Source organism: Clostridium sp. C2-6-12, from assembly GCF_009928485.1.
Lineage (GTDB): Bacteria > Bacillota > Clostridia > Clostridiales > Clostridiaceae > Clostridium.
This window is the reverse complement of sequence record NZ_JAABNP010000038.1, coordinates 1-56,961: the sequence shown is the minus strand read 5'-3', so window position 1 is coordinate 56,961 and position 56,961 is coordinate 1. Positions and strand designations below refer to the sequence as shown.

Below are 56,961 nucleotides of genomic sequence, written 5' to 3'. Positions count from 1 at the left end.
TATTTTATCACTTAAATTACGCTACCGCTACGCGTCGATTCTTTGACGCTTACGATTAAAATTATAAGTTTTCTGGAAAATAAAAAAATCACTTCTAAATTAATTTATTATTGAAAGTAGATTAACTAAATAATCTGCTTAAAATAATAAAATCATCTAGAAGTGATATTATTTGCTGCAATGAAATATATTTTAGATTCAAGTATTATAAAAAGTTATATATAAATTTTTATCTTTCTTTTCTTGGATTCAAGCGCCAAATAATAAATCCAATTATAAAGCCTACAAATGCTGGTATAATCCAGCCAAAGCCATAATCAAAGCCTGGTAGATATAAATGAGCAAAATTAACAATTTGTACAATTACATTGTTTTCTTGAAAAGGCTTTGGCAGTGCCTTACATAAATCAAAAAAAGCTGCAAAAACCGTTAGAGCGGTTGTCCATTTATAAATATCTTTTTGTTTATTAATAAGTGGTGTTAATAATCCTAGCAATATTAATGTAATAGCTAATGGATATAAAAACATAAGTACTGGTATGGATAATTGTATAATATTACTTAGTCCAAAATTAGCAATTACAAATGAAAACAATGTAAATATAATAGCGTATTTTTTATATGAAATTGAATTTGGAAACATTTCGCTAAACATCTCTGAACATGAAGTAATTAAACCAATTGCTGTTTTTGCACAAGCTATTCCTACAATTGCTGCTAATAAGATTGCACCTGTAATCCCTAAATAATGATTACTTACCTGAGATAAGATACTTCCACCATTATCGGCACGACTTACACTTCCTAAACTTGTTGCTCCCATGTAAGCTAAAGAACTGTAAATAACAGTCATAGCAACTACACTTACTAAACCGGACTTAATCGTTTCAACTGCTATTAAACGTGAATCCTTTACCCCTAATTTTTGTATATTTGAAATAATTATTATTGAAAAAGCTAGAGATGCCAATGCATCCATAGTGTTGTATCCATCTAATAATCCAGTAAATAATGGCTTAGCAGCATAATTCCCTTGAGCTGCAAATTGACCTACCTCTCCCATTGGCTTTACAAAAGTAGCTATTAATAAAATAGATAAAAGTACTAAAAAAATAGGAGTAAGGTATTTTCCAACCCAATCTAAAATTCTCCCTGGCTTTAGAGAAAAATAAATAGTGAAAATAAAAAATACAAGTGAAAAAATAAATAATCCCAATTTTAAATATTCATCAGCTATAAATGGATGAATTCCCACTTCAAATGCAACTGAAGCTGTACGCGGAATGGCAAATAAAGGACCTATTGTTAAATACAATAAACAAGTGAATATACTTGCATAACGTGAACTAACAGGCTTTGCCATGTGAAATAAACTTTCACTTTTTGAAAGTGCTGATGCTACAATTCCTACCATAGGAAGACCCACACCTGTAATTAAAAATCCTATAGTAGCAGTTAAAGTATTACTTCCTGCCTCCTGCCCCATTTGAACTGGAAAAATTAAGTTACCTGCTCCAAAGAATAACCCAAACAGCAAAGAACCTATTAATAAATTTTGCTGAAAACTTAATTTCTCTTTCATAAATTGTCCTCCTCATACGTTTCATATTATCAAAAAATCTGCAGCTAATTTTTATATGAAATTTGTTTTTAAACTTTTTTGATAATACCTTGATTCAATTACATATTATATAATATTTCTATAATATAGTAAAACTCATTTCTTAAAATTTGATAATATTTTTAAGAATAAATTATAGAATTTTAAAAAATTGATATAAAATATTAAAAAACTTGTTAATAGAATAGAAAATCTAATAATTTAGGCTACCTTTTATTCCCATTTGACAACTCTATTTCTACCTTCATTTTTAGCTTTATATAATGCTTTATCTGCAGCTACCATAAGTTCATGTAAAGAAGATCTTTCATTAGTGTATTTAGTAATACCTATACTTATAGTTAGTTTAATCCTATTTCCCTTATAATCAAACAATTCGATGCTTTCAACATTTTTTCTTATCTTTTCTGCTGTTTTAACTGCACTTTGAAAATCAGTTTCAACTAATAGGATTCCAAATTCCTCTCCACCTATTCGTCCTATTATATCCTCTTCTCTAACTGTCTTTTTAAAAACTTCAGCTGCTTTTTTTATTGCCATATCGCCTATAGCATGACCAAAGTTATCATTTATTTTTTTAAAATGATCAATGTCTAACATTAAAAATGCATATTCTTGAGAATAACCTTTAGTTCTTATTAATTCATGCTCAACAGCCTCAACAAAAAATCTTCTATTTGAAATCTCAGTGAGTTCATCAGTCCTAGCTTGCAATTTAAGTTCATTTTCTAATCTTTTACTCTCAGTAATATCTTCTTTAACGGCTAGAATCTTTTCTATCTTTCCTTCACTATTGAATATTGGCGAAATATTTGCACTTTCCCAATAATATTCACCATTTTTTTTCTTATTTTTAAATTGCCCCTGCCACTCTATACCATTCAATACATTATTCCATAAATTTATATAATCCTTTCTGCTATCATAATCGGCTTTTAATATTCTAGGATTTTTTCCTATAACTTCTTCTTTTGTATAACCAGTAATTTCAGTAAATTTGTTATTTATGTATTCTATATTTCCATTTAAATCAGTCATTACTATTGAAACCGCACTTTGCTCCATTGCCTGTGAAAGAATATTAATTTGATCATTTGCATGCTTAAACTTTGTAATATCTCTTCCACTAACTCTGATTCCCAAGAAATTTTCTGAATCATCATATACTTTGTTCCAATTAATACTAAGCCAAAAAACAGAGTAATCTCTTTTAACACATCTAAATTCTATATCTTCACCACTTTCGTCTTCATTGTTCAATGCTAAGTAATATATTTCTCTAACCTTAGGTAGATCCTCTACAAAAATTAAAGTTTTTAAAAAATCAGGCATTGCAATATATTCTTCTGGCGAATAATCTGTAAACTTTTTTACTGCTGGATTTATCCATAACAATTCTCCAGAAGTGCCTATCCACATTTCTAAGTTTGCAGTATAATTTGCTATAGCTTTAAACTTTTCTTCATTTTTCTTTATAATATTTTCAATTGTTTTTCTTACTGTAATATCCTTAATTAAATTTAAAGAATATTTTTCTCCATTAAACTCTATTATTCGTGCTGAAGTTAATCCAATAAATGTAGTACCATCTTTTTTCTTCAATTCCATTTCGTAATTTTCGCAAACCTCATTTCTTATTAGTCCCTCAAGAAATTTTTTTCTTTCTAAAAGATTATTCCATAGTCCTAAATTTATGGTTGTATTTCCTACAAGCTCTTCCCTAGTAAATCCTGTCATAGATAAAAACCTATCATTTGCCTCTATAATAAGCCCATCCTTCAATCTACTTATATCTATAGCCTCTGGACTTATTTGAAAAATTAATTCTAATTTCTTTTTTGCTTCTATTTCTTCTCCCCTAAATCTTTGATTTACCATGATTATTAGTGCAAAGGAAAAAATATAGTTTACGCAAATTGAAATAACAAATACACTGATTTGCATTAAAGATGGCTCAAAAATGTTACTCATATTATTAAATATGAAATTTATTGAGCGTATTATGTAAAAAATACCATATAGTATTAAAATACTTGCCAAAAAATTAGCTGAATATTTAATTGAAGTATTTTTATTTTTCAGTAGTTCAAAGGAAATTAAAAAAGAGTTAACTGCCATAGCAATGGATGATATTATAGCTCTTATATTAATATCGTTATTAATATAAGTAAAATGAAAAAGTCCAATAGATAAAACTAATAACATAAAAATAACACTCTTTATTTTTACATTTCTATTTATAAACAAAGCAATTCCTATGTAAATTACAATTTGCCCCAAAACAATTACTAGACTAGGTAATATAATTGAAATGAACTTGTTTGAAAGAAACGGTCGTATGAAAAATAGAAATACTCCTATAGCATTTAATATATTTCCTAATACCCAATACTTAGTTCCTTTAAAGCTTTTATTAAGTTTAGCTTGAAAATATATTCCTACTATTTGAATTACACATGTAGTAAATAATAGGAATGTAAGTGTTGCTATATTTAATATCATAAATGCCTCCTTAGCCTTTGTAAATTCAGATTAAAAATTCAAATTTTTTAATTGTATATATATTGAAATAATACATATTTCAATATATATACATAATATTAAAATAATTGATACTTAAATAAATTATACCATAATATAATTATAATACATTTTTAGGTAATCCTCACTATTTATTTAATTGAATTATTCAGACATCATACAACCCTATTGAAAGAAGTTATTATTTATAATATTATTAGGACATAAAGAATAAGGAGGGCGTTTTATGCCAAAGAGAGAAAAAAGCCTATCTGAACGAATTGCAGATGATATTCTAGCCATGATTACTATAGATAAAAGATTTACTGTTGGAGATAAGCTTCCTAATGAAAATGAACTTTCTTTAGAGCTTAAGGTTAGCAGAACGACACTTAGAGAAGCCATTCGCATTTTAGTAGCTCATAATATTCTTGAAATCAAAAGGGGTAAAGGTACCTACATAAAAACAACAAATGATTTGAATGAAAATTTAGAATTCGAGGGACTTTCAACAGCTAAACTAAATGCAAAAGACTTATACGAAATGAGACTCATCTTTGAACCGCAAACTGCCTATTATGCTGCTAAACGTGCTTCTGATAAGGAACTTGAACGAATTCTTTATTATGGAAGATTAGAAGAAGAAAAAATTTTAAATAATGAAGATAGAACTGAAGTTGAGCAGACCTTTCATAAATCTATAGCAAAAGCTACTCACAATGAATTCATGAATAAGCTGATGCCTATTCTTTATAGAGCTATTGATAAAGGAGTTATTTTATCCAATGAAAATAGTGACATTATAAGAGATACATTAAATGATCATAGAATGATAATGGATTTTTTAGAAAAGAGAGATGCTGAAGGTGCCAAAACAGCTATGAAGCTTCATATACTGCATGCAATGAGAGGACTCGGAATTAAAAATGACTAATTGACAACAGACATCATACAACATATAATAAAATCATACAACGCAATAAGTAAAATTATACAGTAATTAAATTATAAAAAGGTGGTTATATAGATGAAAAGTGATGTAATAACAAAAGGCTCTAAAAGTGCACCTCAGCGTTCATTGCTTAGTGCACTAGGTTTAACTAAAGAAGAAATGGAAAGACCTCTTATAGGAATAGTCAGTTCACAAAATGATATTGTACCAGGTCATATGAATTTGGATAAAATAGTTGAGGCTGTTAAAATGGGTGTATCTATGGCTGGCGGTACTCCAATAGTATTCCCTGCAATAGCTGTTTGCGATGGTATTGCAATGGGACATGAAGGCATGAAATATTCCCTAGTTACAAGAGACTTAATAGCTGATTCTACAGAAGCTATGGCTATGGCTCATGCTTTTGATGCTTTAGTAATGGTTCCTAACTGTGATAAAAATGTACCAGGACTTTTAATGGCAGCTGCAAGAGTTAACATCCCTACTATCTTTGTAAGTGGTGGACCAATGCTTGCTGGAAAAGTTGATGGTTGCAAGACAAGTCTTTCAAGTATGTTTGAAGCTGTTGGTGCTTATAATGCTGGTAAAATTACAGCTGAAAAATTAGATGAATATGAAAACAATGTATGTCCTACTTGTGGTTCTTGCTCTGGAATGTATACAGCAAACAGTATGAACTGTTTAACAGAAGTTCTTGGTATGGGCCTTAAAGGAAATGGAACTATTCCAGCAGTTTATTCGGAAAGAATTAAGCTTGCAAAGCATGCAGGTATGAAGATCATGGAATTACTTGAAAAAAACATAAGACCTAGAGACATTATGACTGAAGATGCATTTATGAATGCAATGACTATGGATATGGCTCTTGGATGTAGTACAAACAGTATGTTACACTTACCAGCTATTGCTCATGAAGTTGGCTTTGACTTAAATGTTGATATAGCTAATGAAATAAGTGCAAAAACACCTAACCTTTGTCACTTAGCTCCAGCTGGACATACTTATATTGAAGACTTAAATGATGCTGGTGGAATTTATGCTGTTATGAATGAAATAAATAAACTTGGGTTATTAAAAACTGATTTAATAACTTGTTCTGGTAAAACAGTTGCTGAAAACATTGAAGGCTGTGTAAACAAAAATCCTGAAGTTATAAGACCAGTCGAAAATCCATATAGCCAAACTGGTGGTATAGCTGTTCTTAAAGGAAATCTTGCACCTGACTCATGTGTTGTTAAACGCTCAGCAGTTGTTCCTGAAATGCTTAAACATGAAGGTCCTGCAAAAGTTTTTGACTGTGAAGAAGATGCACTTGACGCAATAAACTCTGGAAAGATTGTTGAAGGTGATGTTGTTGTTATTAGATATGAAGGTCCTAAAGGTGGTCCTGGTATGAGAGAAATGCTTAATCCAACCTCTGCTATTGCTGGAAGAGGACTCGGAAGCACAGTTGCTCTTATAACAGATGGGCGTTTCAGTGGTGCAAGCCGTGGTGCTTCTATAGGTCATGTTTCTCCTGAAGCTGCTGTTGGTGGTAATATTGCATTAGTTGAAGATGGAGATATTATTCAAATAGATATAAATGCTAATACAATTAACTTTGTAGTTAGCGATGAAGAATTAGCAAAAAGAAGAGCTAATTGGAAACCAAGAGCTCCAAAAATCACAACAGGTTACTTAGCAAGATATGCTGCTCTTGTTACATCTGGCAATAAAGGTGCTATCTTAGATATTCCAAGGTTTTAGTTTCTTTATATCCATTAATTTTTCTGATTTGTGCTATAAATTCTATTTAAATATTTTACTTTCTATTATTAAAACGTAAAATTCAATTAGAATTTATATTCGATAAAATCCAGGAATTTATTCTAAACATAAATAACACAATACTTTAGAAAAAATAAAGTATTGTGTTATTTTACATTATAAAAAATAAAACCAGTGCATATAAAATATATTTTCGCACTGGTGAGTAATTTAAATAATTACGATAGAATTTATGATAAAAACTTATAATATCTTTTTATTCAGATATAACCTTATTTACAAGCTCAACTAATTTATCTTTTATTAAATCTTTTTTCATAAAATGGGTTGCTCCTAGAGCTTCAACTACGCCTAATTCATTTGAAAAATTATAAGTACCTCCATCTGAAAGAACAATCACTTTTAAATCTCTAAATTCTTCTTTTAATTCTACTACAAGTTCTAATCCACTTTTTACTGGCATATAGATATCAGTAACAATTAAATCTATATTACCCTCTTTCTTAAATACTTTTATTCCTTCTTCTCCATCACTTGCTTCAACAATGTCATAATTAGCTTCTTCTAATAGTCCCCTTATAAAGCTTCTAATACTAGCAGAATCGTCAGTTACTAGTATCTTTTTCTTCATTCCTGACATCACCTTTCAACCTCCCTTTTTAACCATGCAACCGAAAAATCAACAAAATAATGCTGATCAATATAAAAAACAATATACATAATAAAAATATTGTACTGAACATTTTATAAACTTATTATTTAATTTAAGTTCATCCACAAATTAGTATTACTACAAGTTCTTATAATATTATCATAGCACTATGAATCCTAAATTTCAATCTTTTCATACATAATTACCCATTATTCATTTTATTTGTAATTACAGCTTAATAAAACAAAAAATCAGCATATTGTAATATGTAAATCAGTTGAGATTTTAAAGTTAACAAATCCTTATTTAATGAATATATTATTTTAGAAATATTTAATTAGGAGTTTAATAGAAATGATTGACCTAAATCAAAATGAATTTGATGATGAAATTAAATTTAAGAAATTTGAGAGTACAAATTTTTCATATGACTTTGAAGCAAGAGAAAGACCCCCATTCTTCCCACAACAAGGAAATAACAAATTTCCTCAAACAGACAACTTCCCTGGTAACTTTGATTCTCCACCAGAATTCAATTTCCCTGGTGGAGCCTTTAACCCGCCAGGAATGCCAAAATCTGCACCTCCAAACTATACTCCTAAAAAAAATGGACCTGGCGTTCAAACTTTTAGTGCAACTGGTGGAGCTGGAACACCAAGCACTTTTGCCGTAAGTTCAAATTCAATTAGATTTTGCCTTTATAAATACACATATATTTGGGAACGAAGTGGTAGAAGTTATTGGACATTTTTACTAAATGTAGATAGACGATCTGTATCAGGCTTCAGATGGACAGGTCGAAGCTGGATTTACTTTGGAATCGACTTACGAAGAATTGATTCTTTTGTATGTTATAGGTCTGAGTCCATTGAAAACTGTAATAACTGTGAAAATTTTAGATCAAATAATATTGAACTAGAAAATAAAATAGACTATTCAATAAATCAAATAAAAGATGTATACACACAAACATTAGCTTATGTTGATATTCCTGAAGTTAAAGAAGATTACATTACGCGTTCCATAGGTCTAATAGATGGCCAAGATGTGAAAAGTGATATTCCTTGCGTAAAAATAAGAAATCTTTCCTATAGAATTACTTTAGAAGTAGCTTATCCAAATAATTTTACTGACGCTTTAAAAAAGGATTTAACCATATCAGCAAATGATGCAGCCAGCGAAACATCAAAAATATTTAATTCTCAAAGAAATAATAAGGAATCTTCTAACCCACTTGAAACCTTTAACAACTCTATTGCTTTAATACCAGAAGCACTTAATACTTTTACTAATTGCTTTAATTCAAAATTACAATTATTAAATTTATCTTCTGATAAATTTAATAATATAACTCATTCCATTAGAACTGAAAAGATATATACTAATTGGAATCCGTACTTTTCAGCACTATAATATATTAAATTTTTAAATTAATGTACAGGGAATCCGTTATTTAATTATTAAATATTGGGATTCTCTTTTTATATTTGCGGCAATCAGCAAAAATTCAACTTATTTTGTACTATTTGAATTAATAATATTAATCAATAAGCACATACTAATTTTGAATATTAAATCTATATTTACGAGGTGAATTATATGAAAAAATTGCTTTATATAACAGTAAATTCAAAGCCAGAAGAGCTATCCTCTAGTAAAACAGTAGGTCGAGAACTTGTAAACAGATTCTTAAAAAAGTATCCAGAATTTCAACTTGAAGAATTAGATTTGTATAATTGTCATATTCCAAGGTTAGAATACACATATTTTGAAAAAAGAAATTGTATGATTAATGAAAATGACTTTAATAAATTAAACGAAAAACAACAAGAAGAAGTACATAAAATGGTTAAATTGGCAGATCAATTCAAAGAAGCAGATGTTTATGTTATTGCTGCACCTATGTGGAGCCTCTCTTTTCCTTCTCCATTGAAAGAATATCTTGATTGTGTGATTATGGAGGGTAAAACAATTCATATATATGATGATCAAGTTGAAGGATTATTAAATGATAAGGTACGGGGGATGATATATGTCCAATCATCTGGTGGAGCTATTCCATGGTTTCTTAAAATTGTAATGAACAAAGGCTTAAATTATGTTCATGATATTATGAAATTTATTGGTATAAAAAGATTTGAAGAACTATTGGTGGATAAAACTGGTTCAACTGAAAAAGAAAGAATTGAAGCCATTGAAAATGCATTTAAAAAAATTGATAACGTAATTGATGAAATTTGGAGATAGATAATTGAATATTTCAAATCTAACGAAGTAATTGTTTAGCTAAAAAGAGTTGCACAATCATAAAATTTCTATATATAATTCTATGATTATACAGCTCTTCTTATATTGTTATTATTTTTCTAAAAATATTGTTTTACTTCTATCTAATGTATCAGTTAAAAAGGATAATATTACTCCATAATTTGTTATTGGTACCTTCTTTTCTTTACATTCATTTACTCTATTTAATACTGTTTTTCTATTTATCATACAAGCACCACAATGAATAATTAGTTTATATTCTTCTATATCCTCAGGGAAATCATGACCGACTCTAAAGTTAAAATCTATTTCTCCACCTACATATTCATTTAATAATTTAGGTATTTTAACTCTTCCTATATCTTCATGAGATACATTATGTGTACAGCTTTCTGATATTAAAACTTTATCACCTGGTTTCAAATTTCTAACAACTTCTACTCCGTTTAAAAATTCTGATATATCTCCTTTTTGTCTTGCAAATAACATAGAGAACCCTGTAAGCTTAATATTCTTAGGAACAATTTTGTCTACCATTTTAAAGGCTTGTGAATCTGTAACAACAAGATCAACATCTTTTATTTCCTTTAATGCTTCTTCTAATTCAGTATCTCTAACCACATAGCTCTTTATACCATGGTCTAAACAATCTCTAATACATTGAACCTGTGGCAAAATTAATCTTCCCTTAGGCGCTTCTGAATCAACAGGAACTACTAATATTACCTTTGAACCATAAGGCAGTAAATCCCCAACTAAAGGCAGTTCTTCTTCCTCTGCTTCAATAATTTTAACCAGCTCTCCTTTTAAATCTTCTATTCCTTCCTCTGATTCAGTTGAAATAAATATTCCTTTCGGAAATTGCTCTTTTAATTCTTTAACTTTTGAATCATCTGCTTTATCTATTTTATTAAAAACCAATAAGTTATTAATATTATATTTCTTAAATTGATGTTGAGTTTTTTTCATGGTTTCAATGTCTATATCATCAATATCAGTAAGATAAATTCCTATATCAGTTCTTTTTAATAAATCATAAGTCTTATTTACTCTTAAATCTCCAAGAGGAGTTGTATCTCCTATTCCAGCTGTATCTATAAAAAGTACTGGACCTACTGGAAGAAGTTCCATTGCTTTTGATACAGGATCTGTTGTTGTTCCTTCTCTTTCTGAAACAAGAGCTACATCCTGTCCTACCAATTTATTTATTAATGAAGATTTACCACTATTTGTTTTTCCGTAAATTACTATGTGCTTTCTATTTGAATTTGGTGTGCTGTTCATAAATGTCCTCCTTAAAATTTTCTAAAATTAATTGCATAAAAATAAGGCCTTCTACTGACACAAGAAGCCCCTAATAATTCACTGTACAACAAATAGACCCAGACCAAGCTGGCTTATTTTCATACAAATATTATTAATTTTTTGCCTCTTTCAGATTAGAATAATCTTTTCTGTCAGATTTCTGATTTTATTTTTAAATACAAATTAATTTTAATAGATTTCGTTAAAAAATACAATAACTTATGTGTTATACATAAAAATATTAACTATTATGGCCTTTTGAGTTAATTAAATTAATATTGTATGGTGAAAAGTTTCTGATTGCAGCATAGCTTGTGTGTATATATTTGGGGAAGTAGCTATGCAATTTCATACATATCTATTAATCCTTACTTATAAACAACTTTGAAAGCAATAAATTATTGTTCTAGTTAAAATAATATTAATCTCAGCTTATATAAATAAGCAAAAACGTAAAAAATGAGGTAAATTAAACGCTTCTGTTTAATTTACCTCATTAATAGCTATTGTGCTTGTAAAAATTTTTCATAGGTTTCAATTTTGTCCTCTCTATTAGTCTTTTTTAGCCAACTATTATATTCTTTAATGATTTCTTCTATATTTTCTAATTTTAGATTATTTTTATTTCTTTTCTTCAGTTCCACGTACATATTAATTTTAATTATGTTTCCCATTATCACCACATCCTTTTTATTAAAATAATGTTAATTTTCTCTCTTTATTTTCTATTTTTTTAATTACACTTTTAGTAAAAATTACTTATTTTATTATATAATACAACTAATTTGTTAAAATTATGTACTAAAAAAGCTTAAAATAATCTTAAAATTTTCTGAATTATTTTCATATAAAACTAAAAGAGCAGTAAACAAAATTTCTCTTGTTTACTACTCTATGTAGATAACTCAACTCACATAAGCTTGTTGTGTACCCAAAATTAACTTTTGACCATATTAAATCATAAACTCAAACCCAAGTTTATCTAATTATTGTAATATTCCTGTTGCCACTCCTATTATACCTACTGCAAATAATCCAAATATAATTAATAATGGATTTACTTTTTTCTTTAATAAGTACATACATAAGAATGTTAATAATAATGGAACTAATCCTGGCATTAAACTATCTAACACGCTTTGAACAGTTGTAATAACTTCTGTTCCATCAGATTTTGTATATTGAGAAAGTACAAATGGTATATTAATACTTGTCCATTTTGAAACAAGACCACCTATAACAAGTAAACCAAGTACTGAAGATCCTTCAGTAAGATATCTAAGCTTATTACCTGACATATCAGAAACTAATTGAGTTCCTTTTTCATATCCATAAAACATTCCATACCAGTTTGTAGCAAGTCTTATTGCATTAAAGCCTAAGAAGAAGATTAATGGTCCAATAATGCTTCCAGTAAGTGCAAGTCCAGCACCTAATGCTGCAAGTACAGGTCTTAAAGTTCCCCAGAAGATTGGATCTCCAACTCCAGCAAGAGGTCCCATAAGCCCAATCTTAACACCACTTATTGATGCTTCGCTTATATCAGCACCATTTGCTCTTTGTTCCTCCATAGCAGCTGTTATCCCCATGATTGGAGTAGCCATAAATGGTTGTGTGTTAAAGAATTCTAAATGTCTCTTAAGTGCATCATTTAATTCTTGACCTTTATATAATTTCTTTAAGGCCGGTATTAAAGTTACACAAAATCCTATTGCTTGCATTCTTTCAAAGTTAAATGACCCTAATAGGAAATTTGAACGAATAAACATGCTTATTATATCTTTTCTATTTAATTTCTTATCACTCATTTTCATATCCTCCTTATTCCAATTTACATTAATTCCGAATCATCAATATCATCAAGGCCACCAGCTACTGCTACTTTACCTTCTTTAGCTATTGATTGAATGTGGAAGATTGCACAAATTACACCTATTGCACCAAAACCAATTAAGTTAACACCAGTAAAGGCCGCAATTATAAATCCAATAAAGAAGAATGGCATTAATTTCTTAATTTCCATCATGTTAATAACCATTGCATACCCTACAACCACTATAAATCCACCTGATACTTGAAGTCCTCTTGTGATTACTGGAGGTATAGCAGCTAACATTGCGTTTACTGCATCTGTACCTGCAAGCACTCCTACTATTGCAGCTGGTACAGCTACACGGATTCCTTGAAGTAATAATCCTAATATGTGACACATTTCTATTCCTCTAGTGTTACCTTTTTCTGCATAGCTATCAGCTAAGTGTTGGAAGAATACTGTTATTGTTCTTACAAAGATAGTAAGAACTTGTCCTGCTGCCGCAATTGGTACTGCAACTGCTATACCTGCTCCAATTGATTGATGCCCTACTATTACAAGTATTGCTGAAATAACACTTGCAAGTGCTGCATCTGGAGCCATAGCTGCACCAACATTCATCCAGCCTAATGCTAACATTTCTAAAGTTCCACCTAAAATAATTCCAGTTTGAATATCCCCTAATACAAGTCCAACTAGTGTACATGCAATTAATGGTCTATGAAATTGGCATTCATCAAGAACACTACCCATACCAGCAATTGCTGCAACTATTACTAATAAAATTAATTGTAAAGTATTCATTTATTAATTCCTCTCTTTCTCTTTTTGTTTATTTCTATATAAAAATTTATTTAAATTTTATATACTAGATAAGATTTAATTCCTTTAATCTATCCATCATGTTGATTTTAGTATCTTTAGCTAATTTTCTTATTTCTAATTCAATTCCTTTTTCATTAAGCTTTTTAAAAGCTTCTATATCAGCGGGGCTTACACATAATGCATTTGTAATTTGTTTTGTTCCATCCTTGTAACACATACCTCCAACATTTACAGATTTAATGTCAACTCCACCTTCAACCATTCTTAAAACATCAGTAGGATTAGTAAATAAAAATAATGTTTTAAAGCTATCAAATTTAGGATTATTATATGCTTCAATTGCTTTTGCCACTGGAACTACATATGCTTTTATTCCTGGAGGAGCTACTTGAATAACTAATTGCTTTCTTAAATCATCTGCTGCAACCTCATCACTAACAGCCATTATTCTGTTACAGCCGCTATCCTTTGTCCAAACTGTTGCTACTTGCCCATGTATTAATCTATCGTCTATTCTTACAAAACTAATTTCCATTTTTTTATACCTCACTTTATTATTTTTACTCATGGTAATTTATTCCAAGGGTCAGTCCCCTTTAAATCAATTCATCTTCCATATCATCTTCAACTTTTTTAACAAAAGTTCTTATTGCTTCTTTACCTGAATTTTCTGCTATAGCTGCAAGCTCTTTTAAGTTTGAAAATTCTCTGCTTCCTAAGGTTTCTAAAATCATAGGAAGATTAACTCCTGCTACAATTTCCATATTGTCATTTTTCATTGCAAGAATACTTGCTGCATTAAATGGACTTCCTCCAAAAAGGTCAACCATAAATAAAACGCCATCGCTGCAATCTAACTTGTTTATTTGCTGATTATATTTTTCTACCAGGTTTTCCACTCCTTCACCTGGCTTAAAAGTTACACTTCCCACATTTTCCTGAGCCCCAAAAATCATTTCTGCTGATTTAAGTATCTCTTCTGAAAATGTACCATGTGTACCTATTATCACTGAGATCATTAATTCATCATCCTTTCCCTATAAACTAGTACATTTATTATTTCTATGCCAATATATAAAGCAATTACTGTGCCAACTAAGTATGTCAAAATTGAGTTCCTCCAAACGCCTTGTAAGTAAAGGTTTTCTTAAATGTATTTTTTTGTTTTGACATTCTTGATTAATATTGACACTCTTTTTTACCTCTAATAACACACTTTTTTATCTCTTTTTTATAACAATGTCACTTTTGTAATATGAATAAATAATTTAATGTCAAATTCATTTATAAAAATTCATAAACAATCTCTAAAATTCATAAACTTTTTCATAAAAACTAAATAGCTTATATAAAAAACACCTTACAAACCAGATAAACTGCAAAAGTTTCTGATTTACAAGGTGTTTTAACCCAAATTAATTATTACTTTGTTTTGATTTATTTTAATTATCCCATTGGCTTTGCAAATGCAGGATTTATATTAACATTAAAAAATTATATAAAAAATATCTAAAGAAAATTTAAATTAAGCCTATAAAACAATGTCAATTTTTAATTTTCACTTATTATATCCACCATATGATATATTTCTTCATCAGTTAAGGTTATTGATAAGGCAGACTCAAATATTGATTTTGTTTCCATTAATGCATTTAATACTTTCTTATCAAAATTAACATCTGTAGTGTCATAATTCAATCCACTATTTAAAAGCATTCGTTCTAATGCACATGCTAAGTGAATCATAATTCTCAGCTTTGTTGGATTAGAATATTGAACATTTAAAGAATTTTCAATTGAATTAACAAACTCTTCTAATAATGAATATATTTTCTCTGGATTGAGAAAGGTTAAAAATTCTACTAAGGTTTGCTTGCAAAGATTCTTTAGTACAATTTGCTTTTCGCTTTTATTTGCAATTCTTATATCTTTTCCTCTAATAATATTTCTTAAAATTTCTTCTCCTGACCCATCTATTAAGGCTTCTATCGATACAAAAGGAATTCCTAATTTAGGATTTGAAATTCCAACAAGTGAAATAACGTTACTTGTTTGGCCAACTTCCTTTACTACCTTCTTTAATTCCTTTAATCCACATGGAATAACTTCAATATTATTGTTTCCTGTAATATTTTTTGTAGCTGCTTCAACTAATTCTTTAAGCTTCATAGCAGCACCTTTTCCAGTTGAGCAAATTGTAATTATAGCATTTTGATTTCCATTTTCAATAGAAACTTCTGATACTATATTGCTTGTATACCCTCTAAAATCTGCACATAGATAAGTATATACTGAATTTAAATCAGCATCACATAAAGAGCATTTTCTAACTGCTTCTAAAACTAAAGGTGTAGATACCATATCAATACTTTTAGTATCAATTTTCGTTCTATCAGTTATAACTTCTCCTACAGAGTTTAAAGATCCCATATCCACTAATAATAAAACACCTTTTCCTTCATCTACTTGTTGAACTTTTTCAATTACACATTCTAAAATGTCAGAAGGTGTTCTTTCAAGGGGCATATCTACAGCAGCAATATTATCTGCGTCAAAAAGCTTTTTAGCAACTGCAACCATACTTGTAGCTGTGCTAGTCCCATGAGCTGCTACTACAATTCCAACTCTCTCTTGATGTGAAGCTTCTTGAATTGAAGTTAAGAGCAAAGCTAAATATTCAATTTCCATTTCAGGAATTGATAATTTGTATCTATCTTCTATTAACTTATGAATTTCTTTGGCTACCTCATATTCTTTTGTGTTTATTGATGGTGGTAATTTAATATTTGTTGAGAATATTACATTGTTTTTACTGATTCTATTGAACAAAGCACTAAAATGAAGACTTGTTGCATAAATAAATCTATCATGTAATTTTCTTCCTAGCCTGTCTTCAGCTAATACCTTTATTTCTTCTGCAAATTCAACAAGTTCCTTGTCAACAACCTTTAAAAGGCCTTCTCTTCTATGCAAATCATTTTTATATCTATCATAATATTTCTTCAAATGAATATTTATATCTGTAGCTATAAAATTTTTAATTTCCTCTTCCTTCATCCTTTAAGAGAGATGCTTTATCTTCAATTATATTGTATATATTAAATGGTGGTTCATAAGCATCAGTTTCTAAAAATCTTCTATCTCCATCAGGATGAATTATAATTGTATTAGGAATTATATTCCACATCGTAGTGTTATCTCTTCCTTTATTAACAAAGTTAAATATACCATTTTTAATGTTAGGAGGCAGTATTTTTAAATTAATATCAATACCTTCATCTGTATTTATACAATTTAAAAAACCTTTTGCACAAGCTAGTTGAATATTAGATTTTAATTGACCTACATTTCCATAAGTAGTACTTCCAATAAGAGCTTTAACTGCTTCAGAAGAAACCTTTATTGTTTTATTAACTCTTTGTGCTTCCTTGGAAAGCAAATAATGTATCATTTCAAATTTATCTTCAACAGTTCTTTCTTCAAAACTAGGAATTGCAATTGTTATTGGTATTCTTCTAATAAAGGTATTTAATAATGTTGAGTTAGGATCTTCAGTTGTAGCTCCTATTAATAATACATTAGCTTTTCGATGCCTGTCTGTTTCCCCAAGTTTATTATAAGTCCCCGTGTCCATAAAATAAAAAATCATTTCTTGACCTTCAGGAGGCAGTCTATGTATTTCATCTAGAAATAATATTCCTCCATCTGCCTTTTCTACAATACCTTCTTTTTCTTTTTCAGCTCCTGTAAAAGCACCTTTAATATGACCAAATATATGTGATAATAATAGCTGAGGGTTATTACAGTAATCAGCACAGTTAAATATAATAAAAGGAGCATTTTCTGGAAGCTTTTTAATATACTTTGAATATTGATACATCATATTAGCAAATAAACTCTTACCAACGCCTGTACTTCCTATTATCAAAGTATGAAGTCCATTAGGCGGATATAATATTGCTGCCTTTGCTTGTTCAATTTGATTTTTTAAACTGGTTCTTGCTCCAATTAAATAATCAAAAGGAGAATTTTCTTGATTAAAATTTTTTGATTCCTTACTAACAAATTCTTCAATATTAGTAATAAGTTCAATATCATCCGAAAGTTTAACCCCTAAAATTTTTTCAAAACATTCTCTATCAAAGTAGAGCACAGGTCTATTTTTTATTTTTATTATCTTTTTATTTCTGCAAAGTACATTAAGCTCTCTACACACATTACTTTTTAGTATATCAAGCTCTTCTTCAATTTCTTGAGCATGAAAGCCCTTAATCTCTATTAATTTTTCCTTAGTAAACTTTTGTGACTTATCCAATATGTAATTATAAATTTTATCTATACGTTTCATAATCTTCCTCTTTCCCCCTAAGTAGGTTTATGAACTCTAAACTCTTATCTATAAACTATTAACTGATTAAATAGCCATCTATAAATGACTATTATCACTTATAGACGGCTATTATTATTACTTATTTAATTTGAAAAATAGTACTCTTTAACTTAGCTTACTCTTGAACTGGTTTCTTTAACATTCCAAGTATTACAGCTCCTACTACTGAACCTACTAAGATTGCTATAATATACATTAGTGGATTACTTACTATTGCTATAACGAATACTCCACCATGAGGTGCTCTTAAAGCACATCCAAATGCCATTGAAAGTCCTCCAGCTACTGCTGAACCAATTATACAAGATGGTAATACTCTAATTGGATCTGCTGCTGCAAATGGAATTGCACCTTCTGAGATAAATGAAAGACCCATTATATAGTTTACTAAACCTGCTTCTCTATCTTTCTTAGTAAATCTGTTTTTGAATATTGTGCTACAAATTGCTATTACAAGTGGTGGAACCATACCACCAGCCATTACAGCTGCCATTATTTCAAAGTTTCCACTAGCAAGTGATGCTGTACCAAATAAGTAAGCAGCTTTGTTTACTGGACCACCCATATCAACTGACATCATACCGCCTAAAACAATACCTAAAAGAATCTTACTTGTTCCACCCATTGAGTTAAGTGCACCGCTGATAGCTGTATTTATTACTCCCATGAATGGGTTTATAGCTAACATTAAAATTCCGATTAATAATATTCCAAGTAATGGATATAATAATACTGGTTTTATACCTTCTAAACTGTTTGGCAAACCTGCAAATAATTTCTTAAGACCAAGAACTATATAACCTGCTGCAAAACCTGCAAGTAATGCACCTAAGAAACCTGAACTAACTGCTGGAAGCTTTCCATCAAAAGCATTTGCAAAAGTTGCACCTGTATTTGCAAGCATTCCACCAACAAAACCTACAGCTAAAGCTGGTCTGTCTCCAATACTCATTGCAATATATCCAGCTAATACTGGTAACATAAATCCAAATGCAGTTCCACCAATTTTCATTAATACTGCTGCTAATGGTGTACCTGAACCAAATCCACCTGGATTTGCAGGATTAAATGTATCAAATAAGAAGGCTAATGCTATTAAGATACCTCCTCCAATAACGAATGGTAACATATGAGATACACCATTCATAAGGTGTTTATAAATTTGACGTCCTACTGATTCATTTTCAAGACCATCTGAACCTTCATCAGCTTTTCCAGAATGATTATAAACTGGAGCATTTCCATTAATAGCTTGATTAATTAAATCACCTGCTTTATGAATTCCATTTGCAACTGTAGTTTTAATGACTTTCTTTCCATTAAATCTAGCCATTTCAACATTTTTATCAGCGGCTATAATGATACAATCAGCTTCTGCTATTTCTTGTCTAGTTAAAACGTTTTTAGCTCCTCCAGAACCATTAGTTTCAACTTTAATTGAAACACCCATTTCTTTACCTTTACTTTCAAGACTTTCTGCCGCCATGTAAGTATGAGCTATTCCTGTTGGACAAGCAGTAACTGCTAAAATTCTATAACCACTTTTACTCATAGTAACTTCCTCCTTTACTTCTTCAGGGAATTTTTCTTTTTCTTTATTATCTATTAATCTTAAGAATTCATCTTTGTCAGTACAATTAATTAAATTTGTTCTGAATTTTTCATCCATAAGTATAGTAGATAATCTTGCTAAAACTTCAAGATGCAGATTGTCATTGTTATCTGGCACTGCTATCATGAAGAATAATTTAGCTGGGGCTCCATCTAATGAATCATAATCAACACCATTTGTACTTATTGCTGCTGCAAGAGATGCTTTTTTTACTGCACTTGTTTTTCCATGAGGAATAGCAATCCCATCACCAATACCAGTTGTACTTAAAGCTTCTCTGTCTAATATTGCCTTTTTATATTCTTCTTTATTATTTAAATTTCCTGTCTTATCCATTAAGTCTACTAATTCATTTATACATTGTTCTTTTGTACTAGGATTAAAATTTAAATTGATACCATCTTTTTGTAACAAATCTACAATCTTCATTTTGAATACCTCCCTATAAAATAAAAAATATTATTCCATTTATAATTTAACTGAAGGATATAAAGAAATTATCTCTTCAGTAATTATTGAATTAAAAAAGTCCATTAATTAAGTAAAGCTTCTATGCTTTCATTTGCTTTAATAAGCTATATACTTCTTCTTCTGTTGCAAGGTTATCTGAAAATGCACTTGCACTTCCTGTTGCAATTCCCATTTTAAATGCTTCAGCTATATCATTGTTCTTAAGGTATCCACATAAGAAACCTGCCACCATTGAATCTCCTGCACCTACGGAGTTTTTAAGAACACCTTTTGGTACATCTCTCTTTATAGCTTCACCATTTTCAGGTATTAGAATTGCTCCATCACCTGCCATTGAAATCAATACATTTTTAGCTCCCATTTCTTGAAGCTTTTTACCATATTTAATTATGTCATCATCACTGTTTAACTCTACATTAAACATTTCTGCAAGTTCATGATGATTAGGTTTAATTAAAAATGGTTTATATTTCAGTACTTTAAGTAATAAATCTTTAGTTGCATCAACTATAAATTCTACTCCAATATCTAAAAGACTGTTCATTATGTTTTCATAAATGTCATCTGGAACACTTGTTGGAATACTTCCTGATAATATTAAGTAATCACCTTTAGTTAAATGTGATAATTTATCATATAATACCTTTAAATCATCTTCAGTAATTTCTGGTCCTGCACCATTAATCTCAGTTTCTCCATCGCTTTTTAGCTTTACATTAATTCTAGAAAAGCCTTTTTTTAATTTTACAAAATCACAACTTACTCCATGACTTTCAATTTGACTTAATATTTCATCACCTGTAAAGCCTGCTACATATCCTAAAGCTGTATTTTCTACTCCCAAATTTTTTAGAACTATTGATACATTTATGCCTTTCCCTCCAGCACAAATCCTTTCTTCTTCAATTCTATTTAAAGAATCAACCTTAAAAGAATCAACTTTAACTATATAGTCTAAGGAAGGATTAAGTGTTATTGTATTAATCATTTTTTATCACCTCTATTACATTAGTATCATAACTAATATTATTATCATTTATTTTAGTTGTTATTAATGTTGAATCTGTAATTGATCCAAAAGTTGCAAAACTAACTTTTTCTAGCTTTGAAGTATCTGCTAATACAAAAGACTGCTTACACATTTTCATTGCTTGAGCTTTAACCATTGCTTCATTTACATCTGGTGTTGTATATCCATTTTTATTAGTAACACCATTTGCTCCAAAAAAGCCTTTTGAAAAATTATATCTTTTCAATTGTTCAACAGTATTGCTTCCAACAATTGCTTCAGTAGATGCTTTTACTTCTCCGCCTAAAATAAATGTTCTATAACCTTTTTCTAATAGCTTTTTGGCATGTACTATGCCATTCGTAACAACTGTTATGTCTTCTGCTTCTATAAAGTCTATTAAAAGTTCTGTTGTTGTACCAGCATCTATATAAATAACATCTCCATCTTCAATTAATGAAGCTGCATGCTTTGCTGTTACATATTTTTCATCTACATTTAATGATTTTCTAACGTTTACTTTGTAATCATGTTTAGAGGAACTTTCATCAATTGATATTGCACCACCATGGATTTTCTTTAAAAGTCCTTCCTTATCCAGTGCATTTAAATCTCTTCTAATTGTAGATTCTGAAGCATCAAGTAATTTAACTAGATCTGTAACTGATACAATACCCTTCTTCTTCAATTCCTGAAGAATGATATTAAATCTTTCTTCTGTAAACATTATCATCCCTCCTATGATATTATAATAACTTATATTCTTTCAAAAATCAATCATTTTCTTTCAAAATAATTCATATTTTTTCACTTTTTTTGAGTTTCGGCTATTTTACTGGCTTTTAAGCTCCATAACTTGATTGGTTTTGACCATTTTAATCATTCAAAGTTGTTAGTACCTTCTCTAGCAATACTCCTTCTTTAGTTGGATAATCGTATTGACTACTTGTTTTTATTGCTTTTTCTACAAATTTACATGATTTTTTTACACTTTCTATTAAATCAAAACCATTCAAAATACTTCCTATTAATACTGATGTAAATATATCACCAGTCCCTGGATAAGATTTTTCAATTCTGTCACAAACAATCAACTCAATTAAGTCCTTTTTACCATTATAAACAGACGTGCCAATTTTATTTTTATCTTTTAAAGGCACACTTGTAATAATTATATTTTCACAACCTAATCCATGAAGCTTTTTAGATAATTTTAATAATTTTTCATCGTCTATTTCATCAATAATTTCCTCTTCCGCTAAAATACAGGCTTCTGTAAAATTAGGTGTCATAACCTTAGCGTATTTTGCCAATTCTTTTAGCTTATTTGAGTAGCTTTTATCAAAATTGCTATAAAAATGTCCGTTATCTCCAAAGATAGGATCAAAAACAATCATTGAATTTTCATTTTTAACAGCTTCTAATAACATCAAAGTTTCATTTATATTTTCTATACTGCCAAGATATCCAATAAATATACCCTCAAAACTTATTCCTTGTTCTTTATAATGATTAACCGCCTGACTTATGTATCCTTCTAACTTTACTATAGCAGGTTTATTAAAACCTCCAGTATGTGTTGATAATATTATTGTTGGAATCGGACATGCTTCTATTCCCATTGTTGCTAAAACAGGAATTACATTAGTTAAAGCAGCCTTTCCAATGCCACATAAATCGTGAATTACAGCTGCTCTTTTTATTGGTTTATTCATTTTTCTCTCCTTCCTAATCAATATTGTTGTTTTTTTGAATTTGATTTTTATATGTAAAATGTTTCTACATATTGAAAAGTTCCTTATTGCAAAAAAATTTATAGGCGTTTATGATTGCAATATTTTCAAATTCATTCACTTCCAATCAAACTTTAAATAGTTTTTATTTTTAGTAAATTTATCCTACGCCCATAAATGATTATAATATTAAGTATCAAATGACGCAAATTTATCTATAATATTGCCACTGAAATAATTTATAATTTGTAAGTTTTACTGTTCAATAACAGTTTTAGATCCTAATAATCCTTCAAAATCCTCCAAATAAATTTTATAGCTAATTACGATGATTATATTTAAATGCAAATACAAACAGGCCATTTGTTAGAATTGATATCTAACAAACGGCCTTAAGATACTTTTAACTAAAATTTTTCTTATTAGTTTACCGAAGCATTATTTGTATTTTGAGCAAACTGTTTATTTTTGATTTCAGCATTTCTTTTTTTATCACTAAATAATGCAAAAATTATACCTGGTAAAAGAATTATAGCGCTCACCTTAAATGTGAAACTAAACGCTTTAACAATATAGGTCAAAAATGTATCTTGTATATTAGAAGCTATTTTTTTTGTTTCTTTCTTTTGGGCTTCAAAACTTTCTTTAATTTTATTTTCATCCTTTTCTGGTGAAGATACTAACATAACATTTTCTTCTTCATCAATTTTGTTTATTATTTCTGAAAGATTAACATTTTTATTGGTACCAGTTTTTATAGCTGAAATTATCTCTAATCTGACTTTATCATCAAATACATTATCATTTTGTATTATTTGCTGAGCAGTTTCCTTAGCATAAGAAATCTGAGTTGTCATGTTTGATGCAAATATAGTTAAAAATAAAGCAACTCCAAGTACAGTTCCAAGTGTTCTTGTCATATTATTTATTCCAGAGGCTATTCCTATTTTATCTACAGGAACGTTAGCCATTATAGAACCTATTAATGTTGCCATACTTAAGCCAGTACCTGAACCAGCAACTATTAATCTTAAAATCATATCTATATTGGAAGAATTTTGAGTAAGAGAACTATTTAAGTAGCATGAGAAGGAAAGCAAAAGAATACCCAATGCACTAGTTAATCTGCTCCCTATTTTTTTTGTTAAAATTGTAGCTAATATTGAAAAAATCATTGAAGTTAAGGACATAGTAGAAATAATAAGTCCTGCTGACAGTTGATTCAACCCTTTAACCTGAATTAGGAAAAAAGATAGCAAATAAGTACCAGACATCATACCAAGACCTAATAAGAACAGAGTAATCGATCCATTTGTAAATGGTAAAGATTTAAATAAACTAAGTGGAACCATTGGCTCCTTAACTTTTAGTTCAATAATGATAAATATTATGAGAGCTATAGCTGAAACCGCAAATAATGAAATTGTAAAATTCGATGTCCATCCTTTTTCATTAGCCTTCATTAATGCGAAAGTTAAGCAAAACATTGCAATAGAGATTGTAGTAATTCCCCCAAAATCTATGCTTTTGCTTGCAGTTGGGTCATAAGATTCTTTTATGAATTTCATAGTTAATACTATACAAATACAACCTATAGGTATATTAATAAAGAAAATATATCTCCAATTAAAAAATTGAGTTACTATACCACCAATAGATGGTCCACTTGCTGCAGCAAGACCTGAAAAAGCTCCCCAAAGTGCCATTATAGTTCGTCTCTTTTCTGGCGGGAATATTTCAGCAGAAAGAGGCATTGCAATAGTTACAACAAATGCTGCTGCAAAGCCTTGAATAGTTCTAAATAATATAAGTGCTTGAAGAGAATTTGAAATACCACATAGTAGTGAAGATATAGTAAATAAGAACACTCCTCCAGTAAACAGTTTTTTTCTTCCAAATTGATCTGCCAATCTAGAAGCTGTTACTAAGATAACTGCAGTAGCTAGATTATAGGCATTTACTACCCAAGAAATTTGATCCATAGTAGTATTAAAGTATTCAGTCATTTTAGGCAAAGTGATATTTACAACAGTTGTATCTAATAATGCCATAAAAAAGCCTAATATTATAGCAATGAAAGAAATGATTTGATTTTTTTTGTTCATAACAAAAACCTCCTAAATAATTATATTAATGTATAATATACTACTATAAAGTATAGTAGTAAGGGCAAAAAAATGTCTCACAATATAACAATCTATTAGAGACATCAAAGTATTAATTATAATGATTATAAACTTTTTCAGACCATTTATCTAAAATCTTATAAAACTCATTATATAAATCTAGAATTAGAAATTCAGAACCGTTTATTTCATTGTTCTGTTTTTCATGATTATAAACTGATTCAACAAAAGCTCTACGTTCTTCTGCCTTGTTTTTGAAGTTATTAAGGTATTCTTTTCTTTTTTCTTCTGGCAAATTCTCTACATTAACTAAAAATGCATTAAAATCTAAATATATATTTCCTATATGATTAGAACTTTCTTCCATTAGTTCATTGAAATATGAATTTCCTTTTTCATTCATTGAATATAATGTTTTTTCAGGCATTTCTCCTTCTTTAACAGTTCTTGAATTTAAATATCCACTATCACATAATTTAATTATATTTTTATAAATTGATGGATTACTGATTTTTAGCCATTTTGAAAGATTCCATTTATCAAAATCTTTAACCATTTCATATGCACTTTTCTCTTTGTTCTGTAAATATCCAAGTATTATTAGATTTATTGAAGACATTTTAATCACCACCATTTATTATACTACTATAAAGCATAGTAGTATATGATATATTTGTCAATACAAAATCTAGAAACCTTTTTTACTCTGTGATATTAAATATAAATTCTTAATATTATATTCCGTAATTATTCAGTTATATTAAAAATACTGCCAAATCTAAACAGTCTTGATTTGACAGTACTACAACTAAATAAATCACTATTTGTATCAAAAGTTATTAGTTTTTTCATCCTTAAAAGCAAAGACAAAATATACTTAACAACTTTTAAAAATTTTTCTTTATTTTATCAATTAATTCATTATATTCTTCATCACTCAATAACGCCTTATTTTTAGGCATCATATCAAAAGTTTTCCCCCAAGATGGTCCACCTTCATATTTAGGTACTAAATGAAAGTGAAGATGCTTCATAGTATCTGCAAAAGCTCCATAATTTATTTTATTTGGTCCAAAAGCAGCTTGAATTGCTGAAGCTGTTTTAGCTACATCACTCATATAATCTACTAATTCTTCTGGTGTTAAATCTTTAATTTCACTTTTATGTTCTTTAAAAACAACGTTACATCTACCTTTATAAGTTTGTTCCTTAAATAAGTATACAGTTGATGCTTTTAAATCGCATATTTTAATCATTAGATTATCAAGGTCTTGGTTCTTTGAACAATAAAAACAGTTTTCATCAAAATTCATTTTGTTATTCATCCTTTCAATTTTAAATATGAGAAAATAACAAGCTAATAATTAAATAATTTAATGCCTAACTTATTATTTTCAATGATACATTATTAATAATATTTTATTTATAAATCTATGAAATAACTTCTATAAAGTAACTCCTTTTTTGAATATAGCAAGTTCTTTAAATTTATTTATTTCATTATTTACAAGCTTTCCACCAGAAACTTCAATTATATATTTAACTAAGTCTTCTGTTACTTCTCCTAAAGACTTATCTTCAACTAAAGATCCAGCGTTAAAATCCATCCAATGTGGCTTTAAATTATATAATGCTGTATTTGTTGATATTTTAATTGTAGGAACAAAAGTGCCGAAAGGAGTTCCTCTTCCTGTTGTAAATAAAACAATATGACAGCCTGCTGCTGCAAGTGCTGATGCTGCTACTAAATCATTTCCAGGTCCGCTTAATAAATTAAGACCATTTACTTTTAAAGTTTCTCCATATTTAAGTACATCAACTACTGTAGCTTTTCCAGCCTTTTGAGTACATCCAAGAGACTTATCTTCTAAAGTAGTTATACCACCAGCTTTGTTTCCTGGTGATGGATTTTCATATATTGGTTGATCATATGCCATAAAGTATTCTTTAAAATCATTAATTAAATGAACAGTTTTATCAAAAGTTTCTGTGTCCTTTGCTCTATTCATAAGAATAGTTTCTGCGCCAAACATTTCTGGAACTTCTGTTAAAATTGTAGTACCACCTTGAGATACTAAGAAATCCGAAAAGTTTCCCACTAATGGATTTGCTGTTATTCCTGAGAAACCATCAGATCCACCGCATTTTAAACCTATTTTTAATTTTGAAACTGGAACATCTACTCTCTTATCGTCCTTCATATTTTCATAAAGGTCTTTTAAGATATTTGCTCCTTCTTCAATTTCATTTGATACTTCTTGAGCAACTAAAAACTTAATTCTTTTTTTATCATATTCTCCTAAAGATTCTATAAAATCAGCCATTGTGTTGTTTTCACAGCCAAGACCAAGTACTAATACTCCACCAGCATTAGGATGTTTTACTAAGTTACCAAGCATTGTTCTTGTATTAACATGGTCATCACCAAGTTGAGAACATCCATAGTTGTGCTTATAAACTTCAATTCCATCTAAACCTACTGGATTTACTTCTTCCTTGAATTTTTCTACAATTCTATCTCCAATTCCATTAACACATCCAACTGTTGGCACAACCCAAAGTTCATTTCTTATACCAACGTTTCCATTTTCTCTTAGATATCCTTTAAATGTAAGATTCTTATTTTCACTCGTAATTTCAGTTAGCTGTTGATTAAATTCATAATCCTTTATTCCTTCTAAGTTTGTCTTTATGTTATGAGTATGAACCCAAGTTCCTGCTTCAATATCTTTTGTAGCATGTCCAATTGGATATCCATACTTAATTACATTTTCATTAATAGCAAAATTAGTTATTGCAACTTTATGACCTCTTTTTACGTCTTCTTTTAATTCAATTTTTTTGCCATCTATTTCTATTGTTTCACCTTTAGATAAATCTCTAAGAGCTACTACCACATTATCTTCTTGATTAATTTTAATAATTTCCTTCATGATTTCTCCCTGCTTTCATATAATTATTGGTTATTATTTAAACAACCTACTTAGGAGTAATGCAACTTTTGAATATGACTATTCAAAAATTGCATTAATTATATTATGTAAAAATTTTAATTATGAGGCTATATTATTATATATGGTACAATCATACTTTATAATAAGATGTGGTTAATAAATTATTTGTAAGATAACTATTTTGTACCATATATATTTTAACTAAAGTACTTCTTTAACAGCTTCTTTCATACCTAATTTTTCTATTGAAATTAAGTATTTTGTTACTTCATCTGTTAAGTTAGGGACTTCATTTAAATTCATTCCCCAATTCTTTTCATATGCTAAAACTTGAGTAACTACATTTCTTAAACCTTCTTCAGATCCATCACAGCTTCCCCATGCTCCTTTGTATAATTCTAAAATGTCTTCATCATCTGCTAAGTTGATTGTTTCTTCTCCTCTTTTTCCTTTATAGAATTCTATTAAAGATGCAAGTGAGAATACTAATTTCTTAGGAAGTGTTCCTTTTCTTTTTAAGAATTCAGTTACACTTGGAAGATCTCTTGTTTTATATTTAGACATTGAATTTAATGCAATACTCATTAAATAATGTTTAACATATGGATTTTGGAATCTTTCAATAATTGCATCTGAAAATTCAACTAATTCAGCATGAGGTAAATCTAAGGTTTCGCAAATTTCATCATAGATTACATCATGAACGAATTTTCCTATTACTTCATGATCTACTGATTCACCAACAGTTTCTAATCCATAAAGGTATGCTACTGGAACCATTGCTGTATGCGGTCCATTTAAGATTCTTACCTTTCTAGTTCTATATGGTGTCATATCATCAACAACTTTAATGTTAAGTCCAGCTTTTTCTATTGGTAATTCATCTTTAATTGATTGTGGACCTTCAATTACCCATAGGTGGAATATTTCACCTACATTAACTAATTTATCTTCATAGCCAAGTTCAGCTGTGATTTCATCGATTGTATCTCTTGGATATCCTGGAACTATTCTATCTACTAAACTACAGCAGAAAGTGTTAGCAGTATTAATCCAATTAACAAAGTCTTGTCCTAAGTTCCAGATTTCTGCATACTTAAGTACTATTTCTTTTAATTTTTCACCATTTCTATCAATAAGTTCACAAGGAATGATTATTAATCCTTTATCATTAGCTCCATTAAACACCTTAAATCTTTCAAATAAAAGTGCTGTTAACTTTCCTGGGAAGCTCTTTTGACAGCCTCCATTTAATTTATCATTCTCATCAAAAGCAATACCTGCTTCAGTAGTATTAGAAACTATAAATCTTATTTCTGGATTTTCAGCAAGCTTTAAATACTCATTGTAATCTCTGTAAGGGTTAATTCCTCTGCTTATGCTGTTCATAATTTTATGAGTTTTAATAGCTTTTCCATTTTGAACCCCTTGAAGATACAAAGTATATAAGCCATCTTGTTCATTTAGCATATCAACTAATCCATTTTCTAGTGGTTGAACAACAACTACACTACCATTAAAATCAGCTTCATCATTCATCTTATCTATTTGCCAATCAACAAAGGCTCTTAAAAAGTTTCCTTCACCAAATTGAATTACTTTTTCAGGATAAGTTTTAAATTCCTTGTATAATTCCTTATTTAATCTCATAAAATGTTCCTCCTAAATTTTATATATAAATTATTATTAATTTCAATAACCAATTCACTATGCATCTTTTTTATACTATTATCTTACATAGTCAATTTCTTATTGAGTTTTGCACACGTGCACATTTTGTTTGAAAAAAAAATTATATTCACTAAAAGTTCTGAATTGCAGCAAGCTGCTCTTTTTATAGGTGATAAGTTCCGTATTGTGGCATAGCCACTCTTTTTATATGTGCACATTTTGTTTGAAAAAAAATTATATTCACTAAAAGTTCTGAATTACAGCATAGCCACTCTTCTTATAAGTGATAAGTTCCTAATTGCGGCATAGCCACTCATTTTATGGGTGCTTATTTTATTTCAAAAAAATTATATAGAAGATAGCTAAAGCTTTTGCATAAAATAGTTTCATTTTGTTTTGTATTCAATTTAGAGATAGAATATACTCGACTTAATTTAAAAATTTCAACAAAATTCAATAACTATCTTCTATTTTTATATAAGGATTAATAAGAATAAAAGATCCTATTCATATCAATCCTCATTATTTACTTTTTATATTCAGATATCTAGTCAAGTTATTAGTTACAAAGAAATTTCGTAGAAATCTCCACCTTAACTCTAAACTTATAATTCTGAACTCATAACTGATCTAATTATCTTTCAATCCCTTGTTTCTTCCCAATGAATTCTAATAATTGATCATAATATGGATATCCTTCCATATCTCCTTGAACTAGAGTTGCCATAGCTCCAACACCATTAGCATATTCCCCTATTTCTTGTAATGATAAATTATCTAAATATCCAGATAAGAATCCTGCAGCAAAGCCATCGCCTGCTCCAGCTGTATCTTGAATTAAATCTGAAACATTATATCCAGCAACTTTGACTCCTTCTTCTTTTGTCTTAATGTAGCATCCCTCTGCTCCTAATTTAACTGCAACTATTTTTGCTTCCTTTCCTAAGAAATAATCACAAACTTCATCTTTATCAGTTAAACCTAGTAATAGTTCCGCTTCATCAAGACCTGGCATTACTATATCTGCCTTATTAGCTATATCAACTAAAACTTTTCTAGCTTCTTCAATTGTCCATAATTTTAATCTAATATTAGGATCAAAAGAAACTAATACACCATTCTTTTTAGCTATATCAATAGCTCTATACACAGCCTCTCTGGCACTTTCAGATAATGCAGGTGTTATACCTGTTAAATGAAGTATTTTAGCTTGTTTAATATATTCTTCATCTATATCTTGTGGACTAAGACTGCTAGCTGCTGAATTTTTTCTATAGTAATATACATTTGGGTTACTTCTTTGATAATGCTCTTTAAAAAGTAAACCTGTACTTCTCTCTTTATCTATTATCACTCTTGATGTATCTACGCCTTCTGCTCTTATAGCATCTCTTACAAATCTTCCAAACTCATCATCAGATAATTTAGAAAACCAACCTACAGTATGGTTAAGTTTGGCTATTGCAGTAGCAACATTTGATTCAGCTCCACCAAGTGACTTAGTGAAGGTATGAACATGTCTTAATGGTCCATTAATATCAGGGTTAAATACAACCATTGATTCTCCAAATGTTACAACGTCCATTACATCTTCTCCTTTGCTTTTCTGTATGCTTCAACAAATTCTTTTGCAGTTTTTTCTACTAAATCAAAATCACCAGTTTTAGCTCCTTTAGTTAAATCTCCACCAGTTCCTACAGCAACTGCACCAGCTTCTACCCATTCATGAATATTAGCTACAGTTACTCCACCAGTTGGCATAAAGTCACCTTGTGGAAGTGGTCCCTTAAATGATTTGATTACAGATGGTCCATAAAGATTTGCTGGGAATACCTTAACCACATCAACACCATATTCCATTGCTGTAATTGCATCTTTAACAGTCATAACTCCTGGCATTACTGCAATTTTATATCTGTTACAAAGCTTTAATGTATCAACATCTAAGCTTGGACTTACGATAAATTCAGCACCTGCTAAGATACAAGCTCTAGCAGTTTCGCTATCTAAAACTGTTCCTGCTCCAACTACAATATCAGTTCCTTTATATTTTTCTGCAACTTCTTTAATTACATCTATAGGATTTGGAACTGTCATTGTAAGTTCCATTATTTTTATTCCGCCCTTAGCAACTGCTTCTACAATTTTAAGTGCTTCTTCTTTAGAGTCTCCTCTTACTACAGCAACTACACCTGCATCTGTTATTCTTTTTAATACTTCTTGTCTTTTCATAATTAGCACCTCACTTAAAAATTTTAATATCTTCTATTTAAAATCGAAATATCTTTCAGCATTGTTGTAACTTATATCTGAAATGATTGTCCCTAGAGTTTCCATGTCACTTGGGAATTCTCCATTTTCTACCCATTCTCCAATAACGTTACAAAGGATTCTTCTAAAGTATTCATGTCTTGTGTATGATAAGAAACTTCTTGAGTCAGTAAGCATACCTACAAAAGCACTTAACATTCCTAAATTAGCTAATGTTTTAATTTGATCTTCCATACCTGTTTTATGATCATTAAACCACCAAGCTGAACCAAATTGCATTTTCCCTTTAATTCCATCTCCTTGGAAACATCCAATTAAAGTTCCAATAGTTGAATTATCAGTTGGGTTTAAGCTATAGATTATAGTTTTAGGAAGAGCACCTTCTACATTTAATGAATCTAATAATCTTGAAAGTGGCACTGCTACTTCCGCATCATTAAGTGCATCAAATCCAGTGTCTGGACCTAACTTATTAAACATTGCTGTATTGTTATCTCTAACACAATTCATATGTAATTGCATTGCCCATCCAAAATCTGCATATAATTTTCCAAGATATTTTAATGTAAATGCTCTATATTTGTTTTCTTCTTCAAAGCTTACGCTTCCTTCAGTTAAAGCTTTTTCAAATATAGCTCTTACTTCTTCTATTGAAGTCACTGCATTTGGTACAAAATCTAATGCATGATCTGATACCTTACATCCAACTTCATTAAAGAATTCAACTCTCATCTTTAATGCTGCTAGCAATTCATCGTAAGTTTTAACTTCACCGTCGATTACTTCTTCTAAACTCTTTAACCATTCTTTAAAGGTTGGCTTGTTTATTCCTAATGCTTTATCAGGTCTGAAGGTTGGTAAAACTTTTACATCAAAGCTCTTATCTTCTTTAAGCCCAATGTGATATTCAAGTGAATCAACTGGATCATCTGTTGTACATATTGCTTTAACATTTGATTTTTTAATAAGTTGTCTTACTGTAAAGTCATCACCTGCTAACATTTCATTTACCTTGTCCCAAATTGCTGGTGCACTCTTTTCAGTTAATGGTTCATCTATACCAAAGAATCTTTTTAATTCTAAATGAGTCCAATGATAAAGGGGATTTCCTATAGCAAATGAAATTGTTTTAGCCCAAGCTAAGAATTTTTCATAATCACTTCCATCTCCTGTAATAAACTTTTCATCAATTCCAAAGCTTCTCATTTGTCTCCATTTGTAATGATCTCCGTAAAGCCATACTTGAGTGATATTATTAAATTTTTTATCTTCAAATATTTCCTTTGGATTTATGTGACAATGATAATCTATTATTGGCATTTTTTCTGAATAATCATGATATAAAGTTTCTGCCACACTATTTGTTAATAAAAAGTTTTCATCCATAAATTTTTTCAATTTAAATCCTTCTTTCTAACTATTAATATTTGATAGGCTAATTTGTAATTTTCATTTATATGAATTTTTTATAATAAAATTTTCAAATATAAACTGTTATAATTTATTCAGCTAGGTTTAGTACATTGTTCACGTTAACAATATGAGGTCGAATATATTCCTAACATGAACAAATACAAATACTTATTATTTACTGACTTATATTTTTATTATAATGCTAATGATTAAATAATACAACACTTTTTTGTTCACGTTAACATTTTTTTTAAACTTTAATAATAAAATCATCTTTATTAACAAAATGATTGCTACATTATTATATAAAAACATGATTTTGACTTAGAAATAGTTGTATACATATAAAGCTGCAAAAGAAGAAAGTGAGAACTATTTTATTAAATTTAATTTTCCCTCCTTCCCTCTGAAACTTTATATAATATCTATTTAAAATAACATACTAAACTTTTTCATTTAAATCTTTTACTGAATCTCTGACTATAAGCTTAGACTCAATATAGACTTTTTCTTTGCTTACTTCTTTATTTTTTATTATATTAAGTAAATTTATCCCACCATATTCACTCATAGCCAGTGAATCTTTCCTTACACTAGTAAGTGTTGGAGTAACATATTTACAGAAACTACTATCGTCAAAGCCAATAATAGAAATATCATTAGGAACATTTAATCCAGCTTCAAAAATAGCCTTCATTGCTCCAACTGCTATATCATCATTAGAACAAAATACTGCTGTTGGCCTATCTTCTAGCTCTATTAACTTTTTCATACATTCATATCCACTTTGAAGAGTATATTTACCTGAAATCATGTATTCTTCAATAAGTTTAATATTATTATCTTTTAAGGCTTTCAAATAACCATCTTTTCTATATACACTTGATTCAAATTCTTTGTTACCTTCTATTAATCCAATTTTCTTATGATTTCTTTTTATTAAATAATCAACTGCTTCATAAGTTCCCAAAGTATCATTTGACATAATATTTACAACCAAATTAGTTTCAATATGTCTATTAATGACTACTATAGGAATTTCTTTTTCCATGACAGTTTTAATGAATTCATCATCACTCTTTCTTTGGCTAACTACAATTATTCCATCAAAATTTTTTTTATCAATTTGATAGAAATTTTTATAATCATCGATACCTCTAATAACCAAATTATATTCCTTATCTATTACTTTGTTTATTCCTTTTATTATTTCATGAAAGAAAGTATCTGTTGTTCCATCGCTAATAGATGAAAAAAACACTCCTAAGTTATACGATTTTAATAAGACTAAACTTTTAGCACTTAAATTAGGAACATAGTTCAGCTCTTTAGCTAACTCTTTTATTTTAGCTTTTGTCTCTTCATTTATGTAAGGACTGTTATTTAAAGCTCTTGATACTGTTGTATGAGAAACATTTGCAAGCTTTGCAATATCTTTTATAGTAACACCCATTTCTTTCTCCTCCTAATGAATCATAAATATATTTTAGCACACGGGCATGAATTTGCCAAAAACATATATTTTATTTCTATAAATTCATTTCAAATAATTTTATTTTCCTCTATTTAATACTACTTATATATTCATTAGTAATCCAAAAGTTTACAACTTAGTTTATCTTAAACTTTCAATCTTTTAACCTTTTACAATAAACTCTGAATCTTTTAATTGTTTTTGCAGTACTCATCAATAGTTTCTGCAACTACTTTAGCTTGAACTACTGCTTCAACCACAGTTTTAGCTCCTGTAACCACATCCCCTGATGCAAAGGTACACTTCTTAGTTGTATTTCCTTTATCATCTGTGACTAGTAAGCCCCATTTATTTGTATCCAGTTCAGTTGTATTTGATACTATATTGGTTCTAGGTGTTTGACTTACTGCAATAATTGTTGAATCACACTTAAAGAATTCTGTTTTACCTTCTATTTCCCTTGTTATTACTTTTCCATTCTGGTCAACAACATTTTCTGTACAAACTAATTTAACTCCTTCTTCAGTAATTTCTAAAGGAGACTTAAATAATTCAAATTTAATTCCATCTTCTTTTGCTTCTCTAATTTCCTGCTTAGTTGCAGTCATATCCTCAAAGCCTTTTCTATAAAGCACAGTTACCTCTTTAGCACCATTTCTTTTAGCACTTCTTGCAGCATCCATAGCAACATTTCCAGCTCCTATTACAGCTACCTTTTCACCTAATCTATAATACTCTGGGGATTTGAGATAATCTATTGCAAAATGTGCATTTCCAAGAGTTTCACCTTTAATATTTAAGGTTTTAGGATTCCATACACCAGTTCCAATAAATACAGCTTTATACCCATCTTCAAATAATCTATCTAAAGATATTACAGGACCTATAAGTGTATTAGGTCTTATTTTTACTCCAAGTTCTAATAATTTTTCTTCAATTTTGTCAATTAGCTTCTTCGGAAGTCTATATTCTGGTATTCCATATCTAAGAACTCCGCCTAGTTTAACGTGTGCATCAAAGATTGTAACATTATAGCCTCTGCTTGCTAATATGAAAGCAATTGTAATTCCTGCTGGTCCTCCACCAACTATTGCTACTCTGTCTTTATCTTTAGGAAGATTTTCAAACTTAATTTCATTTAAATATTTTTCTGATATTTCATCTTCTATATCATGAAACCTTATCGGTTCTCCTTTAATTCCTCTTATACAATTTCCTTTGCATTGATCCTCATGTATACAAACTAAAGAGCATACTGCTGAAAGTGGATTGTTTTCAAATAAAATCTTTCCTGCTTCCTCAAGCTTTCCTTCTTTGTATAATTTAATTATTTGTGGTATTGGTGTATTAATAGGACAATTAGCACTGCATTTAGGATTTTTACACAGCAAACATCTATCTGCTTCATTTAATAATATGTTTTCCATATTAAAAATTCCTCCTTTGTAATTTTTGTATACTTAGTATGGTAACTTATTTTTATCTACATTTCAACAAATTCATGTAAAAAATCATTGTTAAATTTTAATCAAATTAAAATTCAGCAATGATTTTTGTTTGTTTTATATTATTATTTTAGCCATTTTTATCATTAATATACTTAGTTCTAGTTAATTAAGTTCATTTTCTATTTTTCATACAAATATAACATTCCGTTTTTAGGGCTAGTTACCAGCTTTCCAGAAAAGCCTCTTTTCTTTAATTCCTTTTGAAGACTATACATAAAAAATCCATGAGTAACTATTAAAATATTTTCATTGCCTTCTATCTTAGCATCCTCTAGCAATATATCCATAAACTGTTCAGCTTTTTCACGTGTTACGGTTCTATTTTCTTCTTGTGATTTATGATTAAAGTACCAAGCAAGTCTTCCGCTGATCCCCCAAAACCAATAGGGAAGCTTTAAATTTGTTTGAAATATCGGATCAATTATAGTTTCTCTAATCAAATCATTATGAACAATTTCATTTTTATATACGTGTTTAGCTGTTATTATTGCTCTAATAAGTGTACTAGAATAACACTTATCCCATTTTATCCCCATTAATTCTACTTCTTTTTTTATTACTCCACTTGTATTATAGCTTTCTTCCCACTCTTTAAATTCTTTGGAAGTCATAAACTTTTTCTTGTGTAAATCAACTTTAAAATGTCTTATAAGACCAATATTCATAAAACTCCCTCCAGTTTTATCAGGCTATTCCAATTGAATACCGCTATATAGTTAGCTTATTGCTTTTAATTTAACAAACTGCCTTTATATTTATACTATCTTGTTATTTATTCCTTAATTCTCTTTATTATTTCCATAAGCATTTCAACTCTGTTAAATGGAGTTATAAAGTATAATCCATCACAAATATCTTTCACCTTTTTACCTAATTCTACTGCAATACTTATTCCAACTTCTTGTGCTTCTTCCTTGGTCATATCTTCTTTAAACATATTTACATATCTATCTGGTATTGTAACACCAGGAAGCTCATTGTTTAAAAATACTGCATTTCTATAACTAACAACAGGAAGCAATCCAGCTAATATCTTTACATTTGTTCTTTCCTTAACCTTCTTCAAAAATTCTATTGCAGCATCATCATAAATAGGCTGAGTTAAAAAGAATTTTGCTCCCTTTTCTATTTTTTTCATCATTCTATTATATTCTACTTCTTTATTTAATACATTTAAATTTAATGCTCCACCTATAAAAATATTATCTTCTATAAACAATTCACTATTCATATCATTTAGAAGCTCCATCAATTTGAAGGAATTTAAATTAAAAACACTTTTAGCTTCTACCTTACTTGCATCCGATATAGGGTCCCCTGTAATTGCAAGAATATTTCTTATATTTTCAACATGAGAACCTATTAATGTTGATCTTATGGCATTTGTGTTTTTATCTCTGCAGCATAAATGAGGCATAGCTTCAATTCCTATTTCTCTCTTGATTTTAGCTGCTATTATTGCTGAATCTGCTCTTACTTTAGACATTGGTGAATCTGGCACTGTTACTAAATCCACCTTGTTTTCTTTACATATTTTAGCTCCGGTAATAAGCTTTGATATATCTGTATTTATAGGTGCTGATAATTCTATAGCAACTACAAATTCACCATTTTCAAGCTTAGTTTTGAATGTGTTTTCAATTTTATTTTCTGCATCAGAAACTTTTTCTTCTTTTATAGCAATAGTATTTACATTTTTAGAAATTTCATGAATTAATGACGATATTTCTTTAATAAACTTTGGATTTGTTCCGCAGCAGCCTCCAATTATAGATGCCCCCATTGATTTAATTTCTTTTATCTTCTTAGCAAAATATACTGGATTATTAGGATATACTGTTCTTTCATGGATTATTTCTGGATATCCTGCATTTGGAAGTGCTGAAACAATGTCATTTCCTATATTAATACTTTTTATAATTTCAGAAATATACATTGGGCCAGATCCACAATTAAATCCATATGCATCTATTTCTTCTATGTTTTTAACTGAATTGACTAATTTAGCAACACTCAACCCATCTCTAGTAAATCCATCAGGTTTAACTGCAAATTGAGTTAATATAAAACTACTTGAATTTTTACTCTTTATGTATTCACCAATTTCTTTTAAATAATTGAAATTACTAAAAGTTTCAAATATAAAAATATCAATATTTTCTTCTAAAAAGCAATCTATTATGAATTTATATTCCCCTAAAATCTCACTATTTGATTCCTCTAAATTATCTTTCTTTATAGGACCAATACTTCCTCCTATAAAAACTTCTTTATTCTTTGCAGCTTCTTTAGCAATGTCTATACCTGATTTTATTATGTCTTTTAATCTTTCTCTCGACACTCCTAAGTCATAGATATTAGCTGAAAAAGTATTTGTTCTAATTAATTTAGCCCCTGCATTAATATACTCAGTATGTATCTTCTTTATGGTTTCTTTATCATTTAAATTTCCAAATTCGCAATAAGATACATCATTTCCTGTTAATTCAGAATAGTATGTCCCCATTGCTCCATCGCTTATTAAGATGTTCTTTTTTAAATAGTTCTTAATCATTTTAATCTCCCCAACTTCTTATTGTATATGTAGAATAATTCTAGTTTGTGAATCATATTTCTTAGAATTTATATATATCTTATTAGTAAGTATACTATAAAATCGACTTTTAGTCCTTATTTTAACACAAAAAAATAGACTTATCATAACATGATAAATCTATTTTTTCTTTTATTTTGTTACTGTTTGCTCTGGTTTAACTTCAACTTGATTTGTTGTTCCTGATGAAGCTTTATCAGTTTGTGGCACTGATGTTTCTGGAAGCTTTCCAGAAGTAGGTTTATTTTCAATAGTTCCATTGCCAGGAGCTATTATAATACTACTATCATCTGGATTTTTTGTAGTATTACCTTTATCAGATTGTACTGGTTTTTCTGGTTCTAATTCTAATACATCATTATTTTTTGGCTTAGAAGGAGTATTTTCCTTACCTGCATTCTTATCAACATTAGAATTTCCATTGTCAGTAGCACCATTAATAACTGGCTTATCTTTTCCATCACTCGCATTAGACTTACCACTATTTCCATTTGAATTTCCACCATTTGTATCAACTTCTGGTTTGTCAGTTTTTACTTCTGGCTTTTGCTCTGCAGCTGCTGGAACATCTACTGGTTTTTTCTCATCAATTGCTTCCCATTGAATAACATTATCTTTATCTTTTATAAGTGCGGTTATTTCTTTAACTGGTGCTTTATCAATCTTATTTTTAGTAACATCATCTACTGCTGCTGTTTCCTTAGCTTTATATCTTCCGAGGCTTATATTTTCTGTCTTAGCTTCAGCAACTTCTTCTTTATCAGCTTTTACATAAGTTATATCTTCAGTGTTAAAAGTTGTTCTTATAGCTTTTTGTAAATTTTCTTCATAGCTTGCATTATCGCCATTCTTTATATAAACACCTACTAGAACTTCTTTATTGGAATCTAAATACTTATCTGCCACTAATTTTTCTTTTATTTTTTGTATTCCATCTTCGAGAGGAATATCCTTAACATCACTAAAATCTATCTTTTTACCGTCGTCATTGACACCTTCAACTTTAATAATCTTTTGCTTACTGTCAGCTTCTATTTGAATACTTGGATTAATATCCAAACTTACAACGGCATAAGCCTGATCATATTTAAATGTACTAAAGAAGGTGAATACAAGTAAAAATAATGCGGCAATTGATCCAAATGCCCTTATAAGATTGTTACGCCTATAAATATTACTTGAAGGTGCCTTTACAATATCATCTTCAAAATAAAATATCTTTTGACCAACCTCCATATTAGGTTTAGATTTTATTTTCTCCATTATTCCTGCATCAGTCAAAGCTATTGCATAACTTTTCTTTACTTCCATTATCATTCCCTTATTCATTCTTATCACCTACTTTCTGATCCAATTTCTTAAAGCTCTGAGATTTTTATCAAATATTATTACCACAGAAATTATAAATTTCTTACTTCTTTTAATTACTTTTTCTGTAACGGAAAATTGAAGGACAATCCTTTTAATAGGAAGTCTTTTTTTCAAGTACATGAAAGAAGTAAGTTCTTCTTCTTCACTAATTTTCTCTGATAAACTAATTGCATTCATTCTCGTCGCTTGCTGTTTAGGAGCTTCATTAGCCAAATCCTCTAAAGTAAACCCAAACGAACTTATTTCATTTTTCAGTCTATTAATCTCTTCTAGTAAAATGCCATTATCATCTTTTTCTTCTAAATACTCATCCTTTATTTCTAATCCCTTGTCCAAAAGTTCTTCAAGAGATGAATGTTGATGTTTATTTTCACTTTTAAGATAATTTTTTATTCTGCTTCCTATTACAAGCTTAGCATACGATAAGAAATGACCCTTTTCATTATCATACCTTTCAATGGCCTCGTGAAATCCAAGTAAGCCAACACTTAACTCTTCATCATTTTCACAAGATACATATCTGCCTGTAACATCAGAAATGCTTTTTATTATAAATGGCATATGTTTTTCTATAAGTTCATTAACATCTGTGTTCTCATTAATATTTAAATCCATTAAAACACACTCGAGCATTTCCTACGCTCCTTCCCCCGGTCAATATAATATACAAACCTAATAATATGTTTTGGTACTTTTTATTAAAAAAGTCCAAAATTTATTTAAAGTTATTGTTTAACTTCTTTATAAAAATATCTACCACTGCCCATTTCATCACATCTTTAATCATAATATAACGAAATATGGCATAATTAATCTATTTTAATTATAACATGGTTTAAACAACTTTTTAAGTCATTTTAGTAATTTAAGATAAAATTAAGTTTAATATTTCCTTATTTGTTATCTTACTTACTACATTCCCTTCCTTAAGATCTCCAGTTATAACCTTATTTATCAATTCTTTTTTATCCTCTTGAAGAAGTATTATTTTTTCTTCAATTGTATCCTTTGCTATTAACTTAATCACTTGAACTATATGCTTTTGTCCTATTCTATGTGCTCTATCTGTTGCTTGGTCCTCTACAGATAAATTCCACCAAGGATCAAAATGTATAACGATATCTGCACTTGTTAAATTTAATCCTGTTCCTCCAGCTTTCAAGGATATTAAAAACACTTTTATGTCTTCATTATTATTAAATTCATTAACTAATTTGATTCTATCTTTTGAAGCTGTGCTTCCATCTAAATAAGAATAATTTATATTTTCTGCTTCTAGGGCTAAAGAAAGCTTGGCTAAAACAGAAGTAAATTGAGAAAACAATAAAATTTTATGTTCTTTAATATTATTAAGTATTAATTCTTTAGCTATATTAATTTTTCCACTGCCTCCATTATACTCATCAAATATAACAGAAGGATCTAAACAAATCTGCCTCAGCTTTGTCAAATATGAAAAAATAGAAATATTATTTTTATCCAGCTGATCATTATTAAAGTTATCTTGTATTTCCTTAATAAAGGTTTTATAAAGATTCTTTTGCGCTTCAGTCATGGGAACCAAGAATTTTTTTTCTATCTTTTCAGGTATTTCCTTTATAACCTGATTTTTTGTCCTTCTTAAAATATATGGATTAATAAGAAGCTTAAGATCTTCAATATATTTCTCTTCCTGCTTAATAAACTTTGATGTAAAATCCTGTTTACTATACAAATAACCAGGCATTACAAAATCAAATAAAGCCCATAGTTCCTCTAGATTATTTTCAATTGGTGTACCTGTTAATATAAATCTGCTTTTTGAATTTATTTCTCTTATAACCTTTGCATTTTGAGTTTCTGAATTGTTTACATTTTGCCCTTCATCAAGTATTAAATAGTCAAACATTATATTTTCATAATTTGAAATATCATTTTTTAAAGTACCATAGGTGGTTATAATAATATCATATTCAAAAATATTATTTAAGACTTGTATTCTTTCATTTTTACTACCATGAACAATTCCAACACTTAAGGTAGGAGCAAATTTTTCAATTTCTTGCTTCCAGTTATATATTAATGAAGTTGGACTAACTATCAATGAATGGGTATTTTTTTCTGATAATAAAAAAGCTATTGTTTGAATTGTTTTCCCAAGTCCCATTTCATCTGCTAAAATTCCACCAAGTCCTAAAAAACTCAAGCTCTTAAACCAATTAAAACCTTCTAATTGATATTTTCTTAAAATTCCCTTTAGCTCCTTTGGAATTTCAAAAGCTTCGGAATTTAATTTGTCCATTTTTTTTAATGCTTTATTTAAAATTTCTCTTCCCTGAAGTAAATTAATTTGCTTTTCATTTAACTTATTATTTAAATAATACAATTTATTTAATTCAAGCTTATATTCATCTTTATTTTCGTTTACATTTATATTTAAAGCTTCAATTAACTTTATAAATTCAATTAATTCTTCGTTTTCTAAATCAATAAAAACATTATCCTCTAATTTAATATATCTTTGCTTATTATTATAAGCGCTTAGAATTTGATTTAATTGTCTATTATTAATTCCCTCTAAATTAAAAGAAAACTTAAAATATTTTTCTCCCTCTTCTTTTAATTTTAAATCAGAAATATTCCCTTTATAAAGCTTAAAATACTTTTCATTATCAGATAAAACCTTTATTTCTCCAAGCTTTTTTAAATCATTAATTTTTTCTTTTAAGAACAAATAATAATCTTCATCATTTCCATAAAAAATAAAAGTACCATCTTTATAATAAAACCTATTTTTATTTAACTCACTTTCAATAGTACGCATTTTTTTAGATTTTTTTATAATAGAATTACTTGAACTTAATATTTCTTCATAAGAAAACTCACGGTTATTCAGATACATTTTTACATTACAATATGAATCATTTTCTCTTTTTTCAAACTCAAAATCTACTTTTATGCTATTAGCAATGTTTTCAATAATAACTTCATCTATAATTAAATCCTTTGTCATAGTATTTAAACATATTATTAAATTATATAGTTCTTCTATAGCTATATTTTTAGGAAATGTAAACTTATTATTTTCTTTAAGTGTTCCATAAAATAACTTATATAAATTATTTTGAATTTCAGATGGGATATATATTTTCCTATCAAAAAAGAATACATCCATTTTATTATTTAAAGGAATAGGAAAAATTTTTTTAGTAGTTAATACATATTCACCATTTACTTGTTTTAATACAAAAGAAATAGGTAAATCTTCATGTTTTATATCACAAATATAAGTTTGATAATTATAATTAAATTTTATTTTATTGGATGCTGCTATTAGTAAGAATCTTCTTAAAACTTCTTTGTGAATTCTTATACTGCTCTTAACATCATTTAAAGTTAGTATATATTCATATAAATATTCTAATATTTCTTCATCTTCTTTTGAAAAGTAATATTCTTCTTTCTTATAAATTAATCCTTTACCAATATAATATTCTTTAGAATTATATAAGCTGAGAATAAATTCTTCTATATTTGAAATTGGATACATAGTATTATTACCAATAAATATACTTAGCTCAAAATAATCTCGCTCTTCTTGAAACGTTTCTTTTAATGAAAGATTTAAATTTAACTTTTTTTTATTTTTATTTATATTATTAATAAAATCATTCAGGTCCATCTTAGTATTCTCATGAATATCTGTAAGTTTAGGTAAATTTAGTAATAGCTTTTTATCTTCTCTTAAATTATCTTTTTCCTGCTCTGTTTTATTCATTTTCTTTTTTATTTGTTGAATAAATATTAAACCTAATGCCACTAAATGTTCACACATATATATATTGTTTTTAGAACCAAACTCAATTGAATTGTTACATTGACATTTTGCCAGGTCAATTTTTTTGTTTATAACATTTATCTTTAAATGAGAATTGCAGCTTTGTATTTTATTATCACTTGTAAAACTCCCATAAATATTATAATTATTCTCTACCTTTTTTATGCTTACTTTAGGTAATTCTCTTCCTTGTAGCATTTCCTTACCTCTAGTTAAATTTAGCTTAGATGCATTATCAAGTATAAGCTTTTCTAATTCAGATATTTTCAATTACTATCACCTGCCTCTTCCTTATTTTTATAAAAGAATTAATTATATCTTTAAATCCCAAAGGATAATAATATTTTAACATTAAATGCAACATTTAATCATTATTACAATAATATGCAGGATTTAAAGTCAAAAAGGAGCTTAGAGACCGGCGAAGGACACTCTAAGCTCCTGTTAGCACTTTACGTACCAACTGCTAATATAGAATACCATAATTAGATGGTAATTTCAATTAAAACTTTAAATAAAATATTTTTTTAATATTACAGATCTTATACTTTCATATTTTATATAAGAAGGAAGTTCTTTTTTCAATAAACTTATTTGCTCAAATCCATTTTTCTCACAAGCATTTACAATTAATTTTTCCTCTTCTTCATTATAAAATTCTTCGAGATTTATATTAAAGGTGTTTTCACCAAACTCCTTAATATAATCTGTTACATAACCTAAAATTGTAGATATTGATACTTCCATTTTTTCTGATATTTCATGAATATCAATCTTTTCTTTAAGCATATCAATAGCAATTTGATTATTTTCTCTAATTTCGCCATCTATTATTACCTTTTTTCTTTTTCTCTCAATCCATTTTGTTTCTTTGCTTTTCTCTGATAAATATTCATGAACTATTTTTACAATCACATCGCCATAAGAGCTCACTTTTTTAGGCCCCATACCGCTTATATCCTTTAATTTTTCTAAAGTATTAGGATATCTTCCACTTATTTCTCTTAAACTATTTTTACTTATAATCATTTGAGGAAGTGAATTTTCTTTTTTTGCAAAATCAGCCCTTACTTTATTTAATCTTTCATAAAGTTCCCAATCCGTATTTATTTCTAACCTTAAGTCATCAACTTTATCATTAATTACTTCTGTTTCTTCTAACTGTTCTTCATTATTAGAAAGCTCAATATTGTGTTCATCTGCAAATTCTTTAATTGCTTCTTCAAAAACTTTTCCATACTTACTATACTTAACATCTCCAACTCCTGAAATCTTAAGCATAGCTTCTTTATTCACTGGATATTTTATGGCCATTTCCTTTAGGGTAACATCTCCAAAAATAATATATGGAGGAACATTATTTTCCTTAGCAATTTCTTGTCTTAAAGTTCTTAGAATTTCAAATAATTCATTATTTTCGCTAATCTTCTTTTCAACCTTAAATTCTTTTAATTGTACTTTTTCCTGAGAAGTTAATACTCTTCTTGATCTTTCATTTAAAGTTAAAACTGGATAAGTTCCTTCTACTACACTTATATATCCCTGTGAAATTAAGGTATTAATAAAATTCTTTAACTCTTCTGCAGAATAATCCTTCATTAATCCATATGTAGAAAGTTCATTAAATTTAAACTGGATTACTTTTTTATTTTTAGAACCTCTTAAAACATCAATAAGCATTCCACTTCCATATTTACTCTTCATTCTATAGATGCAGGAAAGAACTTTTTGTGCGTCTATAGTTTTATCTACAACTTCACCTTCGCTTAAGCAGTTGCTGCAATCATTGCAATTTTTATCATAGTCTTCTCCAAAATACTCTAATATATATTTTCTATAGCAATCATTACTATAAACAAAATCTATCATTTGTTGAAGCTTTTTATACTGGCTATTTTTTCTTTCTGGATTTTCTATTGAATTTTCAATCAAGTATTTTTGAACTTGAACATCTTGAGGTGCAAACAAAAGTATACATTCACTTTTTTCACCATCTCTTCCTGCTCTTCCTATTTCTTGATAATAACTTTCTATGTTTCTTGGCATATTATAATGTATTACATATCGTATATTAGGTTTATCTATTCCCATTCCAAAAGCATTTGTTGCAACCATTATTAATTTTCTATCATATATAAAATCATCTTGATTTTCTTTTCTTATATTTTCAGAAAGCCCAGCATGATAAGAAGTAACATTATAACCTTTAGCAGATAAACTTTCATATAAATGATCTACTTCTTTTCTTGTTGCAGCATAAATAATACCTGAATCTTCTTTATTATTTGATAGGTAGCTATTTAAATAATCCTTTTTACTTCCACCTTTAACTATATTTATAGTTAAATTTTCTCTATTAAAGCCTGTAACAAAAATTTCAGGCTCATTTAATTTTAAAAGCTTTATTATATCTTCTCTTACTTCTTCTGATGCAGTTGCAGTAAAAGCTGTTACTATAGGTCTTTTGTGGAGTAAATTAATAAAGCTCGATATCTTTCTATAACTCGATCTAAAATCATGTCCCCATTGTGAGATACAATGGGCTTCATCTACAGCTACTTGAGATATATTACATTTAGAAATAATATTTATAAAATCATAAGATTCTAATCTTTCAGGTGCTATATATAAAATTTTAATTTCTCCATTTTGAAGGTTATTTATAACTTCATTTTCTTCTATATTACTTAATGTACTATTAATTAGTGCACCTTTAATACCCATATCCTTTAAGGTATCAACTTGATCCTTCATTAAAGATATGAGCGGAGAAATCACTATTGTAATTCCATCAAGAATTAGTGCTGGAATTTGATAACAGATAGACTTTCCTCCACCTGTTGGCATAATTGCTAAAACATCTTTTCCATTTGTTATTTTATTTATTATATCTTCTTGACCTCTTCTAAAAGTCTTATATCCATAATATTTTTCTAAAACCTTTAATGCTATATTTTCCATTGATTATTACTGCTCCTTAAATGAATTTGCTTTATACTTAATTCACAATTTTCTTATAACGTTTCGTCCTGAAATATTATAACACAAATTTCAAAATTCAGTGTTTATATCTATAACAAGATTATTTCCACAAATCTAGCAATGTATACGCACTTATGTTCGATATATAAAAATATTATTTAAATTCTATATTCTTAAGCTTCATAAACTCAACTAAAAATGGCATAACCAAAACATAAATTTATTTTAGTTATACCATTAATATTTCATTTATATAATATTAATTACTATATTATTTTGCTATTATTTCAACTCCAGTTTCGGTAATTAATATTGTATGCTCCCATTGAGCTGATAATTTATCATCATCTGTGTATATAGTCCATCCATTATCTTCATCAACAAAAACTTCATATACACCTTGATTTACCATAGGCTCAACAGTAAGAACCATACCTGGTACAAGTAACATACCTGTTCCCTTTTCTCCTATGTGAGGGACAAATGGATCTTCGTGGAAGTCATTGCCTACTCCATGTCCACCTAAAGCTCTAACTATTGTGTATCCATTTTTATGAGCATGTTCTTGACAAGCAGCTCCAATATCTCCTAGGAATCCCCATGGCTTTATAGCCTCAATCCCCTTAACCATACATTCTCTAGCTACTCTTACAAGTCTTTCTGCTTCTTCACTAACTTTTCCTATCATAAACATTCTAGATGCATCTGAATAATAACCATTTAAAATTGTAGAAACATCCACATTTACAATATCGCCTTCTTCTAAAATAACACTTTCATCTGGAATTCCATGACACACTTGATTATTGATTGATGTACAAACACTCTTTGGAAAACCATCATAATTTAATGGAGCAGGAATCCCACCATGTTCTACTGTATAATCATGGACTAATTTATCTATTTCAGCAGTGCTCATTCCTGCTTTAATCTTACTTTCTACTAAATCTAAAACACCATTATTAATTTCAGCACTTTTTTTAATTCCTTCTATATCTTCAGGACTTTTTATTAAATCTCTTGAAGGTACTATGTGGCCTTTACGTCTATAGCTTTCTATCTTTTCATCAAATTCTAAGTGGCACTTTTTATATTTCAATCCACTTCCGCACCAACATTTTTCATTTCTATCTAAACTCATTATTAAAATAACACCTCTTTAAAAATTATATATTTAAATTTAACAATACTACTATATTTTAAATCCATTAATCATTATACACCTTTTTAGATTAAATGTACTAAAACTGTTATATTATTCTTTATTTTTTTCTTGCTCTTTCAACTGCAAGCTTCTTACCTTTTATGGTCATTTTATTTAATTCATCTATGACTTTTTTACCTTTTCCATTTAGGATATCAACATATGATACAGCATCTTGAACATCTATAATTCCTATATCTTCTGATGTTACTCCATCTATCTTGCATATTGCTCCAACAATGTCACCAGCACGTATTTTCTTTTTCTTTCCACCATTCAAATAAATTTTAGTTATATTTGTATTTATAATCTTAGCTTTTTCAGTTTTTCTTTTTGGTTTGCTTTTAAGAAGATTTATAGCTTCTTCAAGATCTTTTTTCAATTCATTTTTATCTGGAAATGATTTAACTTCTATTTTAAACCCTATATATGCTTCAATATCCTGCAATAATTTATCTTTACCTTCAATACATAAGCTTATAGCTTTTCCTTTTGCCCCAGCTCTACCTGTTCTCCCAATTCTATGTACATAAGCTTCTTTTTCTACAGGCAGATCATAATTAATTACATGGGTTATCCCTTCAATGTCAATTCCTCTTGAAGCCACATCTGTTGCAACTAATATTCTAAAATCACCTTTTCTATAGCTTTCCATTATGCTTAATCTTTCTTTTTGAAGCATGCCTCCATGAATTTTACCTACAGAATATTTTTTTGCTTTTAAGTAATCAAAAACCTTATCTACATTTTCCTTAGTCATAGCAAAAATAATTGCTGTTTCAGGCTTTTCACTTATTAATATATCATTTAAGCTTTCTAATTTACCTTCATAATTCACATAAAATAAATTATGCTCAATATTATCTGTAATTAGCTTTTGATTTTTAATTGTAATGTCTAAAGGATTCTTCATATGTTTATTACATAATTCTTTTATTTCCTCTGGCATAGTAGCTGAAAAAAGCATAGTCACTCTTTCATTTCTTAAAGCTTTAATAACTGCTTCAACTTGATCTATAAATCCCATATTCAGCATTTCATCAGCTTCATCAATAACTAAATATTTAACTTGTGATAAATTAATACTTCCTCTATCTATATGATCTAATGTTCTACCTGGAGTTCCAACTACAACATGAGTTTTTTGCTTTAATTTTCTTATTTGGTCTGTAATTGGTTCCTTTCCAAAGACTGCAATAGACTTTATCCTTTTAAATCTTCCTATATTAGTAATATCTTCACTTACTTGAACTGCAAGCTCTCTTGTTGGTGTTAACACTAAAACTTGAGGACTATTTTCTTCCCAATCTATTTTTTCACATATTGGAATTCCAAAAGCTGCTGTCTTTCCGCTTCCTGTTTGGGATTTTACTACAACATCCTTATGGTTAAGAATTTCTGGTATAACTTTTTCTTGAACTTCTGAAGGTTTGTTATATCCAAGTCCTTCTAAAGACTTTAATATTTCCTCGCTTATTTTAAATTTCTTAAATTCATTATTCATCAATTAATTTTTCTCCTTAAAATCAGTTAATCTTAATAACTGTACTCGCCTTTGTTTACTTTTAATTTTTTAAATTATAGTGCAGTACTCTTAAAAACTGCATATACTAATATTTATTCTTTAAAGTTCCTAATTGTGCTAGCTCACTCTTTATATAGGTGAATAGTTCCGTATTGTGGCATAGCCACTCTTTTTATTGGTGAATATATATGTTTTAGAATACTAGAATATTTATTCTTTAAATTTTTGCCTTTTACTATTATACCATTCATCTAAATTTTTAAAACATTTTATTTTGAAATCTTCTCACTTCTTTGCATTCACTTTTACTTAATTCTAAAAACAGCTTAGTTTATAAATTTAAAAAGCACCTATCCTCTGAATGAATGATAAGTGCTTTTCTTATTCAAAATTACTATTTACAATATAGCTCTTCAAAAATTGGGTAATGTACATCCTTAAATGGCCAATCATATTCTATCCATTTTTTAACAGTTCTAAATAATAGTGCATCTGTGATATCATCTCTTGTCCACATAGTAATTTCAGCATCGTATAAATTTGATGGATCTATATAAATGCAACCTAAGCAGTTTTTATTTTCAAAATCAAATACAGTATAAGCAAATGCAGCTTTTTCATCAAACTCTTTCTCGTGCCGCTTTAAATCTCTCTCATTTTCTTCAAGTGTTAAATTATCAGTTGGCCATCCATTTGTATATTCTTCTGGGTATAGTTCATGAATATGATCTTTTGCTTGCATAACAGCACTATAATCCTTATGTAAATCTAAAATAGTAAGTTTTCTAATCGTAAAATTTTCTGTTTTATATAAAATCGGCACTACAAACTCAGCTGTTACTAATGGTTTGTTCATTTCAATATATTCTCCTTTATCTAATTTCTATACTTCAATTTTCAGTTTACTCCCAAGTAATTATAGCATATTTTGTAAATTATATACTCTTTAGTTTTAATTCTTTATTTTTTTACCTTGCAATACTGCAGATAAAAAATGCTGCCACATTTTTAGCGACAGCACTTTTACATAGTATATAGTTCTATTTCATTGTATCTTCTTTAATTTTTACATCATCAGCAGCCTTTTCTTTTACTTCAATTTCTTCTTTAGGCTCCAAAGTTGAATCAGCTTTTTCTTCCTTCATCTTACTAAATATATCTTCCTTCATTTTTTTAGCAAAATCACTTTCCTCTTGATCAAGCTTAAAATCAACACCTAATTTTTCAGATAGTAAGACTGCAAGAAGACTTTCTACTGCATTCACATTACTTCCATTTCCAGTGCCACCCATAGTAACTACGTTATTAGGTACTATGTTAATCTTTCCTTCTTTAATTGACTCAGTAAATTTAGTCATTACATCTTGAATTACTTGATATTGTGGTCCTCCATATGCATTAACTTGTTCTTTTGTTGCAATAGCTTGTGCAATACCTAATCTTGCCTTCATTTCTGCTTGAGCTTCTGCAATTCTCTTTACTTTGTATGCTTCAGCATCTGCAAGAGTTTTTTGCTTTTCAGCATCTTGTCTAGCTTTTTGAAGTTCAGCTTTACCAATATTGTCTTGAATTCTAATGTTAATATCTGATTTAGTAAGTTCTTCTTGTTGTGATGATTTAGCTTGGAATTCTTTTAATTCCTTTTCCTTTTCACTTGCCTTCATTTGACTATTATAAGTTTCAATCTTTTCTTTTGCTAATTGTCTATCACTTAATTGCTTTAAGATTTCTTCTATCTTCTTATCTCCATTTGGTGAAGGTGTACCAATTAATACCTCTTCTAATTCTAAATTGTAATTTTCAAATTTAGATTTCATATCCTCAGTGGATTGCTTTTGGATTTCTGAACGATTTTGAATAAGTTCTATTAAAGTCATTCTTTGAGCTATATTTTTAAAATATGATGAAACCATCGGGTCTAGTGTTTGATCAACAAGCTTCTTTATATCTCCAAATCTTTGAATAACAAGTGGTGCTTTTCTATAATCAATATGAACAACAACTGAAAGTGGTAAAGTTGGTTCAAAAGCATCTCTTGTAATTAAAGTAACTTCTTTTAAATTTTCATCAAATTTATGTCCTCCAACTTCATTATGAACCCATTTTAAAATAAAGTTAGTAGTTGGAACTTGTGTCAAAATACCTGCTGAAAGATTGTATGAGTATTTACCAGGTTTTAATGGTTCTGCCCATATACCTTTACATCCTTCTTCAACTAATTCTCCATGTGTATAACTACTTCCAGATACATCTACACCTTTTTTACCAACAAAGGAGTTTACAACACCAGCAAATCCCACTGGAATTATTGTCTTAGGAATAATATCAATAGATGCAAATAATCGATTTATAAAGTAAGTACCATCACTGATTACTTGATATTGCTTTCCTCTATATCCACCTGCTTTTAAAAAGGCTTCTGAATTTTGGAAGTTATTATGATATGTTTCTAAATCTGTTGGATCTTCACCAACTACTGGAGCTATTATTTCTCCATTAGCTAACGATGGACCATCTTGTACAGTTACAATTCCCATAGGATCTTTAATGATTTCACCATTAGCATTTCTAGTTCCTTCTTTAATTACTACTGGTCTAAAGCCATTTTGTGCTCTTAAATCATCAGACATTCTTTTAATTTGCTCTGCTTCTAACTTATTTCCTATGTTAATGTAATAATCTATTGCTTCTGTTAAAATTACAAAAGCACTAAGGTTAAATGCATATGTTCCTTCTCTTAATATTGCTCTTTGAGGACCTTTTTGTCCTCCATTAGCCAAGAAAGCTTTTGTGTCTTGATAATTTGCACATTCAACTACTCGTCCTAAAGTTTGAGTTTCTTTTAAAGGTTCACCATCTCTGGCAAATACATATCCTATTTGACCTTGAGGTATAGTTACTAAAGGACACTTTTCAACCTTGAATAATAAACATGACTTAAAGTGTATACCAGTCCTTAATACATCTGGTTGAAAGCCGGCTTCTCCATTAAGTGCTATAAATTTTCCATCCTTTAAATTTCCCTTTGGCGACCACCATTTTTCTACTACCCCTACTTCACTAGTTCCAATTATTCTTAGTCCAAGTATTTTGAAGATTAATAAATATAAACCTATTAATCCACCAATGGCAAAAACTGCGGTCATAACAATATTTTTCATCTCTAACAATATAATCATTCCCTTCTAGAATTTATATCCTAATAATACTACGCAAATGGACAAAATTAAACTTAATTTTTTTTAAGAAATATTTATTATTGTTTTAATTAATTTAAGTAATCCAACATCCTAATTCTAAACTCATAATTCAACACGGGATACCCCTAGTGGCATTAACTCTTAGCAGAACAAGTCTATATATAGTGTTTAAAATTTATTTTCACACAACATATTGTATATTTTTATTGAATAGTATAGAATAAGAATTACCAATTATTAAAGATTTTTAATTTAAGATAAGGTTAATAAGAGCTCTAATCATACTTAAATTTTATATACATAAGCTATTTGGGAGGAATGTCACTATGAACAAAATATTATCAGAAGAATTTTTAAGGAAATATAAGGAAATTATAACCACACCTTTAAGTAACATTGGAGAATTTGTATATTTAAGAACTTATTCGAGATACTTAGAAGATAAAAAGAGAAGAGAAAATTGGTTTGAAACAGTTCTTAGAACAACTGAATACAATATTGAACTAGGGATAAACTATAAAAAGAAACATGGATTATTTATAAACATGAAGGATGAAACAAAGGAAGCAGAGCTTCTTTTTGATAACTTATTTAATTTAAGAACTTTTACCTCTGGAAGAACACTTTATATGGGTGGTACTGAAATAGTAAAAAATTATCCTCTTTCAAATTATAATTGTTCTTTTACAATGATTGAAGGCTTTCATGATTTTGTAGATGTTTTTTATCTTCTTATGGTTGGATCTGGTGTAGGCATTAGAATTGATAAAGAATTAATTTCTAATATGCCAAAGGTTAGAAAAATATCGCTAACGGCAGAATATACTGAAGATGTCCATAAATATATGCCAAAAGAATATATGGAGGATACAAAGCTCATTTTAGATAAAAAGGATCCTTCACTCGCAACAATAAAAGTTGGAGATAGCAAGGAAGGCTGGTGCTCAGCACTTGAATATTATTTTAATATAGTTACAAAGTCAGAATTTGATAATATTAAAAAAATAGTAATTGATTATAGCTATGTAAGGCCTGAAGGTGAAAGATTAAAGAGATTTGGTGGTCGTGCCTCTGGACATAAATCTTTAAAGAGAATGTTTGAAAAAATTAATAAGGTTTGTAACAAGCTTTCTAATGGTAGTTTAAAATCAATAGATGTATTAGATCTAGCAACTATAATAAGTGAAAATGTTGTTTCTGGTGGTGTTAGACGAAGTGCAATGATGGTTTTATGTGATGAAGATGATACAGAAGTTATTAATGCTAAAAGTGATTTATACAAAATAATCGATGGTAACTGGATAGAGAACTTAGAAGTATCACATAGGAAAATGAGTAATAATTCTGTATTATATAGAAATAAACCTTCTTTAGATAAAATTAAAGAAATACTTAATTCAATTAAAATCAACGGAGAACCTGGATTTATAAATGGTACTGAAGCCAAAAGAAGAAAAGATGGTTTTAAAGGCTGCAATCCTTGTGGAGAGATCTTATTAAAATCACATGAGTGTTGTAATTTATCAACTAACAATCTATTATCCTTTGTTAATGATAAAAATCAGCTAGATCTTAAAGCTTTAGAAGAAGTATTAAAATTATCTACTAGAGTGGCAATTAGAATGACCTTAGTAACCGTTGAACTTCCTGATTGGGATAAAATTATGAAGGAAGATAGAATAATTGGAGTTTCCCTAACTGGTATGATGGATATGGTAAATAAAACAAATATGAGTTATGAGGATTTAGGTAAGTTATTAAATCATTTAAGAAAAGTTGTTAGAACTGAAGGAAATAAATACTGCAAGGAACTTGGAATTTCAGTACCTGAGCTTATGACTACTATTAAACCTGAAGGAACACTTTCAACTCTTCCAGGTGTAAGTTCTGGAATACATTATTCTCATTCTAATTATTATATTAGAAGAGTTAGAATTTCTGCATCAGATCCTTTATATAAGATGATAGAAAAATTAAAATGTTATCCAATATATAATGAAAATGGTCAAACAGATGAAAATTGCACAACAAAGGTTATTGAATTCCCTATTAAAGCTCCTAAAGGAAGAACCAAATATGATGTTGGAGCTATTGAGCAGCTTGAACTTTATAAATTATCAATGATAAATTGGACTGATCACAATACTTCAATAACAGTTCATGTAAAAGATGATGAATGGGACGATGTTGCTAATTGGTTATATGAAAATTTTGAATATGTAGTTGGCATTACTTTCTTACCATTAATGGAAGAAACTTATCCTCTACTTCCATATGAATCTACTACAAAAGAAGATTATGAAGAAAGATTAAAAAACATTAAGCCAATAGATTATGAATTATTAGCTGAACTTGATGATGACGAGGAACATGAAATTATTGATAAAGAGTGTGCAAATGGAGTTTGTCCAGTAAGATAAGAAAATTAAACTAGTATTTTCATTTTGATATTTAAAGTGAAAATACTAGTTTTCTTTTCGGATTTATTTGTAGTTGATTTCAGAATAAAATTATTCAACTTGTAATTTGTTTTGAAAGTAATTTTTGCTATAAAATTTGCTTAGCAATATCATTATTCCAGTTAAGACGATCATAGATTCTTCTGGTGTATGTTTTCCAGTAGCAAATACTCCCAAAATAAATATACTAGGACAAATAAAAAATGCTAAATAACTTCTAGAAAGTAAATCTTTTATATATGCCCTATTTATAAGGGAAACACATACTAAAATCCATGATAATATGAATAAGTAATTTGAAAGAACATTTAGTCTATAAGGTAATGAGTTTTCTATATTATTAAATTCTTCATCCAATTGTGCATGATCATAGTAATCCTGAATATCTGTAGTTTTGCGATGTACATTCCAACCACTTTCATCGCTTGAAACACCAGTACTATCGTTTTTTATAGATTCCTTAAAAACCTCTCTATTATATTCATAGAAATATTCTCCAGACTTCTCTATTCCGATATAATATAAACCATTATTTGTTCGATTATTATAATCATTTAGAATTTCAGTTATTTCTGCTTTTACATCATTGTCAAGAACGTCTTTATCCTTTATTTTCTTTTGAATGGTATCCACTATACTATTTGCATTTAAATTCATTGGTAAAAAAGTTTCTTTTTCCGGAAAAAATTCAGAGGCAATATTAATAATTTTGAATATGAATCCAACAAAATATATAACTAAGGCAACTTTAATAAGTAATTTTGAAAACTTATTTTGTTTCTTTAAAACTGTATCCATTTCCTCAACAACAATATTTTCTTGCCCAAAATTTGTAATTGCCATTTTAATACTTTCATTTTCACTGAACCCTTCTTTTTTTAATTCCTCAACCTCTTCATATAAATGAACTTTTGTTTCTTCTATTAATATTTTTGTATCTTGTTCTGTCTCATCAAAGTTTTTATAAATACTTTCCACATATTCATCAATTTTTTTCATGTTTTATTCCCCCCATAAAATTATCTATTAACTTTTTTAAATTGCACCAAGCTTCAGCATTGTTATAAAAGCATTCTTTACCTTCCTCAGTAATGGAATAGTACCTTCTTCTCCCTCCACTAGTTCCTTCTGTATCATTCCAATATCCTTTAAGGTATCCTTTCTTTTCTAATCTTTTCAAGGATACATACATTGTTGCTTCCTTAATCTCAAACTCTTCGCCTGACTTTTCTTTGATTTTTTTTGCAATTAAATATCCATACATATCCTCATCACATAATACAGACAAAACAATTGAATCTATATATCCTTTTAGAATTTCCTTATCAAAATCCATTCTGTTATCACTTCCTTTAATATACTTGTTAATTTTAAGTACTTAATAATATTAAGTACTACTTAAATCGAGTAGGAGCTAAATAATTATTTTATTTAGCGTCCTCTCACACCACCGTA

The 56,961-nt window shown here is 28.8% G+C and carries 40 protein-coding genes and 1 pseudogene; 5 read left to right on the top strand and 36 right to left on the bottom strand.

Annotation, left to right across the window (positions count from 1 at the left end; genetic code table 11):
- Positions 1-229: 229 nt before the first annotated feature.
- Positions 230-1,582, bottom strand: a complete 1,353-nt coding sequence (gene brnQ / locus GXK56_RS23185) for a branched-chain amino acid transport system II carrier protein (protein WP_160691910.1) — start codon at positions 1,580-1,582, stop codon at positions 230-232.
- Between the two features lie 252 nt (positions 1,583-1,834).
- The gene (locus tag GXK56_RS23180) at positions 1,835-4,123 is read right to left on the bottom strand and encodes a PAS domain S-box protein (protein ID WP_160691908.1); all 2,289 of its coding nucleotides are present in this window, start codon (positions 4,121-4,123) and stop codon (positions 1,835-1,837) included.
- A gap of 265 nt (positions 4,124-4,388) precedes the next feature.
- Here GXK56_RS23180 and GXK56_RS23175 point away from each other — a divergent pair, with 265 nt between their 5' ends.
- Together GXK56_RS23175 and ilvD are read left to right on the top strand one after the other, a co-directional pair.
- Entirely contained in the window at positions 4,389-5,075 is a 687-nt protein-coding gene (locus GXK56_RS23175; RefSeq protein WP_160691906.1) for a FadR/GntR family transcriptional regulator, read from the top strand.
- A gap of 93 nt (positions 5,076-5,168) precedes the next feature.
- On the top strand, positions 5,169-6,839 hold the full coding sequence (gene ilvD / locus GXK56_RS23170; RefSeq protein ID WP_160691904.1) for a dihydroxy-acid dehydratase: 1,671 nt from the start codon (positions 5,169-5,171) through the stop codon (positions 6,837-6,839).
- Positions 6,840-7,116: 277 nt separating this feature from the next.
- Here the strand turns inward: ilvD and GXK56_RS23165 are convergent, their stop codons facing one another.
- Complete coding sequence (locus GXK56_RS23165) at positions 7,117-7,500, bottom strand: response regulator (protein WP_160691916.1); 384 nt, start codon at positions 7,498-7,500, stop codon at positions 7,117-7,119.
- Between the two features lie 366 nt (positions 7,501-7,866).
- Here GXK56_RS23165 and GXK56_RS23160 point away from each other — a divergent pair, with 366 nt between their 5' ends.
- Both GXK56_RS23160 and GXK56_RS23155 read left to right on the top strand, forming a co-directional pair.
- Positions 7,867-8,925 (top strand): hypothetical protein, encoded by a 1,059-nt coding sequence (locus GXK56_RS23160; protein ID WP_160691902.1) that lies wholly within the window; start codon positions 7,867-7,869, stop codon positions 8,923-8,925.
- Between the two features lie 186 nt (positions 8,926-9,111).
- Positions 9,112-9,759: an NAD(P)H-dependent oxidoreductase gene (locus GXK56_RS23155; RefSeq protein ID WP_160691900.1), complete on the top strand. Its 648-nt coding sequence runs from the start codon at positions 9,112-9,114 to the stop codon at positions 9,757-9,759.
- Positions 9,760-9,870: 111 nt separating this feature from the next.
- Here the strand turns inward: GXK56_RS23155 and hydF are convergent, their stop codons facing one another.
- The 31 genes and pseudogenes from hydF to GXK56_RS23005 form a co-directional block, all read right to left on the bottom strand.
- Positions 9,871-11,064, bottom strand: coding sequence for a [FeFe] hydrogenase H-cluster maturation GTPase HydF (gene hydF / locus GXK56_RS23150; protein WP_160691898.1), 1,194 nt, complete (start codon positions 11,062-11,064; stop codon positions 9,871-9,873).
- Positions 11,065-11,588: 524 nt separating this feature from the next.
- Positions 11,589-11,759 (bottom strand): hypothetical protein, encoded by a 171-nt coding sequence (locus GXK56_RS27880; protein WP_202127934.1) that lies wholly within the window; start codon positions 11,757-11,759, stop codon positions 11,589-11,591.
- A 312-nt stretch (positions 11,760-12,071) separates the two neighbouring features.
- Entirely contained in the window at positions 12,072-12,893 is an 822-nt protein-coding gene (gene manZ / locus GXK56_RS23145) for a PTS mannose transporter subunit IID (RefSeq protein ID WP_160691896.1), read from the bottom strand.
- Positions 12,894-12,916: 23 nt separating this feature from the next.
- Positions 12,917-13,702: a PTS mannose/fructose/sorbose transporter subunit IIC gene (locus GXK56_RS23140; protein ID WP_160691894.1), complete on the bottom strand. Its 786-nt coding sequence runs from the start codon at positions 13,700-13,702 to the stop codon at positions 12,917-12,919.
- Between the two features lie 64 nt (positions 13,703-13,766).
- On the bottom strand, positions 13,767-14,258 hold the full coding sequence (locus GXK56_RS23135; RefSeq protein WP_160691892.1) for a mannose/fructose/sorbose PTS transporter subunit IIB: 492 nt from the start codon (positions 14,256-14,258) through the stop codon (positions 13,767-13,769).
- A gap of 61 nt (positions 14,259-14,319) precedes the next feature.
- Positions 14,320-14,742 (bottom strand): mannose/fructose/sorbose PTS transporter subunit IIA, encoded by a 423-nt coding sequence (locus tag GXK56_RS23130; protein ID WP_160691890.1) that lies wholly within the window; start codon positions 14,740-14,742, stop codon positions 14,320-14,322.
- A 532-nt stretch (positions 14,743-15,274) separates the two neighbouring features.
- Positions 15,275-18,071 (bottom strand): annotated as a pseudogene (locus GXK56_RS23125) (sigma 54-interacting transcriptional regulator).
- A 157-nt stretch (positions 18,072-18,228) separates the two neighbouring features.
- Positions 18,229-20,154, bottom strand: coding sequence for a fructose-specific PTS transporter subunit EIIC (locus GXK56_RS23120; protein WP_160691888.1), 1,926 nt, complete (start codon positions 20,152-20,154; stop codon positions 18,229-18,231).
- 121 nt (positions 20,155-20,275) lie between these two features.
- Complete coding sequence (gene pfkB, locus GXK56_RS23115; protein ID WP_160691886.1) at positions 20,276-21,184, bottom strand: 1-phosphofructokinase; 909 nt, start codon at positions 21,182-21,184, stop codon at positions 20,276-20,278.
- Positions 21,177-21,932 (bottom strand): DeoR/GlpR family DNA-binding transcription regulator, encoded by a 756-nt coding sequence (locus tag GXK56_RS23110; RefSeq protein WP_160691884.1) that lies wholly within the window; start codon positions 21,930-21,932, stop codon positions 21,177-21,179. The genes pfkB and GXK56_RS23110 overlap by 8 nt, the downstream gene beginning before the upstream one ends.
- A 148-nt stretch (positions 21,933-22,080) precedes the next feature.
- Positions 22,081-22,920, bottom strand: coding sequence for a pyridoxamine kinase (locus tag GXK56_RS23105; protein ID WP_160691882.1), 840 nt, complete (start codon positions 22,918-22,920; stop codon positions 22,081-22,083).
- Between the two features lie 440 nt (positions 22,921-23,360).
- Complete coding sequence (locus GXK56_RS23100; RefSeq protein ID WP_160691880.1) at positions 23,361-25,043, bottom strand: MFS transporter; 1,683 nt, start codon at positions 25,041-25,043, stop codon at positions 23,361-23,363.
- Between the two features lie 112 nt (positions 25,044-25,155).
- Positions 25,156-25,683: a PadR family transcriptional regulator gene (locus GXK56_RS23095; RefSeq protein ID WP_202127933.1), complete on the bottom strand. Its 528-nt coding sequence runs from the start codon at positions 25,681-25,683 to the stop codon at positions 25,156-25,158.
- Between the two features lie 268 nt (positions 25,684-25,951).
- The gene (locus tag GXK56_RS23090; protein WP_160691876.1) at positions 25,952-26,377 is read right to left on the bottom strand and encodes an HIT family protein; all 426 of its coding nucleotides are present in this window, start codon (positions 26,375-26,377) and stop codon (positions 25,952-25,954) included.
- 132 nt (positions 26,378-26,509) lie between these two features.
- A complete protein-coding gene (locus GXK56_RS23085) occupies positions 26,510-27,997 on the bottom strand; it encodes an altronate dehydratase family protein (RefSeq protein ID WP_160691873.1) in 1,488 nt (495 codons plus the stop codon).
- Positions 27,998-28,219: 222 nt separating this feature from the next.
- Positions 28,220-29,668 carry a tagaturonate reductase gene (locus GXK56_RS23080; protein WP_160691871.1) on the bottom strand — a complete coding sequence of 483 codons (1,449 nt, stop codon included), beginning with the start codon at positions 29,666-29,668 and terminating at the stop codon, positions 28,220-28,222.
- Between the two features lie 655 nt (positions 29,669-30,323).
- Positions 30,324-31,274: a sugar kinase gene (locus GXK56_RS23075; protein ID WP_160691869.1), complete on the bottom strand. Its 951-nt coding sequence runs from the start codon at positions 31,272-31,274 to the stop codon at positions 30,324-30,326.
- On the bottom strand, positions 31,274-31,921 hold the full coding sequence (locus tag GXK56_RS23070) for a bifunctional 4-hydroxy-2-oxoglutarate aldolase/2-dehydro-3-deoxy-phosphogluconate aldolase (protein ID WP_160691867.1): 648 nt from the start codon (positions 31,919-31,921) through the stop codon (positions 31,274-31,276). The genes GXK56_RS23075 and GXK56_RS23070 overlap by 1 nt, the downstream gene beginning before the upstream one ends.
- Before the next feature lie 33 nt (positions 31,922-31,954).
- Positions 31,955-33,358 (bottom strand): glucuronate isomerase, encoded by a 1,404-nt coding sequence (uxaC, locus tag GXK56_RS23065; RefSeq protein ID WP_160691865.1) that lies wholly within the window; start codon positions 33,356-33,358, stop codon positions 31,955-31,957.
- Positions 33,359-33,815: 457 nt separating this feature from the next.
- Positions 33,816-34,826, bottom strand: coding sequence for a LacI family DNA-binding transcriptional regulator (locus tag GXK56_RS23060; protein WP_160691863.1), 1,011 nt, complete (start codon positions 34,824-34,826; stop codon positions 33,816-33,818).
- A 212-nt stretch (positions 34,827-35,038) separates the two neighbouring features.
- The gene (locus GXK56_RS23055; RefSeq protein WP_160691861.1) at positions 35,039-36,274 is read right to left on the bottom strand and encodes an NAD(P)-dependent oxidoreductase; all 1,236 of its coding nucleotides are present in this window, start codon (positions 36,272-36,274) and stop codon (positions 35,039-35,041) included.
- Between the two features lie 200 nt (positions 36,275-36,474).
- On the bottom strand, positions 36,475-37,020 hold the full coding sequence (locus GXK56_RS23050) for a phosphoglycerate mutase family protein (protein ID WP_160691859.1): 546 nt from the start codon (positions 37,018-37,020) through the stop codon (positions 36,475-36,477).
- Positions 37,021-37,127: 107 nt separating this feature from the next.
- Complete coding sequence (locus GXK56_RS23045; RefSeq protein WP_160691857.1) at positions 37,128-38,909, bottom strand: bifunctional homocysteine S-methyltransferase/methylenetetrahydrofolate reductase; 1,782 nt, start codon at positions 38,907-38,909, stop codon at positions 37,128-37,130.
- Positions 38,910-39,080: 171 nt separating this feature from the next.
- A complete protein-coding gene (locus tag GXK56_RS23040) occupies positions 39,081-40,277 on the bottom strand; it encodes an anti-sigma factor domain-containing protein (protein WP_160691855.1) in 1,197 nt (398 codons plus the stop codon).
- A gap of 9 nt (positions 40,278-40,286) precedes the next feature.
- A complete protein-coding gene (sigI, locus tag GXK56_RS23035) occupies positions 40,287-40,952 on the bottom strand; it encodes an RNA polymerase sigma factor SigI (RefSeq protein ID WP_160691853.1) in 666 nt (221 codons plus the stop codon).
- A 232-nt stretch (positions 40,953-41,184) separates the two neighbouring features.
- Complete coding sequence (locus tag GXK56_RS23030; protein WP_160691851.1) at positions 41,185-44,406, bottom strand: SNF2-related protein; 3,222 nt, start codon at positions 44,404-44,406, stop codon at positions 41,185-41,187.
- Positions 44,407-44,646: 240 nt separating this feature from the next.
- On the bottom strand, positions 44,647-47,097 hold the full coding sequence (recQ, locus tag GXK56_RS23025; protein WP_160691849.1) for a DNA helicase RecQ: 2,451 nt from the start codon (positions 47,095-47,097) through the stop codon (positions 44,647-44,649).
- 292 nt (positions 47,098-47,389) lie between these two features.
- Positions 47,390-48,259 (bottom strand): methionyl aminopeptidase, encoded by an 870-nt coding sequence (locus GXK56_RS23020; protein ID WP_160691847.1) that lies wholly within the window; start codon positions 48,257-48,259, stop codon positions 47,390-47,392.
- Positions 48,260-48,380: 121 nt separating this feature from the next.
- Positions 48,381-49,826 carry a DEAD/DEAH box helicase gene (locus GXK56_RS23015; protein ID WP_160691914.1) on the bottom strand — a complete coding sequence of 482 codons (1,446 nt, stop codon included), beginning with the start codon at positions 49,824-49,826 and terminating at the stop codon, positions 48,381-48,383.
- A 415-nt stretch (positions 49,827-50,241) separates the two neighbouring features.
- Entirely contained in the window at positions 50,242-50,703 is a 462-nt protein-coding gene (locus GXK56_RS23010) for a hypothetical protein (RefSeq protein WP_160691845.1), read from the bottom strand.
- A gap of 184 nt (positions 50,704-50,887) precedes the next feature.
- Positions 50,888-53,008: an SPFH domain-containing protein gene (locus GXK56_RS23005; RefSeq protein WP_160691912.1), complete on the bottom strand. Its 2,121-nt coding sequence runs from the start codon at positions 53,006-53,008 to the stop codon at positions 50,888-50,890.
- A gap of 365 nt (positions 53,009-53,373) precedes the next feature.
- Between GXK56_RS23005 and nrdJ the strand changes: the two genes are divergently transcribed.
- A complete protein-coding gene (nrdJ, locus tag GXK56_RS23000) occupies positions 53,374-55,467 on the top strand; it encodes a ribonucleoside-triphosphate reductase, adenosylcobalamin-dependent (RefSeq protein WP_160691843.1) in 2,094 nt (697 codons plus the stop codon).
- Positions 55,468-55,557: 90 nt separating this feature from the next.
- Here nrdJ and GXK56_RS22995 read toward each other — a convergent pair whose 3' ends face one another.
- Both GXK56_RS22995 and GXK56_RS22990 read right to left on the bottom strand, forming a co-directional pair.
- Positions 55,558-56,505: a permease prefix domain 1-containing protein gene (locus tag GXK56_RS22995; protein WP_160691841.1), complete on the bottom strand. Its 948-nt coding sequence runs from the start codon at positions 56,503-56,505 to the stop codon at positions 55,558-55,560.
- The gene (locus GXK56_RS22990) at positions 56,492-56,842 is read right to left on the bottom strand and encodes a PadR family transcriptional regulator (RefSeq protein WP_160691839.1); all 351 of its coding nucleotides are present in this window, start codon (positions 56,840-56,842) and stop codon (positions 56,492-56,494) included. The genes GXK56_RS22995 and GXK56_RS22990 overlap by 14 nt, the downstream gene beginning before the upstream one ends.
- Between the last annotated feature and the right edge of the window lie 119 nt (positions 56,843-56,961).

Coding starts and splice junctions, on each gene's coding strand:
- brnQ (WP_160691910.1), bottom strand. CDS start 1,582: ATGAAAGAGAAATTAAGTTTTCAGCAAAATTTATTAATAGGTTCTTTG.
- GXK56_RS23180 (WP_160691908.1), bottom strand. CDS start 4,123: ATGATATTAAATATAGCAACACTTACATTCCTATTATTTACTACATGT.
- GXK56_RS23175 (WP_160691906.1), top strand. CDS start 4,389: ATGCCAAAGAGAGAAAAAAGCCTATCTGAACGAATTGCAGATGATATT.
- ilvD (WP_160691904.1), top strand. CDS start 5,169: ATGAAAAGTGATGTAATAACAAAAGGCTCTAAAAGTGCACCTCAGCGT.
- GXK56_RS23165 (WP_160691916.1), bottom strand. CDS start 7,500: ATGTCAGGAATGAAGAAAAAGATACTAGTAACTGACGATTCTGCTAGT.
- GXK56_RS23160 (WP_160691902.1), top strand. CDS start 7,867: ATGATTGACCTAAATCAAAATGAATTTGATGATGAAATTAAATTTAAG.
- GXK56_RS23155 (WP_160691900.1), top strand. CDS start 9,112: ATGAAAAAATTGCTTTATATAACAGTAAATTCAAAGCCAGAAGAGCTA.
- hydF (WP_160691898.1), bottom strand. CDS start 11,064: ATGAACAGCACACCAAATTCAAATAGAAAGCACATAGTAATTTACGGA.
- GXK56_RS27880 (WP_202127934.1), bottom strand. CDS start 11,759: ATGGGAAACATAATTAAAATTAATATGTACGTGGAACTGAAGAAAAGA.
- manZ (WP_160691896.1), bottom strand. CDS start 12,893: ATGAGTGATAAGAAATTAAATAGAAAAGATATAATAAGCATGTTTATT.
- GXK56_RS23140 (WP_160691894.1), bottom strand. CDS start 13,702: ATGAATACTTTACAATTAATTTTATTAGTAATAGTTGCAGCAATTGCT.
- GXK56_RS23135 (WP_160691892.1), bottom strand. CDS start 14,258: ATGGAAATTAGTTTTGTAAGAATAGACGATAGATTAATACATGGGCAA.
- GXK56_RS23130 (WP_160691890.1), bottom strand. CDS start 14,742: ATGATCTCAGTGATAATAGGTACACATGGTACATTTTCAGAAGAGATA.
- GXK56_RS23120 (WP_160691888.1), bottom strand. CDS start 20,154: ATGAAGATTGTAGATTTGTTACAAAAAGATGGTATCAATTTAAATTTT.
- pfkB (WP_160691886.1), bottom strand. CDS start 21,184: ATGATTAATACAATAACACTTAATCCTTCCTTAGACTATATAGTTAAA.
- GXK56_RS23110 (WP_160691884.1), bottom strand. CDS start 21,932: ATGTTTACAGAAGAAAGATTTAATATCATTCTTCAGGAATTGAAGAAG.
- GXK56_RS23105 (WP_160691882.1), bottom strand. CDS start 22,920: ATGAATAAACCAATAAAAAGAGCAGCTGTAATTCACGATTTATGTGGC.
- GXK56_RS23100 (WP_160691880.1), bottom strand. CDS start 25,043: ATGAACAAAAAAAATCAAATCATTTCTTTCATTGCTATAATATTAGGC.
- GXK56_RS23095 (WP_202127933.1), bottom strand. CDS start 25,683: ATGTCTTCAATAAATCTAATAATACTTGGATATTTACAGAACAAAGAG.
- GXK56_RS23090 (WP_160691876.1), bottom strand. CDS start 26,377: ATGAATTTTGATGAAAACTGTTTTTATTGTTCAAAGAACCAAGACCTT.
- GXK56_RS23085 (WP_160691873.1), bottom strand. CDS start 27,997: ATGAAGGAAATTATTAAAATTAATCAAGAAGATAATGTGGTAGTAGCT.
- GXK56_RS23080 (WP_160691871.1), bottom strand. CDS start 29,668: ATGAGATTAAATAAGGAATTATACAAGGAATTTAAAACTTATCCTGAA.
- GXK56_RS23075 (WP_160691869.1), bottom strand. CDS start 31,274: ATGGACGTTGTAACATTTGGAGAATCAATGGTTGTATTTAACCCTGAT.
- GXK56_RS23070 (WP_160691867.1), bottom strand. CDS start 31,921: ATGAAAAGACAAGAAGTATTAAAAAGAATAACAGATGCAGGTGTAGTT.
- GXK56_RS23060 (WP_160691863.1), bottom strand. CDS start 34,826: ATGGGTGTTACTATAAAAGATATTGCAAAGCTTGCAAATGTTTCTCAT.
- GXK56_RS23055 (WP_160691861.1), bottom strand. CDS start 36,274: ATGGAAAACATATTATTAAATGAAGCAGATAGATGTTTGCTGTGTAAA.
- GXK56_RS23050 (WP_160691859.1), bottom strand. CDS start 37,020: ATGAATATTGGTCTTATAAGACATTTTAAAGTTGATTTACACAAGAAA.
- GXK56_RS23045 (WP_160691857.1), bottom strand. CDS start 38,909: ATGATTAAGAACTATTTAAAAAAGAACATCTTAATAAGCGATGGAGCA.
- GXK56_RS23040 (WP_160691855.1), bottom strand. CDS start 40,277: ATGAATAAGGGAATGATAATGGAAGTAAAGAAAAGTTATGCAATAGCT.
- sigI (WP_160691853.1), bottom strand. CDS start 40,952: ATGCTCGAGTGTGTTTTAATGGATTTAAATATTAATGAGAACACAGAT.
- recQ (WP_160691849.1), bottom strand. CDS start 47,097: ATGGAAAATATAGCATTAAAGGTTTTAGAAAAATATTATGGATATAAG.
- GXK56_RS23020 (WP_160691847.1), bottom strand. CDS start 48,259: ATGAGTTTAGATAGAAATGAAAAATGTTGGTGCGGAAGTGGATTGAAA.
- GXK56_RS23015 (WP_160691914.1), bottom strand. CDS start 49,826: ATGAATAATGAATTTAAGAAATTTAAAATAAGCGAGGAAATATTAAAG.
- GXK56_RS23010 (WP_160691845.1), bottom strand. CDS start 50,703: ATGAACAAACCATTAGTAACAGCTGAGTTTGTAGTGCCGATTTTATAT.
- GXK56_RS23005 (WP_160691912.1), bottom strand. CDS start 53,008: ATGAAAAATATTGTTATGACCGCAGTTTTTGCCATTGGTGGATTAATA.
- nrdJ (WP_160691843.1), top strand. CDS start 53,374: ATGAACAAAATATTATCAGAAGAATTTTTAAGGAAATATAAGGAAATT.
- GXK56_RS22995 (WP_160691841.1), bottom strand. CDS start 56,505: ATGAAAAAAATTGATGAATATGTGGAAAGTATTTATAAAAACTTTGAT.
- GXK56_RS22990 (WP_160691839.1), bottom strand. CDS start 56,842: ATGGATTTTGATAAGGAAATTCTAAAAGGATATATAGATTCAATTGTT.